We start from the raw sequence: 55,898 nt of genomic DNA on the forward strand, positions 1-55,898 counted from the left end.
TCCGTTCCGCCACATCCACGCCGACACGGTAACCAGCGGCGACGCTAGGGTGCCCGGATGGACCTGCTGCGGCACCTGCGGCATTTCGTGGTGGTCGCCCGGGAACTGCACTTCGGCCGGGCCGCCGAGACGCTGGGCATGGCACAGCCGCCGCTGAGCCAGTCGATCCAGCGGTTGGAGCGGGAGCTGGGCGTCACCCTGTTCGACAGGTCACAGCGCCAGGTCGGCCTCACCACCGCCGGCCAGTTGCTGCTCGGCGAGGCCGACGAGCTGCTGGCCGGTGAACGCCGGCTGCGTCACCTCGCCGAGCGGGTCCGCCGGGGCGCGCTCGGGGTGCTGCGCGCCGGCGTACCCCCGGAGACCCCGGCCGTGACGTTGCGCGCGCTGCTCGACGCGCTCGCGGCCCGCGCGCCCGGGCTCGCCCTCGACCTGCACGAACTGACGAGCGCCGAGCAGCACCGGATGCTCGCGGACGGGCGGCTGGACGTCGGCCTGCTGCACCATCCGGTCGACGGGGCCGGGCTGCGCTTCGGCGAGCCGGTGGACGTACCGGTGGGTGTGCTGCTGCCCCGGGCCTCGCCGCTGGCCCGGCCGCGGGAGATCGCGCTCGCCGATCTGGCCGGCATGGACCTGGTCACCGCGCCACCGGCCACCGCGCCCGGCTGGCACGAGCATCTGCTGACCGTGTGCCGGCAGCACGGTTTCGCCCCGGCCCGGGTCCGCCCCGCGCGCAACCCGGAGTTCCTGTTCGGTCTGCTCCTGGCCGGCGGCGCGGTCGCCGTCGAGCCCGCCGCACTGGCCCGCCGGGAACCACGTGTCGCGTGGCGACCGATCACCGGTACGCCGCTGGTCCGGCGGATCTCCGCGGCCTGGCCGATCCGGGCGGCGCACCCGGCCGCGCCGATGTTCGGCCACCTCGCCACCGAGACGCTCGCCGCGCCCGACGAACCGGGCGGGCCGGCGCTCCTCGCCCCGGCGGCCCGGCCGTGGCCGGTGCTGTTCGAGGCCGGCCGGGACGAAAAGTTGGCCCGCTGACCTCCCGCAGTTCACCTCAATCCGACTAACATCGCTGATCATGAATATAAAGCGTGTCACCCGCTCGCGACCCGGGCGGTTGATCGCGGCGGTCGTGCTCGCCGTCGCGGTCGGTATCCCGCTCGGCGTGACCGGCGCCGCGTCGGCCGCGACACCCCTGACCGTGGCTCAGGCGCTCGCCGCCCAGGACGGCCGGACGGCCACCGTCACCGGCTACGTCATCGGCCAGCCCACCGCCACCAACACGGTGCTCACGTCCGGCTTCACCGCCGACACCGCGATCGCCCTCGCCGACCAGGCCGGCGAGACCGGCACCGGCCGGATGCTGTACGTGCAGGTGACGGCCGCCTGGCGGAGCACCTTCGGGCTGCTCACCAACCCGTCGCTGCGAGGGCGGCAGGTGACCGCGACCGGCGCGCTCACCGCGTACTTCAGCCACGGCGGGCTGAAGAACCCGACCGCGATGAGCCTCGGCGGCGGCGCCACGCCGAGTCCCACGCCGACCCCGAGCCCGACCGGCACCGCCGTGCCGGACACGTACTACGCGGCCGCGGCCGGCAAGACCGGGCCGGCGCTGCGCACCGCGCTGCACGGCATCATCAAGGTGCAGACGAAGCTCAGCTACGACCAGGTGTGGGACGCGCTCAAGGACACCGACCAGGATCCGGCCAACCCGGCGAACGTGGTCCTGCTCTACAGCGGACGGTCGCAGAGCAAGACGAGCAACGGCGGCGGCGCGAACGACTGGAACCGGGAGCACGTCTGGGCCAAGTCGCACGGCGACTTCGGCACCGCCACCGGGCCCGGCACCGACGTGCACCACCTGCGCCCGGAGGACGTGTCGGTCAACTCGTCGCGCGGCAACAAGGACTTCGACTCGGGCGGCGGCACGGTGGCCGAGGCGCCCGGCTGCTACACCGACGCCGACTCGTTCGAGCCGCGCGACGCGGTCAAGGGCGACGTGGCCCGCATGATCCTCTACATGGCGATCCGGTACGAGGGTGGCGACGGCTGGCCGGACCTGGAACCGAACGACTCGGTCTCCAACGGCTCCGCGCCCCGGCTCGGGCGGCTGTCGAAGCTGCTGGCCTGGAACGACCAGGATCCGCCGGACGCCTTCGAGAAGCGCCGCAACCAGCGCATCTACGAGCGCTGGCAGGGCAACCGCAACCCGTTCGTCGACCACCCCGAGTGGGCACGGTCGATCTGGGGTTGACGCTCGTCCCCGATGTGAGGAAGCGTCGCGAGCGGGTAGAGACATCCGGTTGGCACGGCCGGGGGCGGTCGGCACGGACGCGCCCCCGGGCACCGCACGATCGGAGATGAGGCTCTCATGGCCCAGAACGGCATTCCGGACATCGCACTCAACGACGGCAACACCATCCCGCAGCTCGGCTTCGGCGTCTTCCAGATCGAGCCGAAGGACACCGTCCGGGCCGTCGGCACCGCGCTGGAGGTCGGCTACCGGCACATCGACACCGCCCAGATGTACGGCAACGAGGCCGAGGTGGGTCAGGCGCTGCGTGCCTCCGGGCTGGACCGCGGCGAGGTCTTCGTCACCAGCAAGCTGAACAACGGCTTCCACCGCCCGGACGACGCCCGCAAGGCGTTCGAGCAGTCGCTGCGGGAGCTGAAGTTCGACTACCTCGACCTGTTCCTGATCCACTGGCCGCTGCCCACCCGCTACGACGGCGACTTCGTCTCCACCTGGAAGGTGCTGGAGGAGCTGCGTGACGCGGGCACGGTCCGGTCGATCGGCGTGTCCAACTTCCAGGTCGCCCACCTGGAGCGGCTGGCCGCCGAGGCGGACGTGGTGCCGTCGGTCAACCAGATCGAGGCGCACCCCTACCTCGGCAACGAGGAGGTGCGGGCGTACGACAGGGCGCACGGCATCCTCACCGAGGCGTGGTCGCCGATCGCGCAGGGCAAGGTGCTCGACGACCCGACAGTCGTCGACGTGGCCGAGCAGGTCGGCCGGACCCCGGCCCAGGTGGTGCTGCGCTGGCACGTGCAGCGCGGCGACATCGTCTTTCCGAAGTCGACCACGCCGAAGCGGATCGAGGAGAACTTCGCGATCTTCGACTTCACTCTCGACGACACCGCGATGGAGCGGCTCACCTCGCTGGACCGGGGCGAGGCCGGCCGGACGGGCCCGAACCCGGACGAGTTCGACTACATCCCGAGCTGAGCGTCACGCGTCGGAGGGGCCCCGGAATCCCGGGGCCCCTCCGTTGTTGACTTCGCGCGCACTCGAAGGGGCAGGGTGACCCCCAGAGCTCCGACGGGGAGGAAGACATGCGCTACCGCACCATCGGCACGGACCCGGCCACGCGTCGCGAGGTCAGTGTGCTGAGCCTCGGCGCGATGCTGTTCGGCACCGCCACCGACGAGGCCACCTCGTTCGCCATCCTCGACCGGTACGTCGAGGCGGGCGGCACCTTCATCGACACCTCGGACAACTACGCCTTCTGGCACAACGGGGGCCAGGGTGGCGAGAGCGAGGAGCTGCTCGGCCGCTGGCGGCGCAGCCGCGGAATCGGCGGCGAGGTGGTCATCGCCACGAAGCTCGGCGCCCGTCCGCTCGCGCCCGGCACCAGCTATGTGGACAACCCGGAAGGGCTGTCGGCCAAGGTGATCCGCGAGTCCGCCGAGCGCAGCCGGGAGCGCCTCGGCGTCGAGCGGATCGACCTGCTCTACGCCCACATCGAGGACCGGACGATCCCGATGCGGGAGACCGTGGAGGGCTTCGCCGAGCTGGTCGCCGAGGGCACGGTGGGGCTGCTGGGCGCCAGCAACCACCGCGCCTGGCGGGTCGAGCGGGCCCGTGCGCTCGCCGCCGCGGCCGGCCTGCCCGGGTACGAGGTGCTCCAGTACCACCGCAGCTACCTGCCCCGGCGGCTGGACGTGCCGAGCGAGCTGGACCCGGACGGCGACGTCGGCTGGGTCGGCCCCGACCTGCTCAGCTACCTGCGCACGGAGCCGCAGCTCACGCTGGTCGCGTACTCGCCGCTGCTGAAGGGCGCGTACGTCCGGCCGGAGCGGCTCGGCGAGGAGTACGTGGTGCCCGCCACCCCGGCCCGGCTGGCGGCGTTGCGGGCGGTGGCCGCCGAGACCGGTGCCACAGTCAACCAGGTGGTGCTGGCCTGGCTGACGGGCGGGGACATCCCGTCGATCCCGCTCGTCGGTTTCTCCTCGGTGGCGCAGTTGGAGGAGAGCCTGGCCGCCGTCGACCTGGAGCTGACCGCCGAGCAGCGGACCCGGCTGGACTCGGTGCGCTGACCGGCGCCGGGCCGGGTGGCTCGCACGCCACCCGGCCCGTGCCGCTCAAGCGGCGGGGAACCGGTCGACAGCGACGTCGAGCCGCAGGGTGCCGGTGCCCGGCAGGGTCACCTCGGTGGCGTCGGCCGGGCGGGCCGCGCCGTCGTACCAGCCGGCGTACAGGACGTAGGGCGGCGTCCACAGCCACGCCACGGTGACCGGCTGGGGGCCGAGCACGCGCAGCGCGTACTCGCCGTCGCGATCCAGATCCAACGAATAGCCGATGACCTCACGGGTACGCGCGTTGCGCACCGTCAGCTCGGCGACCACCGGGCGGCCCTCCGGGTCGACGAGCCGGCCGGTGACCAGGACGCCACGCCGCACGGCGAGGTTGTAGACGGTGGTGGCGCCGGCCCGGACCGTGACCGGCACGGCCTTGCCGCGCAGGGCGAACCCGCCGGACCACTGGGCGGCGTTGTCGGCGGTGGTGAACAGCAGCGGCCAGGCGTACGGGCCGAGCCAGTCGATCCGGTAGCGGCCCTGCGCGTCCAGCTTCACACCCCAGTCCAGGAAGAAGCCCGACTCGGGCGCGAGCGTCACGGCGCCGGAGGTCGCCGGCCTGCCGGTGGCCGCGCTGGTCACGGTGCCGGTGACGACACCGGCGCGGTCGAGCCGGATCGGGGGCACGGTGACCGTCTGCCCGGCCCGGAGGGTGACCACCCGGGCCTGCTTCGCGTCGCCGGTGCCGCCGGTCGCGCCGACCCACTGCGCGCCGTACGCCGATCCGCCGGCGGGGCGGGCGAACAGGTTCCAGGAGCCGGCCGCGACCAGGCCGACGCGGACGTTCCCGGAGGCGTCGGAGCAGTACCGTCCCGGGTTGTCGGGAAGCTCGCCGGTACCGGCGGGTGCCGGCGTCACACAGGCCCCGGCGACGGGCGCGCCGGTCGCCGCGTCGACCACCCGGGAGACCACGTTCGCGGCCGGGGTCAGGACGACCACGGCGGTGCCGCTGCCGTCGGCCAGGACGTTCACCGTGGCGTAGCGGGGCAGGTGGGTGTCGTCGCGGGTGTAGACCCACACCTCCTGCGGGCCGGGGATCAGCGGCGGAACGGTCACCCGGGTGTCGCCGCACGGATTGCGCCGGGGGTCGAGGAACACGCACAGCCCGTCGACCGCGGCGCCGGTGACCGCGTCGCGCGCCCGCAGGGTCGACCCGCTGGGCGCGAGCAGGCGCTCGGAGACCTCCGTCGTGTCCCCCGCGGACACCCGGACCGTTCCGGCCTGCGCCCAGCTGGTCCGGCCCGGCACCCACTGCCTGAGCACCTCGTCGTCCTGGCCGTCGCTGTACACCGGGGTGACAGCGATCTTGTAGTCGCCGGCCGGCACCTCCACGCTGAGCTGCCCGGACTCGTCCAGCGGCAGGAGGTCCTTGTCGTAGCTGCTGTCGGCGGCCGTCACGGCGACGTTACCGGCGGCCGGGCTGCCGTCGAGCCTGCTGACGGTCAGGTGGAGCACGCCTGCCGGATCCGCCGCCGCACCGGCGGCGGTGGGTGCGGCGGTGACGGCCAGGGCCGCCACGGCGAGTGCGCCGAGCACTCTTCGGACGATGGACACGGTGGACCCCTCTCGGTTTCAATGCGCAGAGAGGCGTCCGCGTAACCACAACCGGGACGCGCCCCCGTGCGTCGGATGCCGGCGCAGCATATGGCAGGCGATCGATCAAGCACTGTCCACGATCGGTCATCCGGCGGGCTGCTGCGGGAACGGTCATAACCCCGCCTTCCTCCCGTACCGGCCGTCGTCGGCCGGGAATCGCCACCGCCAGATCGGATCTGGCGGGCCGTCTGGCGCCTTCGGGGTGAGGCCGGCACAACACCACAGCTTCCCGGCCTCGTTGAAACAGGCGATCGGTCGGGCGGCACACCCGTACGGCTGTCGAGAACACCGACGAGGAGAGGTAGCGATTCATGAGCAACCGGAACACCGGCCTGGCCGTCGAGGCCGAGGGCCTGGTCCGGTCCTTCGGTTCGACCCGGGCACTCGACGGGCTGGACCTGCGGGTTCCCGCCGGCACCGTCTACGGAGTGCTGGGCCCGAACGGCGCCGGGAAGACCACCGCCGTACGCGTGCTGGCGACGCTGTTGCGCCCGGACGGCGGCACGGCCCGGGTCTTCGGACACGACGTGGTGCGTGACGCCGACGCGGTGCGCTCCCGGGTGAGCCTGACCGGCCAGTACGCCTCGCTGGACGAGGACCTGACCGGGGCGGAGAACCTGGTCCTGCTGGGCCGGCTGCTCGGGCTGGGCCGGTCCGGCGCCCGGGACCGGGCCGAGCAGCTGCTCGCCGCGTTCGGGCTGACCGAGGCGGCGGGGCGGCAGGTGAAGAAGTACTCCGGCGGGATGCGGCGGCGCATCGACATCGCCGCGAGCATCCTCAACACCCCGGACCTGCTGTTCCTCGACGAGCCGACCACCGGGCTGGACCCGCGCAGCCGCAACCAGGTGTGGGCGATCGTGCGGGCTGTGGTGGCGTACGGCACGACGGTGCTGCTGACCACGCAGTACCTGGACGAGGCGGACCAGCTCGCCGGCCGGATCGCTGTGGTCGACCACGGCCGGGTGATCGCGGAGGGCACCCCGGGCGAGTTGAAGGCGTCGATCGGCGCGGGCAGCGTCCACATCCGGCTGCGCGATCCGGGGCAGCGGCCGCAGGCCGAGCAGGTGCTGCGGGCGTCGCTCGGCGTACCGGTGCAGCTCGCCGCGGACCCGGCGGCGCTGACCGCCCGCGTCGGCGAGCACCGCACCGACCTGGAGGCGGGTACGCAGGCGGCGCGGGCGCTCGGCGAGCTGGCCGCCGCCGGCATCGTGGTGGACGACTTCTCCCTCGGCCAGCCCAGCCTGGACGAGGTCTTCCTGGCCCTGACCGACCACCCGGCCGTCCCGGCGGACGAGCGGGACGACGAACTGGAGACGGCGCGATGAGCGACACTGCGATCACCACCGGGCGGGCGCCGTCCGTCTACATGCCGTCCGCAGAGGCGCTGGCCACTGTGCTCGCCCCGGCCGAGCGGCCGGCCCGGCCCGGCGCGCTGTCGGCGTCGCTGACGTTCGGCTGGCGCGCGCTGCTGAAGATCAAGCACGTGCCCGAGCAGCTGTTCGACGTGACCGCGTTCCCGATCATCATGGTGCTGATGTTCACGTACCTGTTCGGTGGCGCGCTCGCCGACAGCCCGCGTGCGTACCTCCAGTTCTTCCTGCCCGGCATCATGGTCACGAGCGTCGTGATGATCACCATGTACACCGGGGTCGGGCTCAACAGCGACATCGAGAAGGGCGTCTTCGACCGGATCCGTACGCTGCCGGTCTGGCGGCCGTCGGCGCTCGTCGGGATGATCTTCGGCGACGTGCTGCGCTACGTCCTGGCCGCCGTGGTCATCCTCACCGTGGGCGTGGTGCTCGGCTTCCGTCCCGACGGCGGGCTGCTCGGGGTGCTGGCCGGAATCGGGCTGCTGGTGGTCTTCTCGTTCGCGTTCTCCTGGGTGTGGACGTTCTTCGGCCTGGTGCTGCGCAGCGAGAAGTCGGTGATGGGGACCAGCATGATGGTGCTGTTCCCGCTGACGTTCCTGAGCAACGTGTTCGTCGACCCGTCCACCATGCCCGGTTGGCTGCAAGCGTTCGTCAAGGTCAACCCGATCACCCAGCTCGTCACCTCGGTCCGAGCGGCGATGGCCGGCTCGATGGACGGCCCGAGCACCATGTGGATGCTGCTCTGGAGCGCCCTCTTCGTGGTCGTGTTCGGCACGCTGACGATGTACCGCTACAACCGTCGCTGACGTGACACCGGTGGCGGGGTCCACACGGCCCCGCCACCTCGCCGGTCAGAGCCACCAGGGCACCGGCTCGGCCGGCTGGTACCGGCAGGCGCCGCCGGTGGTGATCGACTCGCGCAGGTGGGCGGCGAGCGCCGGATGCCGCTCGCCGATGCGGCGCAGGGTGTCCCGGATCCGCCCGGTCACCGCCTTGCGCGCCCGTTCCGCCTGGTCACCGAGACGCCGGCTGCGCCCGGCCAGCCCGGCGGCGGCACGCAACTGGTCGAGCAGCGCCGCGCGCTCGGCGTCCAGCTCGGCCAGCCGCCGCCCGTCGTCGCGCGTCGCAGCCCGGTCGATCTCGTCGTCGAGCCGCCGCAGGTGCCGTCGGTAGCGGGCCTTCGCCTCGTCGTCGAGCACCGGATCGGCGCCGAGGCGGCGCGCGGCGGCGAGTTCCGGGCCGGCCGCCGGGTCGAGCAGTTCGACGGCGGGCACGTCCGTGCCGGGCCGGCTCAGCAGCAGCCGCAGGTCGTGCAGCCCTTTGGCGTCGGGCAGGTGCACCACGACGCCGTCGTACGCGAGGCGCCACACCGGCCCGTCCGGCCGGAACTCGGGCCGGATCACGTCCGCGCCGCCCGCGCCGGGGTCGGGCGGCCGTGCGTTGCCGTGGACGGCACCCGCCCGGGACAGACCCGACGCGGCGCGGCGGCCGGGCGACGACGACGCGACCAGAGCCGGGGCGCCCGCGCCGAGCCGGACCGCCACCGGCGCGACCACGGCGGAGGCCGCCACCGGGGCGGGAGCCGTCGCGCCCAGCCGGTCCACCACCTGGACCATGCCCAGCGTCCGCGCCTCGGCCAACGTCTCGGCCCGCAGCCGCCACGCCTCGGCCGCGTCGCCCGGCCCGTCGCGCCCGGCGAGCGCGCCCACCAGCCCGGCCCGGGCCAGCACCGACCAGGGCCGGGCGCCCAGCCGGTCCGCGGCGTCCCGGGCCGCCCGGTAACAGTCGATCGCGTCGTCCCACCGGCCCTCGGCCGCGTCCGCCATGGCCAGCCACAGGTCGACCGGGCCACCGATGTCGCACCCGAACAGCGCCGCCGTCCACTGCCCGCGGTGCGGGGCCAGGGCGGACCGTACCTCCGCGCACCGGGCCGGGTCGCCGTCCACGGCCGCTGCCTGCGCCCGCAGGCGCAGCCACAGCGGCGACACCGACCGGGGGTACGCGGTGCCCGCGGCCTCGATCGCGGCGGTGAGCCGAAGCACGGTGGCCGCGTCGCCGCGCTCGGCGGCGGTGATCGCCCGAAGCAGCTCAGCCTGCGGGTGCGCGGCGCCCACCCGGTCGAGCACCGCCTCGGCCTCGGTGAGGCGGCCGTACAGCAGCAGCACCGACCAGCGCGTGTGGTGCGTCATGAACGCGTGGTCGGAGTGCGCCGACTCGCGGTAGCTCTCCGCCTCGGCGAAGCACGCCTCGGCGGTGGCGAGGTCACCCCGGAACGCGGCGATGATCGCGCTGTCCGCGGTCGCCGCCACCCGCTGCCGGGCCACGTCGCCGCGTCGCGCGCCGGTCACGAACGCGGTCAGCTCGTGCCGGTAGCCCGGATCGCCCAGCTCCAGCAACGCGACCCAGCGCAGCGCCGTGGCCCACAGCTCGGTCTCCCGGTCGCCGCTACGACGGGCCACCTCGCGGATCTCAGCGGTCACCACGGCTCGCTCGTGCGCGGTGCCGAGCCCCCAGGTGGTGTCGTGGCGGGCCCACAGGCTGAAGGTGAGCGCCTCGTCGTCGCGGCCGTGCCGGGCGAGCGTCTCGGTGGCCGTGATCAGGTCGGTGACCAGCGCGCGTACCGGCCGCTCCGGCTCCGGTTCCGCGATCAACCGCCGGTACGCCTCCCGGACCAGCTCGGCGGCGTCGAGCCTGCGGCGGGTGGCGGAGTGCTGCCGGTGCGCGATGAGCGCCACCCGGGTCAGCACGCCGGGATCGGGCAGTTCCCGGGCCAGCGCGGCGGCCTCGGCCAGCAGCCGCTCGACCTCGGCCGGTGGGCCGGCGTGGTGCAACAGCCCGGCCAGTTCCAGCAGCACCCGGACCCGCCGGCCGGGCTCGCCGGTCAGTTCCAGCGCGCGCCGGTAGTGCCGTACCGACTCGTCCACAGCGATCCGGCCCCCGGCGTCGCGGGCGGCGGCCAGCAGCAGGTCACCGGCGCGTTCCGGCTCCAGCTCGGCGCCGGCCAGCCAGGCGTGCCGGGCCAGGTGGGCCGGGCTGAGCACGCCGGCGAGCGCGTCCGACCGGTCGACGGCCCGGACCACAGCCGCGTGCCGGGCCCGCCGATCGTCGTCGGCCAGCCCGTCGTAGAGCGTCTCGCGGACCAGGTCGTGCACGAAGACGAAGCGTCCGTCGCTCCGGGGCAGCACCAGCCGGGCCGCGGCGGCGCGGCCGAGCAACCGGTCGACCTGCGCGACCGGGGCGGGTACGCAGGCGGCGAGCGTCAGCCTGTCGAACTCGCGGCCGAGCACCGCGGCCACCGTGAGCGCCTCGACCACCGGGGCGGGCAGCTGGTCGAGCCGGCGGCGCACCACCTCCCGTACGCCGGGGGCGACGGTGTCGGTGAGGCCGTGGGTGTGCCAGAGCCGGGCGGTCTGCTCCACGAAGAACGGGTTCCCGCCGGTGCGCCGGTGCACCTCGGCGACCAGGCTCGCGTCGGGCTCCCGGCCGGCGGTGCGGGCCATCAGCGCGGCCACCTCGGCTCGATCGAGCCCGGCGAGCGTGACTGTGGTCGCCTTGGCGGTGAGCGGCAGCAGCCACGGCCGCAGCGGGTGCTCGACGGATTCGACTTCGGCGTCCCGGTAGGTGCCGATCAGCAGCAACCGCTCGAACCAGGCGTGCTGGGTGACGAACTGGAGCAGCCGCAGCGACGCCGGGTCGGCCCAGTGCAGGTCGTCGAAGACCACGGCGACCGGGCGGTGCTGGGCGACGGCGACCAGGGCGGCGGTCACCGCGTCGTGCCTGTCAAACTCGTCCCGGCCCGCGTCGCCCGGCTCGGCCACGTGCGTGTCGCCGGGCTCGGTCGGGTCGCCCGGCTCGGTTGCCTCCGCGGTGTCACCCGCCGCCCGCTCGCCGAGCAGTGCCGCCAGGCCCGCGTCGGCCGCCTCCCGCACCCCGCGCCGGTCGTCGGCGGACCGGGCCAGCCGCCGCAGGACCTGCACCCATGGCCAGTAGTCGGGTGCGGTGTCGGAGTCCCAGCAGGCGGCGCCGAGCACCAGCGCCCCGCTGCGACGGGCCTCGTCGGCGGCGGCCGAGACCAGTGTGGTCTTGCCGATGCCCGGCTCGCCGGTGACCAGGACGAGACCGCCGTGGCTGTCGACCAGCCGGGCCACCTCGGCGCGCAGCAGCGCAGCGGGATGCTCCCGCCCGATGATGTGTTGGCCGAACCTCGGCTCCATGACCTCACGACGCTAGTCGAAGGGTCCGACAAACCGGGGAGCGTTCAGATCCGCGCGTCGGTGACGACGTGCGCGCACGCCGGGCAGGCGGCCGGTCCCTGTTCGGCGAACCACCGGCAGGTACGCCGGATCGCGCACTTCGGCAGCGTCTCCTCCGCGGGCGGGGCGGTCTCGGCGTACGAGGCGGCCATCCGGGCGCCCAGCCCGCAGTGCGAGCCGGTCCAGAAGCCGCAGGACGAGGTGACGCACGGGCCGGCGAGCCGGGCCCGCGACTCGATCGGCTCGTCGGAGTCACCGAGCCCGGCGAGCGCCACCTCGGCCGGTACGGCCGGGGTCACGTAGGCCACCCGGCCCGCCGGAGTGATCATGCCGAGGAACACGGTGGCGTTCGACGCCGGGGTGCTCGGGCACATCCGCTCCGGCGTGCCGGCCGGCCGGGCGGCGTCGGTCACCGCTGGATCCAGAACCCGATGTCGTTGATCTTCTGCCCGAGGTCCTGGGCGAACGGGCCGTCGATGACCCAGAGGCCGTACCACTCGGGACGCAGCTTGATGTTGCCGTGACCGACGGTCAGCGGGTTGGTCAGCTTGGCGTCGGCGGTACGCAGGGCGGCCAGGCCGGCCTTCTGGATCTCCGCGGCGATCAGGGTCTGCTGCTCGGGGCTCAGGTCGACGCCGTCGACCACGAAGCGGAACTCGTTGCGGGCCATGTGCTACCTCCGGTCACTCGTACGATTCGGTGCCCAGCCCGCGACGCAGGCTGGTGCGGGTGAAGGCCGCCCAGCCGGCGTGCGAGGCGGCGTCGGTGCGGTGCCCGGCGCGGGCGAGCACCCGGGCGGCGTGCTCCGCCCAGTGGTGGACGGTCGCCGCCGCGTCGCCCCACAGTTCGCGGCAGGCCGCGACCGCGAAGGCGACCTGTTCCGGCGCGCCGGTGAACCCGGCGGGTCCGTCGGCGACCCGGATCGTGCCGTCCGGGCGGACCCGCACGCTCGGGAAGTGGTGGTGCAGGCTGGCCAGCGTGGCCAGGTGGGTGGCGTCCCGCCGGCCGGCGGCGAAGCCGGCGCGCAGCTCGTCGTCGCGGCGGTGCCGGATCCCGTGCAGCACCAGCGCGTCGCCGGCCGCCTCGATCCGGGCGACCACCTGCACCGGCACGCTCCAGGCCGACGGCGAGTTCGCCGACCAGAACGCCAGCCAGGCGGCGAGCCGGGCGTGGAAGTCGGCCTGGACGGCGACCGCGAGCGCGGACCCGTCGGGCGCGCGCAGCGCGGCGGTGGCGATGCGGTCCCTGGTGATGAGCGGCGTCGTGGGGCGGCTCGGAGCGGCCGCCGCGGCGCCGGTGGTGGAGGCGACGGCCAGGCCGGTCACTGTGACCGCCGAGGCCGCCGCCGCGCCGGCGAGCAGTCGCCGACGGTCGAATGGGTGTCCGTTGTCGTTCATCGTCGGCCCTTCGTCGACGGCAGTGGCCCGACGTTATCGACCGGAAGCGATCAGGAAAACACCCTGTGTGACGGGAGGTCGACAGGAAAGCCGGGGATACCCGGCGGCGTGAACGACTGTTCCTGTGCCGCATTCACGCGACCCGCCGTCGCTCAGGCGCGGAGCAACCCGGCGACGGCCCGCTGCGCGTCGACGACCGTCGCCGCCGGCAGATCGAGCGCCCAGAGCGCGGCGGCCAGGTAGTCCAGGACGCGCCAGCGCTGCTCCCCGGTCAGCGGCGGGCGCCGCGATCCACCGAGGGCCGGTCCGCCGGCGTCCGCGGGGTCGCCGTCCGGACCCCGCCGCGCCCCGCCGAGCGCCGCGCCCAGCCGGGCGGTGAACAGCGCGGCGAGCCGCTGGCGGTCCACCCCGATCAGGTACGGCGCCAACTCCGCGTCGGCCGCGATCAGCCGCAGCCAGCGGTGCACCGCCGCGCGCACGGCGACCGGGCCGAGCCGGTCGCAGGGCTCGCGGGAACAGGTCGCCACCTCCGTGGTCCGCACGACCAGGGGTACGGATGATCGAGTCCGGTCAGTTCATCGCAACCCTTGATATCGATGAATACCTATCTATAGGCTGGCGGCGTTCCGCTCACCCCCCATCCCAAGGAGTGTGAACCATGCGTAAGCCCAAGCTGTCCCGGATCCTCGCCACCCTCGCGGCCGCGACGCTGGCAGCGCTCGGCGCGGTAGCCGTCAACCCGGCTCCGGCCTCCGCCGCCGTCCGCAACGTCTGCTACAACATCAGCCAGGCCGGCCCGTTCGCCAACACGGCGGTGCAGGCGGCGGCGATCTGGAACAACTACACGAACAACATCAACATGGCCCAGTGCGGGTCCAACCTGCGGATCACCTACACCTACGGCGGCGGCTCGTACGCCCAGCGCACCAGCCTCGGCAACGGCCGCGTGGTGATCGACTACTACCAGGCCCAGCAGTACTCGGCGCTGCGCATCATGACGCACGAGATCGGCCACATCCTCGGCCTGCCGGACAACTACAACGGCAACTGCGCCATCCTGATGTCCGGTGGCAGCGCCGGCACGAGCTGCACCAACCCGTACCCCAGCTCCACCGAGGCCGCCCGGGTCGACTCGCTGTTCGGCTTCGCCGCCCGCAGCGCGACGCCCGCCCAGGTCTTCACCGGCAGCTGGCCGGCCGCCTCGACGGTGGGCGCCCAGCGCTGACGACGCAGTGACGACGGGGTCGGCGGGTCACCGCCGGCCCCGTCCGCGCGTCCCGCGCCGACCCGACGCGGCGTCGTCGGCGAGATCCGCCGCACGGCGGCTCAGCCCTTCGACCCGCTCCCGGAGCCGGCGCAGCGCCTCGGCGTTCCCGTCCACGTCGGACACCTCGTCGAGCAGGCCGACGTAGTCGGCGGCCAGCCGCCGGTGCGCCGGGGCGACCGGCCCGACGTACCGGTCCAGGTCGATGATCTGCTGGGCGAGAACCGCGGTGGCGGCGCCGAGCGCGGCCCGCTCGTCGGCGCGTGCGTCCCGCCCGGCCCGGCGCGCGTCGGCCAGGCGGCCGGCCCGCCGGCCGCCCAGCCAGAGCACCGCCGCACCGGCCACGACCCCGGCCACCGCGCCGCCGGCCAGCAGATACCGGGGCAGCGACGGGCTGATGGTACGGGCGCCGTCAGGCACCAGACCGGCCCGGACCAGCCGGTCGTAGTTGAGCACGATCACCTTCAGCGCCTCGACCGGCCGGTCCACGAACGCGTCGGCGCCCCGGCTGATCGTGGTCTCGGCGACCATGGCCCGCCCGAGGTCACGCGGGCCGTCGCCGCCGAGGCGGGAGCAGCCGTACGTGTCCCAGTCCTCGCCGTCGCGGCTCATCGCCAGCACCAGCGTGCCCTGGGTGGCGCGTTCGGTGTCGTCGCACGCCTCCCGCAGGTCGGCGCCCGGCTCCATGATCAGCACCACCAGCCGCCGGTTGCCGATGACCCGTTCGGCGGCGGCCCGGTCCAGGTCCACTCCGGGCGCCGCGTAGACCGAGGAGCCGCGTACCTGCCGGGCGGCCGGACCGTCCAGGACGCCTCCGGTCCACAGCGCCCAGCCGGCCAGCGCCAGGCAGGCGAGCACCGCCCGGCCGAACGCGGTGCCGACCAGGCGGCCGAGCAGCCGGCGCGGGCTGGTCGCCGCCACGCCACGACGGGTCGCCGTCCGCTCGGGACGGGTCGCGACGCGGCTCACGACAGCCTCGCCCGCAGGTAGACGTCCGGCCGGTAGCCGGGCATCCGCACGTCCCGGGCCACGTCGTCCAGCTCGGCCGCCGCGTCGGCGAGCAGTTCGCGTACGTGCCGGTCGGGCAACCCCTCGTCGAACGCGTCCCGGGCCGCCCGCAACCGGCCGACCCCCCGGACCAGCGCCGGGTCGCTGCGCGCGTCGGTGAGCAGCGACAACTCCACAGCCAGCGCGGAGAGCCCGGCCAGCCGGGCCGGCGTGCCACCGGGACCGACGTCGGCCGGACGGCGGCCGGACCCCCGCACGGTACGGATCGACAGCACCACGAAACCCGCCACGCACCCGGCGAAGATCCAGGGCAGTGCCGGCAACGCCACCCGCAGCGGGTCGAACGGCCGGTACGGCAGCGGACGGTCGAACAGCCCCGCGTACCGCACGTCGGTGACCTGCGCCAGATACGCGCCGAGCACGTTCTGCTGGGGATAGGCGTAACGGCCGAGCCGTCCGCCGAACTGGGCGTAGAAGCTCGCGCCGGCCACCTCGGCGAACGACGCCGCACCCGGACCGTGGTACTCGATCCAGTCGCCGTACATCACCACCAGCGGCTGGTCCGGGGCGAGCCGGTGCAGCGCCGGCCCGTACGCGGGCAACGGCTCCCCGTACGGCTGGGCGGGCAGCACCACGAACCAGGCGCCGTCCGGGAACGCGGCGCTCGCCGCCTTCTCCGGCAGCTCGGGCAGCGTGGCGCCGGTGCCCACGTACCGGCCGGTGGCGCGCAGCGCGGCGACCACCGGGGCCAGCTCCGGGCCGGTCGGCTCCCGCCAGCGCAGGTCGTCGCCGTCCGGCGGGGTCGGCTGGTCGTGCAGCGCGGCCAGCAGCGCGAGCACCGAGCCGGTCACGTCGCCGGTGGCGAACCGGGCCCGCCAGCCCGGCAGGTCGTCCGGCGAGGCCACGTAGAGCCCGCCGCTGACCTCGGTGCCGACGATCCGGATCTCGGCGTTCTCCACGTCCTTCACCCGCCGGCGTTCGGCCTCGTCCAGACCGGGCGGGGCGACCAGGATGCGCGTGCCCCGGTCACCGACGGCGGCCCGGACCCGCTGCTCGTCCCAGCGCGCGACCGCGCCCGGCAGCCGGACCACCGGATCGGCGGCGACCAGCGCGGTCATCTCCTCGACCGAGGGCACGCTCGCGTCGCTCAACTCCCCGGCCGAGCCCTCGGGCAGCGCGGCCGTCGACGGGGAACGCCCGTAGCTGACCTCCACGCTCTGCCGCTGCGCCACCAGGAACACCACGAGCACCGCTGCCGCGGCGGCCAGCAGCGACCAGCGCAGCAACTCCCGGCGTACCCTCGTCACCGCCCGGCCCGCCACAGCTCGTCGGCGCGGCGGGCGTGCTCGGCCGCCGCGCGGGCCGCGTCGGCGCCGCCGCGGGCGGCGGCGAGCATCTCGGCGTGGGCCAGCAGCCGCTCGGCCTCCGGCACCGTCGCCGGGGACGCGTCCCGGCTGACTGTGGCGTCGTGGATCGCCGCCCGCGCCGACGACCAGGCGACCCGCCGGCCCTCGGCCCGGACGCGGCGCCGGGGCAGCGACACGGCGAGGAAACCGGCGGCCACCGCCACCACTCCCCCGCCCAGCCAGGGCAGCACGCTCGCGGTCATGATCCCTGTCTAACGCACCGCCGCCAGCGCCGCGCGCCGAGGGCGGCGGCTCAGCCGGCGCCCGCGTTCTCGTGGACCACGTGCGGGCACCCCTCCACCCGGCAGGTGTCCTCCAGCAACGCGCGGATGGCCGGCGTCACCCGCAGGTTCTGCGCAAAGCCCACCATGTCCGCGTAGAGCTGGTTGTGGGTGCGCTCGTAGCGGCGACGCTTCGGGATGGCGGTGAGGAAACCGGCCCGCACCGCGCCGTTGAGCACCGAGGCCGGGTCGACGATGCGACGGCCCGACAGCAGGCCCTTCTCGTCGAGCGAATCGCGCCGGTAGTGCCCGTCCGGCCGGACGAACTTCAGGAACAGGAACCGCAGTTGCAGCGCGGTGGGGCAGGGACCGACGAAGTGGCGCTCCCGGCGGCCGTCACCGCCGAGCAGGCGGACGAAGTCGTTGACGTCCTCGATCGCCGGACGGCTGTCGATCTCGACCGAGACGAAGCCGGTGAGCTGCCCGAAGTCGGCCTCGGCCAGACTCGGCAGGCAGGCGTCGAAGCGAGTGCCGTGCAGCGTCGCGTCGGACAGGTCACAACCGGCCATCTCGCAGTTCTGGAAGCGGGTCGACTCCAGGTTCGCGCCGCGGAAGCTGACCTCGGCCAGCGACAGGTTCGCGAAGGTCAGCCCGGACAGGTTCTGCCGTTCCAGCGGAGCGTGCGGCAGCAGCCGGTCGCAGTCGGGAAGCCCGAGCAGCACCTGGAGCATGTTGCGGAACGCGGTCGGCGCCGTGGTCGCGCTCGCCAGCCGGGTGAGCAGTTCCTCGCCAGCGGCGAGTTCCCTGATCCGCGCGCACAACACGCGGATGGCGAAGGAGTCCGGCGGGAAGGGCCGGCAGTCCAGCAGTTGCGCGAATCGCACCGGGTTCACCGCGAAGTACCGGGCGGCCCGGTCGCCGATCTGATGCTCGAAGATGACGTCCTGGGCGAAGCGCACCCGCTGCCGCTCCGACGCGGCACGGAAGACCGGCAGGCGGCAGATGGCGTCGGTGCAGCGTTCCCGCTCCACGTCGGAGAGGTCGGCCGGGAGCACGAAGGCGGCGAGTTCGCCGATCTCGTGGACCGGCACACCCCGGTTGTCGTTCTCCAGCTCGGCGACCGCGACGTCGCTGATGATGTCGAGGAGATCCGCCCGGTTGACGACGTTCTCCTGCAACTGCTCCTTCTTGTACTCCCGGTCCATGATCGCGTCCACCGCGTCGTGGACCAGGTCCATCTCCGAGTAGTCGTCCGGGATGCCGTCGGTCTGACCGAGCGCGACCCGCTCGGCCAGCAGTTCGGCGTAGTACGGGGTACCGCAGAGCCGCATCAGCTGCGGCTTCGCGTCGACGATGTCGAGCAGGCGGTGGTCGTCGTCCTGAAGGCGGATCCGCGCGAACGTGCGGATCGACTCGGGTCGCCAGGGCAGCAGGCGGAACTCCTCGACGTACTCGTGCGCCACCGCGAGGAAGTCACGCAGTGCCTGGTTGGAGCTGAGCAGCGAGTCCCGGACGCAGAGCAGGATGCGCGGCGTGGTCGGGTTGTCCGGCCGGGCCACGATCTCACGGATGTACTCGAAGAAGTCGGGGTCCTGGGCGATGACCTCGTCCAACCCGTCCAGCAGCCAGCTCGCGAAGCCCTGGGTGAGCATCCACTGGAAGGTGGGCTGCTTGACCGGGCGGGCGACCTCGGTCTGCAACAGGGCGTCGACCATCGGGCCCAACGCCGGCGCGCTCGCCAGCGCGGCGTAGTCGGGCAGCAGCGGCAACGGCCGGTAGGCACGGCGGAGCTGCTTCTTCGCCTTCTGGAAGTTGGCGTAGAGCGTCGCGAACAGCGACTGGAACAGCACGCTCTTGCCGAAACCGGCGGGCGCGGTCACCAGGACGATCGGGCGGTCCCATCCGCTCTGGCTGTCGAACCGGCGGGCCAGCTCGGTCAGCAGGTCGTCGCCGACCGCGCCGGTACCCACCGCCCGGAAGGGCTGCGGTGTCCGCCGGCGAGCCGCCGACTCCCCGTCCCGGGACAGTTGCTGCGCGGCGGTGCCGGCCATCGCCGACGTCGGTGAGTCGTCCCACTTGAACCGGGCGTCGAAGAACTGGATCGGCACCCGGATGTCCACGTTGAACTCGTGCTTGGCAAGCCTGCGGAACTCCGTCGACAGGCCCTGGGTGGACTCCACGAGCAGGAACTTCGCCCCCGGCGTACGGGCCTCCTCGGCGAAGCGTTGCAGAAGGCTCGCCTCCCGCCGGTGCAGGTCGTCGGCGTCCGGGACCGCGGGGCACCAGACGGTCATGTGCTCGCTGTTGTCCGCGTACGCCGCACGGCGGGCCCGGACCACCTCGGCCCGCGTCTGCACGGGAACCGACCACCCCTCCGACTCGAGGAACGTCACCGCCTCGTCGTAGAGCGTCATCGATCATCCTCCATCAGGAATCGGAAGGGTTCCCATCTGTCGTGACCGCCGACGACGTGCAGGAACGCGCAGGCCCGGCTGACCGCGATGTAGCTGGTCGTCCAGTCCTCGTCCCCGTCGTCGGCGTAGACAACGGCCGGTGCCTCGCACCCGTGGAACTGACGCACCGTGCACACCGCCAGGCCGTCACCACGCAGTCCGGGGCTGACCCGCACGCCCTGGCCGGCCAGTGCCCGGCGGATCGCGGCATGGCTGCCCTGCGTCGCGGTCACCAGGACCGCCTGGCTGGTCGCCAGGTCCTTCACGATCTCCACGACCGCGTCCACGCAGGCCCCGACGAGATCCGCCGTGCCGTCGGTGAACCGGGGCCGCCGGCCGTCCGGGCCGGTGAACGGCGTGTGCGCCCCGGAGACGCGTGCCACCAACTTGGCGATGGGCAGCGTGTTGCGGCAGTTCTCGGTCAGCCAGAACTCGTTGAACGCCCCGTCCGGACGCCACGTGCCGGACCGGTCCCGCTGGTACGGGTCGGCGAACAGCACGACCGAGCCGTCCGGCCGGACGAGTTCGCGCAACGCCACCAGCAGGTCCTCGTCGTGGCTCTGCGCCTCGTCCACGATGAGGCAGTCCAGCGGTCGCCCGTACGCCTCGACCAGGCTCAGCACGGTGGCCCACAACGGCTCGCCCTCGTACCCGCCGATCCGGTCGGCCCCGAACAGGTCGCACAGGACGTCCTGCGGATCGCCGGAACTCACCCCCGGTACCCGCAACTGGCGGCGGATCTCCAGGCGCAGGTCACGCTGCTGCCCGATCACCGCCACGCGCAGCCCGCGGGCCGCCAGTTCCCGCGCCCGTTCCTGGGCCAGCAGGGTCTTGCCGGTGCCCGCCGCGCCGAGTACGAGCGACGCCGGGCGGCGGGACGTGCCCGCCAGCACCTCCAACTGCCGCCCGGTGAGCTGGATCTGGCGCCGGGTCAGGCGGTCCAGGTCGTCAGCGGCCAGGTCGACGTCGTAGCGCAGGGTGCGCGCGACCACCGCGCTCGGCGCCAGCGCCGCCAACGCCTGCTCGAAGTCCGACCGGCTGGTCCATCCGCGCTGGTCCCAGTGGGCCATGACGCGTTCCACCAGGACCGGCGCATGCTCCAGCGAGGCTGCGGTCAGCACGATCGTGTCCGGGGCGTGCGGACCGAGGTTGCCCGACGGCCGCCCGTCGGTGAACACGACGCAGTGCCCGGCCGGCACCTGCCGGATACCCGTGCTGCGGCGCAGCCAGTTGGCCAGCGCGTACCGGTTGCGCACCGCCTGGTCGAACGGATCGCCGAGCGGCACGTCGGCGCCGCGCCGGGAGGCGAACCACTGCCGGTCGGTGACCCGGTAGCCGCCGTCCTTGACCTCCATGATCAGCAGCCCGTGCCGGGGATGGAGCAGGACGAAGTCGGTCTCACCGATCCGGAGCCGGGCCTGGCCGGAGTCGACGTACGCCAGGTTGTGCAGCACGCACCACGAGTCGTTCAGGGAGCGGAGACGCTCGAAGACGACCCGCTCGCCGCGCGTGGCGTTCGTTCGCTGATGCCGCGGGAAGAAGCGCGCCAAGACCGCCTCCGGGCGGAAGACGAACAGGAAACCTCATTGTCGGTGGGCGGCAGCCAGGCATTCCACCACCTGAATTACCGTCTTCTGTAGACGATCGGTCACCTTGAGGTCACGCACCGCACACCGAACTGACAGGCATCGTGCCCGAACGGATGAAGCGGCAACGGCAGGACGGGGGGACAGAATTCGGATACAAGCACCTCGATCAGCTCGGGGAGGAATGCGCATGCCGGTCGGGAACACGGGCGTCCTGCTCGTCGACTGGGACAACCTGGCCGGCGCCGTCATCGGTCGTGGCCACCTGGTCGAGCGGGGCATCGTCGACGCGCTCTGGAGCGACGCGACCACCAGGTGCGGTGGCCACCTCCAGTACAAGCACATGGCGGCGGTGCGGTTCGACGGCAGCATCACCACCGCCATGACGGAGCACCTCATCGACGCCGAGGTGGTGGTCAGCCTGAAGGAACAGGCCGACATCCACCTCACCGTGCTCGCCATGGACTACCTCCACCAGGGCTGCGGTCAGTTCGTGCTGGTCACCGGTGACCAGGACTTCATCCCGTTGATCCGCCGCCTGCTGCGGGACGGCTGCCGGGTGACGGTCGTCTACGGCGACCCGGACCGGCTCTCCCCGCAGTTCCGGAGCATCCTCACGCTGCCGGGGCTCGACTCGATCTGCATCGACGACATCTACTCGCTCCGGCAGCCGCCCGCCGCCGACTGCAAGGCCCTGCTCGGCCTGGTCGAACTGCAACGACGCGGTGTCATCCTGGGCGGACGGGAACAGGCCGAGCGCACCGCGACGCTGGCGCAGTGGGGCGTCCTGCCCGACGAGGACGAACTGCGGTACTGGGCGCTCATCGAGTCCATCGGGCAGAAGGTCACCCGCACCGACGCGGCGGTACGCGCCAAGGACGGTTTCCTGCCCCGCCCGATGACCCGCGTCTACGTCGACCTGAACGCCGGCCGGTTCACCGATCTCGTCGCCGTCGACTACGCCGTGCGGCGCCTGGCGGCCCGACCGAAAGGGCTGACCGCCACCCAGCTCCGCAGCGGGCCGTTCCAGTCCGACGACGGATCGCGGCTGTTGCGCGTGCTCGACGCGCTCACCGCCGTGCGGCTGGTGCGCAGGGGCGCCGACGACACGTACTCGGTGACCACCGATGATCTCGCCCTGGGCTATCTGGAGCCGCTGTGGCGGGTGCACGCGGCCCTGACCATGGAGTCCTTCCGGCAGCAGCGGCGTTCCATCCCGTACCGGAAGCTGTCCGGGCTGATCGGCGCCGGCGGTGTCGGACAGGGGCCGAACCGACGCGCCGCCGGCGCGGTCAGCCAGGCCATCCGGTACGCCGCCACGGCCGGCGTGATCGACGCGGTCGCGGTCGACGGCGACCGTCACGCGATCGCCACCGACTCGGCGTTCGTCCGGCCGATCGAGAACGCCTACCACGAGCTGTACCGCGCGTTCGCCGATCGCGGCCCGAGCCCGGTGCCGGAGAACGAGATCCTGGAGTTCATGACGGTGCGGGACCGGACCCGGGCAGAGCCGGTGTTCGGCTACGACTCCCGCGACCGGCACCGGATCCTGCGGGTTCTCGCCCAGTCCCGGGCGCTCACCTGGCGGGACGAGAAGGTCACCGTTCCGCGTACCCGATGGGGCGACGCCGGATCGTCGTTCGCCTAGGGGCCGTCGTGCTCCGCCGGGTCCGGGCCCGCCTCAACGCCGTCGGACGCCACGGGCTGGTGTTCGCCGGGGCGGTGGCGACCTGCGCCGCAGTGGCCGCCGTGGTGGTGGCGGTCGCCGGCCCCGGTCAGCGGGCCGCCCCGATCGTCGGCTCCTTCGCCGTCATCGCCTCCACGGTCGGCGCGCTCGCGGCGATCCACCTCTCCCGGCAGGCGCTGGCCCGCACCGACCGGCAGCTGGAGGAGACCCGCCGCTCACTGGTGCTGAGCCGGTACCCGCTGCTGCTCCCGGTACACCAGGCGGTGGCCTTTCCGGACTCCGGCGGCATGGTGACGCACCACCCGCCCGCCGAGGACCGGTTCGCGCTCGCCTCGGCGCCGGAGCCGGCGTACGCATTCCTCGCGATCACGAAGAACCGCCTGGTCGTCCCGGTGGAGAACGTCGGCGAGGGGCCGGCGCTGCGGGTCAGCGGGACGCTGTGGTGCTCGGACGGCCGCAGCGGCCCGGTCACCGGGGTGTCCGCGCTCGGCGCGGGCCGGAGCGGCGTGCTGGCGGCCGTGCTGAGCCACGACGGGCGGCCGACACCGGAGCGGTTGCGGGCGATGGTGGCGCGGGACACCGGGCCGGCCATCGCCTACCAGCTCGACCTGCACTACGTCGACGTCTTCGCCAACGCCCGCCGGACGACCGCACTGTTCGACCCGCGGGGACGCGGCGCGTGGCAGCACTCCTACGACGACGAATAGCCCTCGTTGAAGCCCTCCACGAACCCGCCCGCGAACCCGGAGAGGACACATCCGGCACAACACAGGATCACCAGCAGCGCCGGCACCGCGACCCAGAGGACTATCGCCCACCTGCCGTTCTCCTGGGCCGGCGGCGGCTGCACGAACGCCTGCGGCGGGTACTGCGGCGGCGGGTAGTGCGCCTGCTGCTGGTACGGATCCGGCTGGTACGGATCCTGGTAGTACGGGTCGTGAGGGTGCATCCGGCCATCGTGCCCACCGACCGCAACCGCCGGAACACCCGAACGGCCGGAAAGGGGAAAGCCCCAGCACGAGGCTGGGGCCGGGTATTGAGACGGCTCGGACAACGACTACATGTCAGCTCATCGTCGCCAGCCACCATCTCCCCTATGAGCAAGGTTAGGGTCACCCTCCGCAAGCGTCAACTCGGTCACCCGTACGAGTTGGGACGCCGATCATGCCATCCGAACAACCCCTCGTCCGGCCCGGTGGGCATCGAGGTGGGTCAGCACCGTCTGGTTGGCCTCCCAGCCGTCCGGGAACTTCACCGGCACGTCCAGGTGCACCCGCTCGGTCGACGGATACGCGTCGAGCAGCTCACCGATCCCGGCCCGCGCCACCACCACGCACGCGTGCCGGTGCCGTGACGCCAGCACGCACAGCCGCCCCGACTCCAGGTGGAACGCGGTGGCGTCGCGCCGGCCGGAGAGCGGGTGCAGCACGATCGTCACGTCGTACTCCCGGCCCTGGAGCCGGTTGGCGGTGTCGACTGTGATGCCCGCCCCGGCCGCGCCCAGCCGGGACCGGATGGCCGCGACCTGGTCGCGGTGCGCGGCCCCGACGGCGATCCGGTCCGCGGTGACCGGCGCGCCGCCCGGCGCGGCCTCGCTCACCGCGACCGCGCCGCGCCACAGCACCCGCAACGCCAGCTCCGCGCAGGCCGCGGCAGCCTCCCCGTCGGTACGCACGGTGTGCCGGGCGGGCAGCTCGTGCAACGCCCAGCCGGTGGCGGCGGCCACCTCGACCGAGGCGTCGTAGGCGTCACCCGCACCCGCTTCGGTGAACGTCAGCGCGCGGTCGGACGGCCCGGTCCCGGCGCGGAACCCGGTGAACGGGTAGAACGCGGCGGACACCACCGGGGCGGCCGAGTCGGGCAGCCGCCACGACACCGGCAGCCGGTGCACCGGCAGCTCCGGGTTGTGCCGCAGCAGCGTGGCCACCGCCGACTGCATCGGATCCCAGGTCAGACCGGTCCAGCGGAACGTCTCCACGGTGCTGAACGGATCGAGCTGACCGGGGTCGCCGACGAACAGCGCCCGCTCGAACCGCCCCGCCACGCGCAGCAGCGCGTCCGCGCGCATCTGGTACGCCTCGTCCACGATCGCCCACGGCCAGCTCCCCTCGGTGACAGTGGCCCACTTGGCCGCCGTACCGATGGTGACCGCCGGGCCGCCCAGGTCGGCGACCTTCGCTGCGACCCGGACCGCCGGGTGGGCGGTGACCCGCTCGGTGGGCCGGTAGTCGGTGGCGGAGAGCCGCCCGACGCGCAGCTCCGGCGCCCTGCGGCCGAGCCGGTCGATGAGGTCGTCCACCTGCTCGTTGGTCTGGGCCACGATCATCAGCGGATCGCCGGTGGCGGCGGTCTCGACGGCGGCGCGGACGACGAGGGTGGACTTCCCGGCGCCGGGTGGCGAGTCCACGACGACGCCGCGGTGCGTGCCGTCGCGCAGATCCCGCAGCACGCGCTGGATCACCTGCTCGGCTTCGTGCAAGGAAGGGCCCCCTTTTAACGTCTCCGGTAGAGGCGGGGCCCCTTCTTAACACGCCACGGGGTAGGACCGCGCGGCGACGCCAGGGAGTTCATCACCCATCGATCACCTTGCACCCGGCTGCCACACTCGCCGTCAGGGACGACGGGGGAATCGCAGGTGAGACGATGGACCTTCACCGCAGTCGCATCGGTTGTGTCATCGCTTTCGTCCAGCTGCCGTTCGGTCTCTGCATGGTGCTGTTCGGGCTGGGCGGGAGCACCCTTCGACTGATCGGCGGGCTGATCCTCGGCGGACTCGTCATGCTCGCCGGCGTCGCGGGCGTCGTCGAGGCGGTCCGGCCGTTCCGGTTCCACATCAGCCTCGAAGGATTGACCGTCCGGACGGCCGAGCTGAACCGGCTGCTGCCCTGGGCGGAGATCGACCACCTGGTCCTGTACCAGCCACCTCCGGTGCTGGCCGGCAAGCGGATGCCGTCGCCGTTGCTGCTGCTCGTACCCGCACCCGGGTCGACCCTCGACGTCCCGCTGACCCACTGCAGCCCGTTGGACGACCGGCCCTGCCTGCTCCTGCTCGAAGTGCACGACGTCCGGGAGAAGACGGACCAGGTGGCCGACGCCCTCGCCCGGTACGGCGGCAGCCGTTTCACCGACCACCGCCAGCTCGTCCGGCAGCGTTTCGACTCAGCCCGCTTCCCGGTCGAAGCGCGCGGATACGACCGGGCTGCCGTCGACGCCCTCGTGCAGAAGGGCCGGGAGGCGCTGCGGTCGGAGGATTTCCTGGGGCGGCTGGGGGCGAAGGCAGAGGTGGAACTCGCCCTGGCCGAGTTGCCGCTCGTCGCGCACGGTTACGACCGCGTCCGGGTCGACGCGTTCCTGCGGGACCTGTCCGCCGCGTTGGGACGGTTCGAGGAGGGCGAGGAGGAGTCCGGTTGACGTGTCCGCACCCACTTACCGCCTCGTACCGCCTATGGTTTGCGGGCGAGCAGCCCGACGAAGGTGTGGTAGGTGTCGGTCTGCTGCGGGGCCGGCGCGTCCGGGTCCGGACGCCACTCGGCCAGCGGCACCAGGCCCGGCTCCAGCGGCGTCAGCCCGTCGGCGAAGGCGAGGATCTCCTCGTCGGTACGCCAACGACCGGTGCCGAGCGACTCGTTGAACACCCGCTCGACCTCGCGGGCCTTGCGGGAACCCTCCGGATCCCGCTCACCCGGGTCACGGAAGTGCGAGATCGCGACGTAACTGCCGGACGGCAGCGCGTCGATCAACGCCGCCGCGACCGATCGCGGGTCCTCGTCGTCGCCGATGTGGTGCAGGATCGCGAAGAGCAGCAGCCCGATCGGGCGGTCGAAGTCGAGGAACCGGCGGACGTCCGGGTCGTTGAGGATCTCCTCCGGCTCGCGGATGTCGGCCTGGATCACCGTCGCGGTGCCCTCCGCGGCGAGCAGCGCCCGCCCGTGCGCCAGGACGATCGGGTCGTTGTCCACGTACACGACACGGGCAGCCGGGTTGTGCTCGACGGCGACCTCGTGCACGTTGCCCTGGGTGGGCAGCCCCGACCCGATGTCGAGGAACTGGTCGATGCCCGCCTCGGTCACGAGGTGGCGGATCACCCGGCGCAGGAACGCCCGGTTCGCCTGGCCGGCGGCCGGCCCGTCCGGCGTGATCCGCAGGGCGTGCTCGGCGACCTTCCGGTCGACCTCGAAGTTGTCCTTCCCGCCCAGGAAGTAGTCGTAGACCCGGGCCACGCTGGGAACGGTGACGTCGATTCCGGGCGGTGCGGCCTTGTCGCGGGTCACAGGCGTCTCCAGGCTCCGTGGGCGGTTCCGGGCGTTTTCGGGGAGTGTAGCGACCGTACAGGGTGGATGGTCGCCCCGTCTGGGATCGCTCCCACCGGTCCGGCCCGCCACCAGGACGTTCATCGATCGACACGCCGAGGTCATCGCAGCTCCGCCGCCTCGCACCACCCGTCGTGACCATCCCGGTGTCCGCAGCGCCCGCTGCCGGGCAGCCGCACGTCACACCAGACCCGGTACCGCAGGTGCTGCGCGTCCTCCTCGCTGAGCGTCGTCTCACCGAAGTCGACGGCATCCAGGTGCCCGAGCGACCGCGCGAGCGCGGCTGCCAACTCGGCGGCGACGTCCCGGCACGTCAGCGTGGTCGGCAGGTGGATTATCCAGCGCGGCTCAGCCATCGTGGCCGCGCCGCCGGCAGCCGTTGTGGCGGGACTGCCACTGCCGCAGCGCCTGGCGGATCCGCTCCGACTCGGTGCGTGCCGTGGTCAGCTCCCGGTGCAGGCGGTCCATCTCGTCGGCGACCCGGCACAGGTAGTCGTGCACCTGCGCCGGGTCCAGGCCACGCCAGCGGGTGTCGAACACGGCGCTGCGCACCTGGTACGCCTGCACCCGCTCCCCGGTCACGTAGATCACGACGTCACCGCCCCGACCACCACGGCCTCGTCGGGCAGCCCGGCCGCGGCGAGCGTCGCCCTCCCCCACCGGGCCAGCCGGCAGGGGTACGGGACGCGCTCGCTACGGCACAGCGGTCCCTGCGGCCAGTGCTCGGGCACGTGTACGCGCACGGCCAGCGCGGCGACGAGTAGTTCCTCGTCGGTGACAGGGGTGAGGACGGGGAAGTCGGCGAGTACGGCGGGCATCGGCGGGCGCCTCCGGGTCGAGGTCTCGTGGAGTGGCGCCGGGGCGGGCGGGGACGGCGGGAGCCGCGATCGGGGGACGCGGTGCCACCGGAGCCCGGCACCCGCCCCGGGCCATGTGCTGACCCTCAGTCCTCCTCGGCAGGAGACGCATGCCCTGCTGATCGTGGCCGCCATACACACACTGCATACGCTCGGTCACCATCCGAGACGCCGGGCGATATGCACGGTGCGTATACCGGGCCGCTCCGGAACGGGTTGAATGGTTAGGCTCGACTTCGGACACAGGTTCTCCGCGAACGGCGAGGTTGCCGGTGACACCTGCGAACTGCCCCCGTTGCGGCGGCCGCCTGGCGCGCGACAACGGCACGGGACGCTGCGCGCCCTGCCAGGCCGCCGAACGCGACCGCCTCAGCACGCCGCCCGCCGTACCCGATTCGTTCTGGGACCATGAACCGGTACGAACGGCGCTGGCCCGGCGGCATCTCGGGCAGGTGATCCGGGCGTACCGCCACCACCCGTACCACGGGCGGAGCCCGCTGCCGCAGAGCGTCGTCGCGGGGTGGCTGGGGATCACGCAGGCGCAGTTGAGCCGGATCGAGAACGGGCCAGCCCTGGTGCATCTCGACCGGTTGACGCATTGGGCGACCGTGCTCCGCATCCCGCCGGATTGGCTCTGGTTCGCAGTCCGTCCAGACTCCCCGGTGAGCGCCCGGGCCGACGGGAATCGCGCAGCACCAGACCTGGGGCGGCGAACACTATTGGCTGGCATCGCGGCGGTGTCGGCAGGATCCGGCTTGGTCGGCGTCACTGGGGAGCCCCAGCCGCGCCGCATCGGCAGTGCGGACGTGTCTCGGTTGCACGCGGTGCTGGAGCTCTATCGGTCGGTCGACTACGAATGCGGCGGTGGCCTGCTCTATCGGGAGGTAGCCCGATTCGCGGAGTCGGTGTATCGGATGCTCGACTGGTCGCACTCGGCCGGACTGACACCGCGCCTGGTCGCGGCGGTCGCCGCGGCTCGTCAACTGGCGGGCTGGACCGCGCTCGACGCAGGCCGGCACGCCGATGCCCAACGGCATTTCGCCGCCGGCGAGCGGGCGGCGGTAACCGCTGACGACGCGCCGCTAGCGGCCTTGATTCGGTACTCCCAGGCCAAGCAGCTACAACACCTTCGGCACAACCAGGACGCCGTGGCCGCTCTGCGACTGGCCGGCTCGGAGCTGGGATCGCGGGCAACACCGGCGGTGAGGGCGTTGCTTTGGGGCGCGGAGGCTGCCTCGATAGCCGCCCTCGGCGACCATCGAAGCGCGCTGACCCTTCTCGGTCAGGCGAGCGATCAGTTCGAGCTTGTGGACCCCGAGCGGGAGCCGGCGTGGATGGCCTTCTACGACCGCGGTGAGCTGCTCGCCCAGTACGGTCGTGTGTACCGCGACATGGCCCGGCAGACCGGAACGCAGGCGACGCAGGCCGTACGGAGCGTCGAGGAAGCGATCATTGCCTTCGGCTCGGCGAACGTACGCAGCGTGGTCCTGAACGAGGTCGGCTTGTGTAGTGCGCTCTTCCTCGCCGATGAGCCCGAGCGGGCGGTCACTGTCGGCACGCGCGTGGTGGAACAGTCACGTGCGTTGAGTTCCAGTCGAGTGGTCGATCGAGTGGTCAATCTGCGCCGCGACCTCAGACGGCATCGCCACCTTCCCGCCGTCGCCGAATTCGAACGGACGCTCACCGCACGGGCTGCGGCCACGGTATGAGCGGGCGTTTCTCCGAGGAAGCGATGGCCCGGGCCATGCGGGAGATAGCCAGCGGACTTGAGGTGTCGAGCGAGGGTGTCCGCCTCCTGCGGCTGACCAACAACGCTGTGTTCGCGTTGCCGGAATCCGGGCTTGTCATCCGCATCGCGCGGACGCACCGGCTCCGGGACCGGGTGACGAAGGTCGTTCAGCTCGCGCGATGGTTCGCAGATCTGGACGCGCCGACGATCCGGCTGGCTCCGGGCGTGACACAACCAGTTGAAGTCGGCGACATGGTGGCCTCGGTGTGGACCTACGTGCCACCCACCGCGCCTGCTCCGACAGTGGATGACCTCGGCTCGGCGCTGCGGCGGTTTCATAAGCTTGGAGCCCCGCCTTTCCCGTTGGCCGCCTGGGATCCGATCGGGGACGCGCGTCGACGCCTGGCGGATGCCGACGGGCTGAGCGCCCACGACTACGACTATCTGGTGGAGTGGTGCGACCGCTTGGAGCCCCAGATCGCCGACCTCAACCAGAGGGCGTCCCACTCGCTCATCCACGGGGACGCGCACGTCGGCAACCTGCTCCGGGATGCGTCGGGCGGCATCCTGTTCTGCGACTTCGACGCCACTTGTCTCGGACCTTGGCAGGTGGACCTGGCAGCGGTCGCCGTGGGCGAGGCCCGCTTCGGGAAGGCTGGGGAGCATCGGGCGCTCGCCGATGCGTACGGGTACGACGTGACGTCCGACCGCGACTGGCCACTACTGCGCGAGGCCCGCGAGCTCAAGATGATCGCTGCTGCTACGCCGCTTCTCGCAAGTTCGGCGAGCGTGGCGGCCGAATTCGCCAACCGATTGAAGTCGGTCACACAAAGCGATCACGGTCTGCGTTGGAAGCCATTCGCTGATCTCGTCTGATCGCCCTTCACCGAGCGGCTGCGGCTCGGTGGGATGCTGGTCTCGTGCGGGAGAATCTGCGACTACGCCGCCAGACCGCAGCAGAGGCCGAGAGCCTGATGGACCAGCTTTTGGACGTGTACCTCGACGCGCACGCCGACGACGGTCCGCGCTACACGGCCGAGCGGTACGAACGGCAGCTCGCGGCGCACATGCCCCAGGAACGCTGGGAGCTGGTGACGGCCCGCGTCGATGACGAGCTGGTCGGTTACGTCTACGGCTTCCCGCTCGGAGCCGATACGCGTTGGTGGGACGGCATCCACGAGCCGGTGCAGGACGGCTTCACGAACGAGAACGGGCGCCGGACTTTCGCAGTCTGCGAATTGCTGGTGCGGCGATCGTGGCAACGCCGGGGTATCGCGCGGGCGCTCCACGACCGGCTCCTGAGCACCCGGCGGGAAGAGAGGGCGACGCTGCTCGTACGGCCTGACAACGCCGCCGCTCAGCAGGCGTATGACTCCTGGGGTTGGCGACCGGCCGGGTGGCTCCAGCCGACGCGCGAGGGCGCGCCTCTGTTCGAAGTCCGCACGAAGGAACTCACATTGAGTTCCTAGAGCCCTCAGAGCACAAGCCGCAGGGCCTTCTTCCAGCCTGCGACGCCATGCCATAAGTCGCCGCGGTCCGGTCGGACCTACGTGGTTCCCGATCACTAGCCGTTCAGTGGAAGGAGGGCCGTGGTTGGCATGACAGTATGTCGATCATGGCAGATGCGGCTCTCGATCTCCGCCTTCGCAAAGCAGCTGCTGCTTGGCTGACCGAACGAGCACAGCGCCAGCAGGAACTGGCGACGAAGGCAGAGCTAGCGCAGTTCACCTTTGAAGGCCGACGAGTCGCTCTCCTGGATCCACAGCGCGGTATCCGTAAGCCTGCGTTTCTTGATGCAGCGCTGTCCATCCGCACAACGTTCACCCCGCCGGGCCACCCACCGCCCTACGAGGACCGAGAGGGACCGGACGGGCTCCTCCGATACAAGTACCGTGGAAACGACCCCAACCACCATGAGAATGTCGCGTTGCGCCGCGCATACGAACACCGTCTACCACTGATCTGGTTCGTTGGCATCGCACCTGCTCTCTACCTGCCGCGGTATCCGGTGTGGTTGATCGCGGACGAGCCAGAACAACTGCAGTTCGCGGTTGCGCTTGACGAAGCACAGCGATTGATCCCACCGGGAAGCGCAGTCGATACGGATAGGCGAAGGTACGTCGAACGTCTGACGAAGCTACGTCTTCACCAGCCGGTTTTCCGGGCTAGGGTGATACAGGCCTATGGGACGACCTGCGCGATCTGCCGGCTACGCCACCGGTCGCTGCTGGATGCTGCCCACATCATCCCTGACGGCCAACCGGCGGGCGATCCGATCGTGCCCAACGGCCTAGCCCTCTGCAAGATTCATCACGCGGCGTTCGATCAGAACATCATCGGAATCCGACCCGACCACCGAGTCGAGGTGCGTCCCGACATCCTGAAGGAAGTCGATGGACCGATGCTGCGTCATGGAATCCAGGAGATGCATGGATGCCACATTGCGCTGCCTAGGGAGCGCTCTGCTCATCCCCATCGTCAAAGGCTTGAGGCACGCTACGAGAAATTTCGGGCAGCTGCCTAGAAGACCGCCTGTTAACTGGGCTCTGTCGGCCGGGCTGGCGCTGGCAGCACCCGGCCCAGCAGCACCGCCACCCCACCCGCGACCACCCCAACCATCGTCCCGGTGACCAGGCTCGACATCACCGCCGCACCCCGCAACAACGCCTCCCGAGCCCCCGGCTCCAGCCCGGCCAGCCCCGGCGCGTCCATCCCCAGCGACGAGTCCCAGAACACCTGGTGACCGGCCGCCAGGAACACCCCGTACAGCGCCCCGATCACCACGATCGTCAGGAACGGGCGCGGTGGCCGCCGCCACAGCACGGCGGCCACCCAGCACAGCGGCGGCCCGACCGCCAGCAGCGCAGCCACGACCGTGCCCTCCGGCACGACGTCCAGGTCGTGCAGCGCCACGCGCGGGGCGGCCAACGCGGCGAGCGCAACCAACGCCGGCCAGGAGAACCCGAGGGTACGGCGACCCGCGCTCATCGCGTCACCTCCGCCGACCCGGAGCCGGATGCCGAAGCCGGCGCCGAAGCGGGCACCGAAGCCGACGCGGGAGCCGGAACGGACGCGGTCGAGCGCACGAACTTCAGCAGCGCGACGAACGCCAGCACGGCCGTCACCGCACCTCCGGCGAAGCGCACCCAGTGACCGGCGACGAATTCGGCCGCCACCTGGCGCAGGTACTCCGGCGAGTGCGTTCCCACCGGGTCCACGAACATGATCTCGTTGCGCGGCCAGAAGAAGACAGCGGAGAACACGAACTCGCAGACGACGAACACGGCCGTGGCGCCGGCGACCCACCAGCGCAGCCGGCGGTCGCGCCAGGTGAGCAGCGTCGCGGCGACGCTGCTGAGGATCACCGACGCGCCGAGCGGCGGGAAGTAGTCGTGCGGGCCGCCGTGGACGAGGAACTCGCGGGCCCGGTCGAGCGAGGCGGGCGCGTCGTTGAAGATGTTCGGGTAGAGCATGACGGTCTCGGCGGCGACCCCGCCGAACGACATCATCGACGCCCAGACCATCACAATAAGGGCGAGCCAGGTCAGTCTTGTGCGTACCACGAGGGTTCTCCTCACGTTTTGGGGACGCCATCGACGCTAGGTCGGCTGTCCCCGGCCGTCGTCCGCGTGGCCGCGCGACCGGATGTCGCTTCTCGGCGTACGCCTCGGGGTCGTCCCTGACGCCTGCGGACGACAGCGGTGAGGGTCCGCGCGGACCTAGGCTCGAAGGCGTGCCCGACACCTCGCCCACCCGCGCCGATGTGCTGCTCGCGGCGGCCACGCTCGGCCTGGTCGCGGTGGCCGTGGCGGCCGACCGGCCCTCGCCCGGCGGCGCGGCGCTCGCCGTCGTGGTCGGCGCGGTGCTCGGCGGGCTGGTGCTGTGCGCCAGGCGGTGGCCGCTGCCGGCGCTGGTCGCCACGGCGGTCGTGATCCTCGGGTACTACGCGCTGGACCTGCCGCCCGTCGGAGTGGCCGCCCCGGCCGCCGCCGTCCTCTACCGGGTGTCCGAACGCGGGCGTGTCGTCCCGGCCGCCGTGGTGGCCGGGAGCCTGCTGGCCGTGTCCGTGGTCGCCCGGCTGGCCGAGGGCGACGACATCGCGGTGGTCGTCGGTACGGAACTCGGCTCCGAGGCGGCGTTGCTGCTCGCCGTCATCGCCCTCGGTGACGCGGTACGCAACCGCAGGTCGCTGCGGGCGGCGCTGGTCCGGCAGGCGGTCGCGGCCGACGAGGAGCGCCACCGGGAGGCGGCCCGTCAGGTCGAGGCGGAACGGCTGCGCATCGCCCGGGAGGTGCACGACACGCTCGGGCACACCATGTCGGTGATCACGTTGCAGTCCGCCGTCGCCCGGGAGGCACTCGCCGACAGCGATCCGGCGCAGGCGGAGAATGCGCTGGCCGCCATCAGGTCGGTGAGCGGCAGCGCGATGGCGGAGCTGCGGGCGACGCTCGGCACGCTGCGCCGGGAACCCGGTCCACGGGAACCGGCCCCCGGCTTCGACCGGCTCCCGGCGCTCGTGGACGGCGTACGCCGGGGTGGGCTGACTGTCGACCTGCGGATCGAAGGTCCGGTGGACACGCTGCCGGCGGTCGTGGGCAGCACCGTCTACCGGGTCGTGCAGGAGGCGTTGACGAACGTCCTGCGCCACGCCGATGCCACCCGGGTCACCGTCACGGTCCGCGCCACGCCCGGCCGGCTCGCGCTGGAGGTGGTGGACGACGGCCACGGCGGCCCGCCCGCCGGGCGCAGGGACGGGACGGGCCAGGGCCTGCGCGGCATGGCCGAGCGGGTAGCCCTGCTCGGCGGCACCGTAGAAACCGGCACCATCCAAACCGGCAGCACCGGAGCAACCGCCGCAACCGGCACGGGCGGCACCGCCGGCTTCCGGGTGTCGGTCCACCTGCCACTGACGGGAGTCGCCGCGTGAACCCGATCCGCGTCGTGCTCGTCGACGACCAGCACCTCGTACGCACCGGCCTGCGCGCGCTGCTCGACCGGGCGCCGGACATCGAGGTGGTGGGCGAGGCCGGCGACGGCGGCAGCGGCCTCTCGGTGGTACGGGAGCAGCGGCCCGACATCGTGCTGATGGACGTCCGGATGCCCGGCGGGGACGGACTGGAGGCGACCCGGCGGATCCTGACCGACCCGATGCTGGACGGCGTGCAGGTCGTCATGCTCACCACGTTCGACGACGACGAGTACCTGTTCGAGGCGATCCGCGCCGGGGCGGCGGGTTTCCTGCTCAAGGACACCCCGCCCGACGCGCTGCGGGACGCGGTCCGGACCGTCGCCGGTGGCGACGCGCTGCTCTCCCCCGCCGTCACCCGGCGGGTGCTCGCCGCGGCGGCCCGTTCACCGGTGGCCGACCCGGCGCGGCTGGCCGGACTGACCGCACGGGAACGGGACGTGCTGGCGCAGGTGGGCGCCGGGCGGTCCAACGCGGAGATCGGGCAGGCGTTGTTCCTGAGCCCCGACACCGCGCGTACCTACGTGAGCCGGCTGCTCCAGAAGCTGAACGCCCGCGACCGGGCGCAGCTCGTCGTGATCGCGTACGAGAGCGGGCTGGTCCGCCCCGGCGAGGGCTGAGCCGCGCCGGGGCGGGTCACAGTCAGGTCGACGCCGCGTCCGCAGGTGCCGGTGCCGCGTGCCGGCCGCCGCCGTTGCGCCGTTCGTCGCCGTGCCCCGGCCACCACGCCTTGTGGCCGATCAGCCCGGTCAGCGCCGGCACGAAGAACATCGACATGACGAACGCGGACAGCACGATCCCGATCGCCACCGCGAAGCCCATCTGCTGGAGGAACGAGATCGGCGCGAGCATCAGCACCCCGAACGTGCCGGCCAGGATCAGCCCGGCCGCGGCGACTGTCGGCCCGGCGTGTTCCACCCCGATCGCGGCGGCCTGGTGCGGTTCGTGGCCCTCGCGCGCCTCCTCGCGTAGTCGGGCGATCATCAGGATGTTGTAGTCGGTGCCGATCGCCACCACGAACAGGTAGAGGATGATCGGCAGCTGGAACGTCACGCCCGGGTTGCCCTGGAGCCCCTGGAACACGTAGACGGTGGCGCCGAGCGTGGCGGCGAAGTTGAGCAGCACGGCGATCACCAGGTAGACCGGCGCGACGAGGCTGCGCAGGAGCAGCGCCAGGATGATCGCGATCAGGAGTGCGGCCACCGGCAGGATCACCGACAGGTCCCTGTTGTTCGCCGAGTTGATGTCCGCGAAGATCGCCGTGGTGCCGCCGACGAGTGCCCTGGTGCCCGGCGGAGCCGCCTCGTGCAGGGACTTCCGCAGGTCGTCGCGTACGAGCGTGATCGCCTCGTTGGACATCGGGTTCTCGTTCAGCAGCAGGCTTATCCGGACGACGCTCGGGTCGGTGGCGCTGCGCTCCGGCGGCTGTGCCTGCCCGACGCCGGGTGCGCGCGCCGACGCGGCGGCGAAGTCGTTCACCTGCTGCTCGGTTAGCGGGGTGCCGTTGCCGGTGGTGAGGTAGACCTCGGTGGGCGCGAGCGCCCCGGCGGCGAACCCGCGCTGGAGGTCCTGGGCGGCCCGCGCCGACTCGGTGTCCTGCGGGAAGCCGGCGCCGAAGTCGTAGTCGGCCTTGTAGCCGAGCACCCCGGCGGCGAGCGCGACGAGCAGCGCGCCCGAAGCGGCGGCCACCACGGCCGGGCGGCGGCCGACGACGGCGCCGAGCCGCCGGGACAGGGTCGCCTTGGGCGGGCGCTGCCACGCCTTCGACGGCCAGAACACCCACCGGCCGAGCAGCGACACGAGCGCCGGGATCAGGGTCAGCGAGGTGACGAGCATGACGCCGACGGCGATGGCGAGCGCCGGGCCGAGCGACCCGAAGAAGCCGAGCGAGGCGAGCAGCAGCACCAGGAACGCCACGATGACCGCACCGGCGGCGGAGGTGATGACCTCGCCGACCCGCTGCACCGAGACGACCATCGCGGTGCGCTTGTCGTCTCCGGCGCGCAGGCGCTCGCGGTAGCGGAACAGCAGGAACAGGATGTAGTCGGTGCCGATGCCGAACAGCACGATCAGCAGGATGGTCTGGAGGTCCTGGCTGACGTTGAGGTCGAACGCCTTGCCGGCGGCGGCGACCAGCCCGGTGGTGACGGACATGACGACGCTGATGACCACGACCGGCAGCAGCGCGGCGATCGGGCTGCGGAAGATGATCAGGATCAGCCCGATGATGAGGACGATGGTGGCGACGCCGACGACGGCGAACGCGTCGTTGAACGTGTCCTCGTTGTCGACGAAACTCGCCACGTCGCCCGCCACCCCGGCGGTCAGGCCGCTGCCGGCCAGGTCCGGCCCGAGGGCGGCGCGCAGGTCGCGTACCGCGTCGAGCAGGCCCGGGTCGTCGGGGCTGTCGGCGTCGAGACCGACGGTGACCACCTGCACGGACTTGTCCGGTGCGACGGCCTGCGGGCCGGTGAGGTAGCCGGAGGTCTGCGGGATGTTCCGGGCCTTGAGCGCGGCGGCCAGTTGCCCCACGCGCGCCTCGTCGGCCGCGGTCAGCGGTCTACCGTCGCTGCGTTTGACGACGACCGTTGCGGTGGCGGTGGCGGCCTGCGGGAACGACTTCGCGCCCAGCTCGGTGGCCTGCACCGACTCGTAGGTGCGCGGCAGGAAGCTTTCCTGGTCCGCGGAGGTGATGTCGCTCAGTGAAGGACTGGCGGCGATGATCGCGATCGCGGCGACGACCCAGCCGCCGATCACCCACCAGGCCTTGCCCACGACGAATCTGCCCAGGCGCTCGAACATCGTTTCCCCCGTGTGTTCGGCTGTGTCGCACGCGATCCTACGCTGCGTGAGCAATCCCTTTCGGACGGCTCGCGGACTTTCGTCGGTGATCCGGGTGGTCGAGGATCGACGGATGAGCGCGACGCTGCCCGGTCCCGGAGTGCTGACGGCCTGGTTGGCGGCGACGGTGCCGGCTCCGCTGGTCTTCTTCGAGTGGACCCACAGATGGGAGGAGGACCAGCCGGTCTCGACCGCGCTGTGGTGGCCCGTGCTCGCGTCACCGGTGCTCGCCGCCGTGCTGGCGGCCCGGCAGCCCCGGCGGCCCGGGGTGGCCCTGGGCGTGTCCACGCTGGTCGCGACGGCGCTTCTCGCGTTGTCACTGGCGCTCTTCCGGTGGGTCGTGCCGCTGACCGGCGAGGCCCACTGGGGGCGGGCTCTGCTCGGCGGCGCGGCGCTCGCGGTGGCCGGAGCGCTGATCGGGTACGCCGCCGGCGGGCGCCTGCCCCACCGGGCCCGCCCGGCGTCGCGGCGCGGCTATCTGATCGGCGGGCTCGCCGTGGTGTTCGGCGCGCTGCTGGCCCAGTCCGCGGTAGGGCTCGGCGCCGAGGACAGCACGATCGGGCAACCCCCGCATGAGTACGGCGGCGTCGGCCCCTACTCGACGTCGGCAGGCCGGTTCACGGCACCGGCCGCCGGGGCGTACGCGATCTTCGCGGTGGGCTTCTCCCCGGCGGACCCGGACTGCCGCGTCACCGGCGGCGGCGCGGAGGTCCGGACGGCCGAGCCGGTCTCCGTCCCGCCGGGCGACTACGGCAGCGACGCCGCCACCTATTCCTGGGTGGCGACCGTGCGGGTGCCGATGCCGGGTAGGTGGACGCTCGACTGCCGCACGACCGACCCGGAGGCGTCCTACGTGGTTGGTGACGTGCCGGAGATCCGGGGCGCGGTCGGCGAGGTGATCCACTGGCCGGTGGGCGTGATCTGGCTGCTCGGCGCGGTTCCCGGCCTGCTGATCGTCGCGGACACCGCCAGGCGACGGCGAGCCGGTCCGATGGTCGCGATGTCCGGCAGGATGACCGCGTGAACGACGACGAATGGTACGAGCGGCACGGACTGCGTCCGGCAGACGTCGAGCCGGTGCGGTCGATGCTGCGCGAGCAGATCCGTCTCGGTGCCGATAACGACAGCGCCCTCATCCACCTGGGCTGCGAGCAGTTGTTCCTGCACGGTGACCTGGCCGACGTACTGCTGATCTGGCAGGCCAAGCACTCCAGCTTCGACGCCGCGTGCTCCGTGGAGTGGCAGTTGCTGTGCGGGGCGGGGCGGGAGCAGACGCTCGCTCACCTGCGGACGCTCGGCACGGCGGAGGCGGCCGAGGTTCTCGCCTACCTGTCGGCTGTCGATCCCGAGGACGTAGCAGCGTTCGACGTGGCCGAGCAGTCTCACTGGTACGTCGAATACCACGGCGGATTGTCGTAGGGGTCTCGTAGCCTGGCGCGGTCATCGACGATCGCAGGGAGGCGACGTGCTCGACCACTTCTCCGTAGCGGTACGCGACCTGGAGGCGAGCGGCGCCTTCTACGACGCGGTCCTCGCCCCGCTGGGCGGGCGGCGGCTGATGGAGCCCGGCCCGATCGGCTACGGCGTCGACGCGCCCGACTTCTGGGTGGAGCCCGCGCCGTCCGGCGCCACGCCGGTGCCGGTGCACATCGCGTTCACCGCCGCCGACCGCGCGACGGTGCGCGCGTTCCACGACGCGGCGGTGGCAGCGGGCGCGGAGGTGCTGCACGCGCCGAAGGAGTGGCCGGAATACCACGCCGCCTACTACGGCGCGTTCGTCCGCGACCCGGACGGCAACAACGTCGAGGCGGTCTGCCACCGCCCGGAGTGACTCCCGGCGCATCCGGGAGGCAGGATGGACCGGTGGAGATCGAGCCGGTCGAGCACGCTCCCGTACGCGCCATCCGCCGGGCCTGGCTGGCGCAGCGCTGGCACGATCTCGCCTTCCTGCACTGGGCGGTCCCGCCGGAACGGGTGGCGCCGCTGCTGCCCGCCGGCACCCGGCCGGACACGCTCGACGGGCTCACCTACGTCGGGCTGATCGGGTTCCGGATGGTCGGGCTGGGGCTCGGCCGTGGCCCGGGCGTGCCGTACTTCGGCACGTTCTGGGAGACGAACGTCCGGCTCTACTCGGTCGACGGCTCGGGGCGGCGCGCTGTCGTGTTCCGCTCGCTCGACGCGTCCCGCCTGGTGCCGGTGCTGGTGGCCCAGGTGAGCCTGCGTCTGCCGTACAAGTGGTCGGCGATGCGGCTGGACCGGACCGGTGACACGCTCACCTACCGCTGCCGCCGCCGCTGGCCCGGTCCGGCCGGCTCGATCAGCCGGATGGCGGTACGCGTCGGCGCGCCCATCCCCGAGCCGACGCCGCTGGAACACTTCCTGACCGCCCGCTGGGGCCTGCACACCCGGGCGTACGGCCGCACCCGCCACCTGCCGAACTGGCATCCACAGTGGCCGCTGCACCGCGCCGAGCTGCTGCACCTCGACGACGAGCTGGTCACCGCCGCGGGCCTGCCCGCACCGGACGGGCCGCCGGTGAGCGTGCTCTACTCCCCAGGCGTACCTGTCGTCTTCGGCGGCCCCACGTCGGTCGGGTGACCGCCACGTTGATCGACGCCAGGTCGCCGCAGTGGCGGCATCCGGCACACCGGAACACCGCCACTTCCCCGAGGTGGCCCCGGCACGTCCGCGCGGCGCGGAGGCGAGCGGGGTCAGTGCAGCGGGTCGTGGGTGCCGTGCGGGACGTCGGGACGGCATCGGCGTACCCGGTCCGCGGCCATCCGGCCACCCACCGCCAGCCCGTACCGCTCCACCGCGGCGAGCCCGTACGCGCTGCACGTCGGCGTGTAGCGGCAGGTCGCCGGCCAGCGGTGCGACAGCCAGCGCCGGTAACCGAGGATGGCGGCCCGGCCGGCCCGGTCCACGGCGGGCCGCCGGACGACGCCCGCGGTCACCGAGCCGAGGGTGAGCAGCATCGAGAAGAGGCCCAGGTCGCAGCAGCCCGGCCCGTCGCAGGTGGGCACGTCGCAGTTGCACCAGTCCCGGCTCTTCTTTTTCTTGTGGTGCCGCTTCCGGAAGATCACCACGCCATGATGCGACACGCCCGCCACTGTCGATGAGGCGACCGGACCGGGTCCGGTGTGATCGGGTCGGTGGGCGGCGGGGAACCTAGCGTCGAAGGCGTCACCAGGAGGGAAGACCGGGTGCTGGATCGGCTCAACGCCGCGCTGGACCACCTCGAACAGCGGCTCGACCAGCCGCTCGACGTGGCCGCGCTGGCCCGGATCGCGGGCGTGTCGGAGCACCACTTCGGCCGACTGTTCTCGGCGCTGGCCGGGCTGCCGCTGTCGGAGTACGTGCGCCGACGCCGGATGACGCTTGCGGGCGCCGACGTGCTCGCCGGCCGGGAGTCGCTGCTCGCCGTGGCGGTCCGCTGGGGGTACGGCTCGAACGAGGCGTTCGCCCGCGCGTTCCGGGCCGTGCACGGCGTCGGGCCGACGCAGGCCCGGCAGGCCGGTGCGGTGCTGCGGTCCCAGCCCCGGATGTCCTTCCGGCTCGTCGTCGAAGGGAACACCAGCATGGACTACCGGATCGTGACCAAGGACGCCTTCCGGCTCGCCGGGTTGACGGCGCGGGTGCCGCTCGTGCACGAGGGGATGAACCCGCACATCGTGGCGTTCGTCAGGGGCATCGACCCGGCTACCGTCCGCCGCATCGAGGCGCTGTCCGACCAGGAGCCGCACGGGATCGTCAACGTCAGCGCCGAGCTGGCCGGTTCCCGGGACGAGGGCACCGAGCTGGACTACTGGTACGCGGCGGTCACCGGCGCGGACGTGCCGGACGACCTGCGCAGTCTGCCGGTCGAGGCCGGCGAGTGGGCGGTGTTCTCCAGTTCCGGGGCGTTCCCGGTGGCGGTGCAGCACCTGTGGCGGGCCGTGTTCACGTCGTGGTTCCCGTCCAACCCGTACGAGACCCGCCCGGGGCCGGAGATCTCGCGGGTGCGGGTCGCGGAGGACGGCGGCACCGCCGACGCGGAGCTGTGGATCCCGGTCCGCCGCATCTAGGGTCGCGCCACCGCCGCCGCTCGCGCCAGCGCGGCCGGCACGTCGTGCACGTGGTACGGATGCTCGCCCGGCTCGATCGCGGCGAGGAACATCGCGTACACGGCGGCCAGCCGCAGCGGTGCGACCGGCCGGAGCAGGTCGACGGCCCGGTGCGGGTCGCTGCCGGGCACGTCGGCCCGCCACCGTCGCGCCCACGCGTCGACCAGCCGGGCGGCGGCGTCCGCGTCGACGTCCTCGGTGAGACGCAGGATGTCGAAGGCGGGGTGGCCGACGAACGAGTCCGCCCAGTCGATCACCACCCGCCGCCGCCCGTCGCCGCGGACGTTGCCGGGGTGCAGGTCGCCGTGCACGAGCGTGTCCGGCAGGCCGCAGCCGGCGACCTGCCGGAGCCGCCGGTCGAGCCCGTCGAGCAGGCCGGCTGCGGCCGACACGTCGTGCCCGGCGAGCCGTTCCCGGATCCAGTCCGCCAGCCGCGCCCCGCGCAGGTCCGGCACCCCCGCCGCGACCAGCTCGCCGACGATCCCGCACGCCCGCCGCTGCACCGGGTGATGTCCGGCCGCGACGGCGGCCCGCTCGCCCTCCCCGGCCCCGTACCGGTCCTCCCCCGGCACGTCGTCCAGCAGCATCCGCCCCTCCCCGTCGGCGGCGAGCACCACCGGCACGCCGATCAGGGAGTCCGTGTCACCGGGAAGACCGGCCACCGAGGGGAGCCGGCCGAGGACCTCGGGCTCGTGGCGGGCGAAGGACGGTAGCTGCTTCAGCCACGCCGGGCCCTGGTCGGTGTCCAGGCGCCAGATGGCGGAGAGGTTCCAGGTGCGCTGCTGCGCCACCGCCGTCACCCGGCGGCAGCGCCGGCTCAACTCGCCGGTCGCCCACGCGACGCTGCGAGCCGGACCGCCGGCGTCCGCCCACGGCTGGCGCAGCGGGTGCGGCGCGAGGTCCACGGCCGCCGGTTCCAGGGGTACGGCCGGCGCGTCGACTGTTTGCGCCAGGTAGCGGACGTGGCCGCCGGGAGGCGCGGAACGGTCGGCGTCGAGCAGCCGCAGCACTGTCACCTCCAGACCGTGGCGCTGCCGGACCGTGTCGACGATCGAGTGGACCTCCTGCCACCACGGCTCCGGCACGTCGAACGGCGGCAGCGCGCCGAGCGGACGGCCGACGGCGTCGAGCAGGACCAGCGAGACGGTGCGGGACACGGCCGGACGGTATCCGGGCACCCCTACGGGAGGCGAGCGGATTGATCCGGGTCAGGTTCGGGACCGCTCCCCGATGTCCCGGGCACGGGCGCCCGGAACGCTGAGGCGATGAGCCTCCTCGATTCCCGCACACGTCCCACGCACCAGTGGCTACGCCCGGTCGCCGTGGCGTCTGCGGTGCTGCTGCTCGGCTACGGCCTGCTGCGCCTGCTCGACCGCCTGGACGGGCACAGCGACAAGGGCGCCTGGGCCTGGAACACCGGGCACACGCTGTTCCTGCTCGGCGTCCTCGGCTTCGCCGCGCTGATCGTCGGGCTGCACGGCCTGCTGCGTACCCGGTCGTCGCGGTTGCGGACGCTCGACGACGTGGCCGCGCCGGCCGGCCTGGTCGGCGCCGCCGCCTTCGTCTGGGTGATCCTCGGTGACCTGTTCCCGCGCTTCGCCGACGCGGTGCCCACGCCCGGCCTTGTGCTGTACGGCGGACCGCTGCTGTTCGAGGTGGGCCTGCTGGTGCTGCTGTACCGGGCGGCGGCGGCCCGGCTGCTGCCGGTGTGGGCGCCGGTGCTGGTGCTGGCCGGGTTCCTGGCGATCGCGGTGAACCTGAACCTGCTGCCCGTGGGCGCCGCGCTGGTGCTGGCCGGGCTGCTGCCGCTGCGCGTCACGCCCCGCCCGGTGGCCTGACCGGCGTCACCGCCAGACGGTCCGGCGGAACCCCTTGTGACCGGCGCACACGTCGCGCTGGCCGCCGGTGCGGCTGATCGAGCCGTCGCGGCACTGCACCAGCCAGCCGCGGTCGGACCAGAACCCGGGTACGCACTCGAACCAGTCGCACACCCCGGCAGCCGGCCGGCGGATGCGCTGGCCGTCGCAGAAGTCGTACCCGAAGGGGTTCGCCGGTGCGCCGCAGCGACGCTCGACCGGCGGCTGCGGCGTGCCGCGCGGCGGTGCGGGACGGACGCGGGACGGCTCGGGGCTCGTGCTGGGCCGGACCTGGACGGCGGGCGCGACGTGCGGCGGCGCGGGCGTGCCGGTGGCCCCCGGGGTCGCGGCGGCGGCGCGCTCCGAGCCGGCCCGGGTGGGCGGGTTGGACTCGATGAGCATCGCCGGCACGATCAGCGCGAGCGCCGCGCCGACCGCCACCGTCCGCCGGCCGCCGGGCACCAGCGCGGTGACGCGGGCCTGGGCGGGGGTGAGCACTGCGGGGCGTTCCGGCCGCGCCGCGGTGTGCTCCGCGATCAGCTCGTCCAGCTCGGCCACGACTGCGGCGCGCTGCTCGATCGCGTCGGCGAACGCCAGCGTGAGCGTGAACCGGAAGTCGGCCGCCGCGCCGGTGGGCAGCAGCAACCCGGAGGTACGCCGCCGGTCCAGCACCTGGATCAGGGTGACCGGCGCGCCGGGGTCGTGGGACAGGCCGGTCATCCGGCCGTACGCCCAGTCGCGCCGGCCGCGTCCGCCGAGCAGGACCAGGCGCCGGTTGGTGAGCACGGCGAGCCCGGCGTCGACCACCTTGACGCCCTCGGGGCGGCGGGGGCGCAGCGCGGGCGGGTCGGGGTCGACTGTCAGTTCGGGGGCGGGCAGCACGGCTGTGTGCCGGACCTCGACCAGTTGCGCGGCCGGGAGTGTCCAGAAGACCACCTCGCCGGGGGCCAGCTCCATCGGCAGGCCGACGCCCGCCTGAGCCGAGCCGTGGAAGGACACCGCGAGGGTACGCAGGCGGCGCAGCTCGTCGTCGCGGCGTCGCCACGCCTCGTCGGCGGCGCGGAAGGCCCGCTGACGCCGCTCGTTCTGCCGGTGCGCCCACCGGTACCGCCATGTGGAACCCGTCGAATCAGTCTTCGTCACGCCGACTCCTCCGCCGCGCGAGCCCACCAATCGGGGTGTCATTCATGTCAACTGTGCGGCAGGGGTACGAAGACACGCGAAAGTCGCCAATTAGACCGATCGGCTGATTGACCTACACAATCGGCGGAAACTCCCGCGTCGATTCACGTTCCGTGCCACCGGCTCCCGGCGGTCCCGCTTCGTCATGCGCGCGCGTGGACACGTCGGTAACGTCAGCCGCAACGGCGGGGCGGAGCGCGGCCCCCGGGCGGCGAGGAGGTGCACCGGTGGGCGACCCGGCCATGGTGGTGGGAGTGGACATCGGCACCACCAGTTCCAAGGCCGTCGCGTTCGACACCACCGGCCGGCAACTGGCCAGCCACTCGATCGGCTACCCCCTGGAGGAGCCGAACCCGGGCTGGGCCGAGCAGGACCCGGACCTCATCCACGAAGCCGTGATCGGCGTGATCCGCGCGGTGGTGGACGAGCTGCGCGTACCGGTTGCGGGCCTGTCGTTCAGCACCGCCATGCACAGCCTGATCGGGCTGGACGCCGACGGCACCCCGCTGACCCCGTCGATCACCTGGGCCGACTCCCGCGCGAGCGCGCAGGCCGAACGCCTGCGGGCCGCGCCCTCCGGGCTCGCCCTGCACCGGCGCACCGGCACCCCGGTCCACCCGATGGCGCCGCTGCCCAAGCTGGTCTGGTTCGCCGAGCAGGAACCGAAGCTGCACGAGCGGGTCGCGCACTGGGTCGGCATCAAGGACCTCGTACTGCGGCGGCTCGCCGACGCGCTCGTCACCGACCACTCGGTCGCGTCCGCCACCGGCCTGATGGACATCCACCGGCTGGCCTGGGACACCGAGGCGCTCCGCCTGGCCGGCATCACCGAGGAGCAGCTCCCCCAGCTCGTACCCACCACCCACGTGCTGCCGGGGCTCACCCCCGAGGCGGCCCGCGCCACCGGGCTGCCTGTGGACACCCCGCTCGTGGTGGGCGCCGGCGACGGGCCACTGGCGAACCTCGGGCTCGGCGCGGTACGCCCCGGCGTGGTGGCCTGCTCGATCGGCACCAGCGGCGCGATGCGGGTGATGGTGGAACGCCCCGGCGTGGACCCGCTCGGCGGCGTGTTCTGCTACGCGCTCACCGAGGACCGCTGGGTGGTCGGCGGCGCCATCAACAACGGCGGCATCGTCCTCCAGTGGGCGAACGACGCGCTCGCCCCCGAGCTGGGCGAGCACGCCGAGGAGGAGCTGCTCGACCTGGCCGCCACGGCGCCGGTCGGCTCCGGCGGGCTGATCATGCTGCCGTACCTGCTCAGCGAACGGGCGCCGCACTGGAGCGCGCTGCCCCGCGGCGCGTACGTCGGGCTGACCCACGGCCACGGCCGGGCGCACCTGGTCCGGGCCGCGCTGGAGGGCGTCTGCCAGCAGCTCGCCCTGGTCCTCGCCTCGGTCCGGGCCGCCGGGAACGAGGTACGCGAGGTCCGCGCCAGCGGCGGGTTCGCCCGCAGCGCGCTGTGGCGGCAGATCCTCGCCGACGCGCTCGGCATGCCGGTGCGGTTCCCCGCCGGGCACGAGGGGTCCGGCTTCGGCGCGGCGCTGCTCGGCATGCAGGCGCTCGGCCTGATCGAATCGATCGAGGTCGCCGCCGATCTGGTCCGGATCGAGGAGACGGTCCGCCCGGATCCCGCCTCCGCCGCCACGTACGCCGCACTGCTCCCTCTCTTCTCCGAGCTGTACGACGCCCTCGTACCCACGTTCGCGTCCCTGCGGCGGATGGCCCCGAGCCTTCCGCCGGAACCACCACCCACCGCACCACCCCGCTGACCGACCGAAGGGCGTGATAGCCGTGGTCACACTGCTCGCCGCACCCGCGGAACCGCTCACGAACGCCGGTGACACCCAGCTCGTCCTCGCGGCCCTGCTGGGCATCGCCGCGGTGGTGCTGCTCATCGCGTGGGGCAAGGTGCACCCGTTCCTCGCGCTGATCCTCGGCGCGGCGGTCCTCGGCGTGGTCGCCGCCGTACCCGTCGACAAGATCGTCACCTCGTTCAGCGGCGGCGTCGGCTCCACTGTGGGCGGCGTGGGCCTGCTGATCGCGCTCGGCGCGATGATCGGCGGCCTGCTGGCCGAGTCCGGCGGGGCGGACGGCATCGTGGAGCGGGTGGTCGGCCGGGTCTCCGGGACCGCGCTGCCCTGGGCGATGGCCGGTGTGGCCGCGCTCATCGGCCTGCCGCTGTTCTTCGAGGTCGGCGTGGTGCTGCTGGTGCCGATCGTGCTGCTGGTCTCGCTGCGGGTGAACGTGCCGCTGATGAAGATCGGCATTCCCGCGCTCGCCGGCCTGTCGGTGCTGCACGGCCTGGTGCCGCCACACCCCGGGCCGCTGGTCGCGATCGACGCGCTCGGCGCCAACCTCGGTCAGACGCTCGCCCTGGGCCTGCTGGTGGCGATCCCCACGGTGATCATCGCCGGCCCGGTCTTCGGCAACTTCATCGCCCGGTACGTGCCGGCCACCGCACCGGCCGAGCTGCTGCCGACCCGGCGCGACGCGGCCGTCGACCGCAGCCCGACCCGGCCCGGTGACGGCCGGCTCGACGCCGACGGCGACCTGGTCACCGCGGACGACCTGGTCAACCCGGGCACCGGACGGCCCGGCGGCGCGATCGACGAGCCGGTCGGGCGGCGCTCGCGCCGGTCCCCGGCGCTCTGGGCGGCTGTGGTGACGGTGCTGCTGCCGGTGGTGCTGATGCTGCTGCGGGCGGTCGGCGAGCTGACGCTCGGCGAGGACACCGCCGGCCGCAAGGCGCTGGACATCGTCGGTACCCCGATCATCGCCCTGCTGGCAGGCGTCATCTTCGCCATGATCTTCCTGGGCTACCGGTCCGGCTTCAGCCGTACCCAGGTCTCCGGTTTCCTCGGCGGCTCGCTGCCGCCGATCGCCGGCATCCTGCTGATCGTCGCCGCCGGTGGCGGCTTCAAGCAGGTACTCGTCGACGCCGGCGTGGGCGACCTGGTCGCGAACGCCGCCGACGGTGCGAACCTCTCGCCGCTGCTGCTCGGCTGGCTGGTAGCGGTCGGCATCCGGGTCGCCACCGGCTCGGCCACCGTCGCCACCATCACCGCCGCCGGCATCGTCGCACCGCTGGCCGCCACGCTTCAGGGCCCCGAGGTGGCGTTGCTGGCGCTGGCCATCGGCTGCGGGTCGCTGTTCTTCTCCCACGTCAACGACGCCGGCTTCTGGCTGGTGAAGGAGTACTTCGGGTTGACAGTCGGGCAGACCATCAAGAGCTGGTCGGTGATGGAGACCATCATCTCGGTGGTCGGCTTCCTCGGCGTCCTGCTTCTCGACGTCTTCATCTAGCGACGGTCAGGGAGCCTCGACGCCGGAGATGCGGAACTTGTGCACCTCGGCCCCGAGGATCTCCGTCACCTGCTCGGCCTCCGGTCCGGAGCCCCGGAACGCCAGCAACTGCTCGTCGGACTCCCACCGCTCGTAGACGTTGATCCGGCCCGGCTCGACCAGGTCGGCGCTGACCGCGAAGTCGACGCAGCCGGGCGCGTCCCGGGCCGCGCGGACGGCGGCCTCGCAGGACGCCAGGTAGGCGTCCCGCCGGGCCGGATCGACGTAGAGGGTGCCGGCGACGATGAGCATGCCGGCCATCCTGCCACCCGCTCCCGGTCAGGACCGGGTGATCGCGTTGGCGTGGATCGCCTCGTTCAGGTACGCGGCCATCCCGGGCCGCAGCGTCTCGAAGTACGCGGTGAACCGCGGATCCGCCACGTACATGTCGGCCAGGCCGGTGTGGATCTCGTACGAGCAGTCGTACCACCACTTGGTGATGAGCTGCCGGTGCTCCTCGGCCAGCGCCATCGCCTCCGGGCCGTCAGCCGGCGCGCCCGAGTCCATCAGCGCGACGAACCGCCGCCCCCAGTCCTCGTTCTCCGCCTTGTTGCGCAGCCAGTCCTCCTTCGAGTAGCGGCCCGCGCGCTCCTGCGACTGCCGGTACGCCTCGGTGCCGCCCCAGCGCTGCTCCGCCTCCTCGGCGTGCTCGTCCGGGTCGAAGTCACCGAACACCTCGAACCGCTCCTCCGGCGTCAACTGGATCCCCAACGTCCTCGCCTCCATCGCGTGTTCGATCGCCGCGACCATCTCCTGGAGCTTCCCGATCCGCCCGGACAGCAGCTCGTGCTGCCGACGCAGGTGCGCCACCGGGTCGGCGTCCGGATCGTCCAGGATCTCGACGATCTCCTCCAGCGGGAACCCCAGCTCGCGGTAGTACCGGATGAGCTGCAACCGGTCCAGGTCGGCCTCGTCGTAGCGGCGGTAGCCCGCAGGCGTGCGCCCGCTGGGCCGCAGCAGCCCGATCTCGTCGTAGTGGTGCAGCGTCCGGACCGTCACCCGGGCCGCCCGCGCCACCTGTCCCACCGTGTACGGCATGGTTCCCTCCCTTCCGCGACCAAGACTCCCGCCTCCCGCTGCGTGAGGGTCAAGCCGGACAGCACGACGCCCCGACCAGGATCGGCCGGGGGCGTCGTCGGTGCGGTCAGTTGGTGACCTTCTCCTTCTCGGGAGCGGCGAAGGTCGCGTTGGCCGGGGTGCGGAAGGCGTGCACCAGACCGGCGATCGAGAGCAGCAGGAGCAGACCCGCGCCGAGGTACAGGGCCAGGGCGCCCTGCTCGGCCTTGCGGCCGAACTCGCTGAAGCCGTACGAGGTGAGCAGCAGGCCGCGCAGCGTCTCGCCCTTGAACACGGTCTCCCGCTGAGCGCTCACCTCGGCGAGCTGCTTCTGGAGGTCGGCCAGGTTGGCGGCGTTGCTCTGCTCGGCCTGGGCCACCTGCGCCCGCAGCGCGCTCTGCGGCTCGCCCAGGTCGGCGTAGGTCTTGCCACCGGCCATGTTCTTCAGGTGCAGGCCGATGTACTCGTTGGCGTAGCACTCGGCCTGCTTGCCGGTGGTCATCTTCTGGCCGGCGTACTCGCGCAGGCAGTCCGACTTCTTCTCCTCGTCGGACAGCTTGTCCGCCGGGGTGAAGGTGATGTGCTGCGCGCCGAGCTGGTCGCGTACGTAGTCGTTGGCGAAGTTGGCGTTCGTCGTCAGGACGACGCCGACGACGAGCAGCAGGACCGCCAGGCCCAGCCCACCGATGCTGAACAGCAGATCGAGCGTCCGTCGCTTCATATCAAACTCCCGTGTGGAGGGTGTGTTCGTCTTGTTGACGAGAACCATCATGGCGGTGCCGGACCGCCGGTGAGCAGGGTCGAATCCCCTGTCCCGTCCGGGACCTTCGGCCCCCGTCGACCCGGGCCGGTCAGCGCTCGGCGCCGGCCCCGGACAACGCGGGGAGCAGGTCCGGCAGGGCGGCCGGACGGCCGTACCGCCAGCCCTGGCCCTGCCGGCAGCCGATCGCGGTGACCGCCGCGTGCTGCGCGACAGTCTCCACACCCTCGGCCACCACGGCCAGGTCGAACGCGCCGGCCAGCCGGTTCACCATCTCGACGGTGGCGTACGCGCGGGCGTCGCCGGCGTCCAGCCGGGACACGAACGACCTGTCGATCTTCAGCTCGGTGGCCGGGATACGGTGCAGGTAGCTCAGCGAGGAGTACCCGGTGCCGAAGTCGTCGATGGCGATGCGGATGCCGAGGTCGCGCAGCTGGGACAGCCGGTCGAGCACCGACTCGCTGCCCTCGATCAGCGCCGACTCGGTCAGCTCCAGGGTGAGCGCGCGGGGCGGCAGGCCGGCCGCGCCGACCGCGCCGGTGACAGTCGCGATCAGGTCCGGCCGGCACAGGTGGGCGGCGGCGATGTTCACCGCCACAGTCACGTCCGGCGCGTGCTCGCGCCAGGTGGCCGCGGCCCGGCACGCCTCGTGGATGACCCACCTGTCGATGGCCACGATCAGCCCGGTCTCCTCGGCCAGCGGCAGGAACCGCGCCGGGGTCAGCACACCCAGCCGGGGATGCCGCCAGCGCACCAGCGCCTCGGCGCTGCGTACCGTGCCGGTGTCCAGGTCGACGATGGGCTGGAACTCCATCAGCAACTGGCCCTCGTCCACCGCGCGGCGCAGGTCGGCGATCAGTTCGGCCCGGCTGACCGCCGACTCGCGCAGCTCCGGCGTGCACGTCCGGTACGCGGCCTTGCCTGCCGCCTTCGCCGCGTACATGGCGATGTCGGCGTCCCGGAGCAGGTCGGTGTGCGAGGTGTGCTGCGGCCCGTACTCGGCGATGCCGATGCTCGCCGACGGGTGGACGCCCAGATCCTCCTCGCCGGGCAGCGGTTCCAGGGCTGCCAGCAGCCGGACCGCGAGCCCTTCGGGTGACACCGGGCGCTCCCCTGCGACGAGCACTGCGAACTCGTCGCCGCCGAGACGGGCGATCATCCCGTCCGGGCCGACCGCGTCCCGCATCCGCTCCGCGGTGGTGGTCAACAGCCGGTCCCCGGCGGCGTGCCCGAACCTGTCGTTCACCTGCTTGAAGCCGTCCAGGTCGAGCAGCACCACGGCGACCGGCCCACCCCCGCGCAACGCCCGCCGCAGCCGCCGGACGAACGTCAGCCGGTTGGGCAGGCCGGTGAGCTGGTCGGAGTACGCGAGCCGGCGCAGCCGACCGACCAGCCGCAGGTTCTCGTTCGCGGCCAGCCCCTGGCGCAGCGCCAGCACCCCGAGCAGGCCCATCATGCCGACGAAGACGACCTGCGGGGTCTGCCCGCTGGGTTGCCGTGACAGCAGGACCGCGACGATCGCACCGCCCACCGGCAGGTACGGCAGCGCGACCCGCCACCACGGCGGCAGCGGCGAGTCGACAACGTCGTCCTCGCCCTCCCCGTCGTTCGGCGGCGGATAGCGGGTGGCCAGGCCGACCAGCAGGTAGCTCAGCGGCCAGCAGACGTCGACCGGGTGCCCCGGCGTGTAGTCGCCGCGCGCGACCAGGGAGACGTAGACGGCGTCCGCGCCGGACCGGATCGCCAGGCCCGCACCGATCACCGTGAGCGCCCGCCACATCGGCCGGCCCGGACCGGCGACCGCCACGAGGATGGTGAGCTGCATCAGGTCGAACATCGGGTAGAGCAGCCCGAACGTCCGCATCGGGTCGGCCAGCTCGGCGTCGGTGATCCGGTGGAACACCACCACCCAGCCGATCGGGATGAGGGCCAGCCCGACGATGACCCCGTCGAGCAGGGTGCGGGCCCGGCCGATCACGCTGCGCGGGCCGGTGCGGGAGCAGAGCAGCGCGGCGGTGCCCGTGACGATGCCGGCGGCGAACAGGCCCCCCACCAGCGGCGTGTGGGGCAGGCCGAGCCCGCCGAGCCGTTCCACCGTCCACACCGCACGGCCGAGCGCGGCGAGGGCCATGGTGGCGGCGAGCAGTTCCCAGAACCGGCGCAACACGGCCGGCTGACGTCGCGCCGCGCCGGCGCAGAGCACTGCCGCCCAGCTCGACACCGCCATCGCGCCGAGGTCGCTCACCAGCGCCGCGCCCGGCAGACGGGCGGCCAGCCAGGCCATCTCCCCGAGTACGACGACAGCGGCCGCGACAAGTCCGACACGGCCGACGAGCGGATGACGGGCCGGCGCCGCCACGGCGAGGCTCACGTCGTGCTGGGATACAACGATGCGCTCCGGCTCTCTTCCAGACGTGCACCCTCGACGACGAGGACCGGACGACGGACGGCGCAAGCCTAGCCAGCGCCGGGGACTGCCGCCAGAGTCGACGACTGTCGGTCAGCGGACCGCAGGCGGGTGCCGGTAGAGGGAGACCAGCACGCCGTAGCGCGGCTGCCCCGGCGGCGCCTCCTCGGCCTCGCCGACCAGTTCGTCCAGCGTGGATCGCAGGCGCCGGGCCTGGGCCGGCGTGAGCCGCAGGTGTCGCAGGTGCACGAGCGGGTCGGGGTCACCGGCGAGTTCCTCGGCGTACGCCCCGAGCAGCGCGGCGGTGGCGCCCGCGTCGGTGTCGGCGCCGACGAGCCGGCGGAACGTGCGTTCGTGGTAGCGCTCGGTGCCGCCCCGGACCTGACGGCTGTGCGCCGGGCGGACCATGCCGGCCTCGGTCAGCACCGCGAGATGGTGGGCCACTGTGCCCTTCGCCGCGCCGAGACGGGCGGCGAGCTGGCTGAGCGTGGCGGGACCGGCTCCGAGCGCGAACAGCAGCCGGTGCCGGAACGGGTGGGCCAGCGCCTTGAACTGGGCCGGGTCGCGGATCTCCAGCGGATCGTCGGTCACCGCGAAAGCGTCTAGTTCTCTTGACGCTTTGTCAACCGGCTGCTCTACTTCTCCCCCACCGCGAGAACGGGGACTCGATGGATCCGGACCAGATCACCGCCATCGTCGAACGGGCCGCCGCCCTGGTGACCGACGAGTACGTCCTGCCCGACGTCGCCGACCGGGTCGCCGGCCACCTGCGCGAGCGCCTGCGCGCCGGGGCGTACGCCGGTGCGGGCGACCCCGCCACGCTCGGCGCGCTCGTCACCGCCGACCTCCAGTCGGCGAACCGCGACCTGCACCTGCGGCTCAAGCACCACGACCAGCCGCTGTCCGACGAGGCCGACGACCCGACCGGGGAACACTTCGCGCGCCTCGCCGCGCTCGGCATGGGCGGCGTGACCCGGGTGCAACGGCTGCCGGGAAACGTCGGGCTACTGGAGATCCAGCCGTACGTGTTCCCGCCCGACCTGGCCGGCGACGCGCTGACCGCCGCGCTGCGGCTGCTCGCCGGCACCGACGCGCTCCTGCTCGACCTGCGCCGCACCGAGGGCGGCAGCCCGGACGGGGTGGCGCTGCTCTGCGGCTGGTTCTTCGCCGAGCCCACGCACCTGCACACCATGCACGAGCGCTCCGGCGTCACCCGCCAGTTCTTCAGCGCCGCCTGGCTGCCGGTCCCCCGCTACGCGCCGGAGAAGCCGGTCCACGTGCTCACCGGTCCGGCGACCTTCTCCGGCGGCGAGGAACTGGCGTACGACCTTCAGCAGTTCGGCCGGGCCACAGTGGTCGGTGAGCCCACCCGGGGCGGCGCGCATCCCCGCGTCGGGCACCGGCTGCACCCGCACCTGGAACTGACGGTGCCGGTGGCCCGGCCCGTGCACGCGGCGAGCGGCACCAACTGGGAGGGCTGCGGCGTCACCCCGGACCTGGCGAGCCCGGCCGACGGGGCGCGCGACGTCGCGTACCGCCGGAGCCTGGAGGCGCTGCTCGCGGCGGACCCGGACCGGCCGACGGCGGCCGAGGCGCGGACGGCTCTCGCCGCCCTGGGCTGAGCCGCGCGGGTCAGGACCAGTCCTCCGCCGGGGCCGGGTCCTGCGGCGCGACGGCCGTGCCGGGCGGCCCGCCGTGCGTCCACGGCGTCTCCTCCGGCGCCGGGAACGCGCCGCCCGGCAGGAAGCCGTCGGACAAGCTGGTCAGGCAGATCCGCTCGCCCACCTCGGGCACGCTGCCGGGAGGCGCGGTAAGCCCCCGGCCCATCCCGCCGGACAGTTCCAGCACCACCTCGGTCTTGCCGTCGGCGCCGGGCGTCACGAACACGACCTTCGCCTTCTGGGCCGGGCGGGAAGGGGAGTACAGCGTCGCGCCCACCGGCATCGGCACCGGCTCGGTGGTGACCACCTGGATGCGCGGGCGCAGCACCGGCCGCTTGCCGGAGTCGTCCACCCGCGCCGGGTCGGCGAGCGTCACCTCGCCGACGAACGCCTCCCCGGACAGCCGGTGCTCGGCCATCACCAGCGGATCGTCGTAGGCGCGCTGCACCGCCCACGCTGTCGACGCCCGTTCCAGCCGCTGCAACCGCAGCGCCGCCGCCACCGCGCCGTCGCGCCGCGGCTGCGGGCCGCCCCCGGCGTCGACGTGCTCGGCGTGCGCGGTGAACGCGTCCCGGTCACCGGCCCACCGGCCCGCCACCCGCGCGCCGACCGGCAGCGCCCGCAACAGCCCGACGCCGCGCCACATCAGCTCCCAGGTGGGCGCGAGCTGGTCGCGCAGCAGGCCGGCGAGCTCGTCGTACGCGGCCGCGCGGGCCGCCGGGTCGTCCTCGGCACGGGTGTACGCCTCGATCGCCGGGGCGAGCCGGCGGTTGTCGAAGTCCGGGTCGGTGGCCGGGCCGGCCGGCGGGCAGTGCGCCGGGTCCTCGGCACGGGCCGCCGCCTCGGCGCCGGTCAGCCCGGCCGGCGGGTCGAGCCAGCCCAGCACCGCCGGCAGGTGCAGGTCCTCCACCACGCTCTGCCCGGTCGCCCAGTGCAACGTCAGCGCCTCGGTGAGCGCCAGCAACGCCGACGATCCGGGCTGCTCGGCGCGCTCGGCGAAGAACGTCAGCCAGCGGCCGAGCAGCGGCACCGACTGGTGCACCGGATAGTCGCCGTCGGTACGGCGGAACCGGGTGGAACGGCCGAACAGCCGCAGGAACGTGATCCCGGCCGGGTTCGGCACCAGCAGTTGCGGCGCGTCGACGTACCGGTGGCGGACGTCGCGGCCCCGGTCCACCGGCACCGCCTCGGTCAGGTCGCGGAACTCGTCCAGGTACGGCAGCACGATCGCGGCCAGCTCGGCGGCGAACGCGAACCGCTGGTCCCGGTTGCGCGGCTGCGGTACCACGAGCAGCCGGGCCTCGTCGGGCGCGGCGCCGACCATCGCTGCGAGCGGGGCGTTCGCCTCACCGGCCAGCGCGAGCGGCACCAGCACCAGCGGCCGGTCGGACAGGTGCAGGTGGCGGACCGTGGCGACCGGCTGGGCCCGCCCGGTGGCGACCGCCTGGGCCCGGGCGAGTGCGCGGAGCGTACTCACGCGGGGTGTCCGGCGAGGGCGTCGGCGCGCAGGCGCGCGGCGGCCCGCAGCAGCGCGGCGGCCTCCGCCTGCTCCGGCTCGGGCGCGGTTACGCCCTCGGCGAGCGCCAGCACGTCGGCGACGTCCTCGACGCCGCCCAGCGCCTCACGGACCGGCCGGCCCAGCGCGCCGGTCTGCCCGCGCGCCTCGTGCCGGCAGAAGTACGCCAGCTCGCAGGCGGCCAGGCAGTCGGGTGCATAGCGAGCGGGCACCTGGTGCAGCGCGGCGGCGAGCGTGGCCGGATCGGCCGCCGGGTCGACCGTGAACCCGGCCGGTACGGCGGCGAGCAACTCCTCGACCCGGGCCATCCGGGCCAGTTGGCGGCGCAGCACCAGCAGTTGCCGGCGCACGTCGAGCAGGCTGGCCACCGGCTGGTTGGCGAAGTCGCGCGGGCAGACCAGCACCACCTCGTGCGACACCAGCTCCGGGTCGCGTCCCTCGGCGGCGAGCAGCTCGCGCAGCGCCAGCACGTAGACGGCGGACTGGATCGCGGCGGCGGCGACCTTGCCCGGGTCGGCCTGCCCGTCGATCACCGGGAACGACTTGATCTCCACGACGTGGAACCGGCCGGCCAGCCGCGCGGCGACCAGGTCCGGTTCCAGGTGCACCCGGGTGCCGGCCACGTCCAGGCCGAACAGCGGGTGGTCGAACAGCGCCGGGCCGTCGCCGCTCGCGGTCAGCGCCGCCCGGGACCGTTCCGGCCGGTCGTCGTCGGCGC

The 55,898-nt window shown here is 73.0% G+C and carries 56 protein-coding genes (2 of these 56 running past the window's edge); 25 read left to right on the forward strand and 31 right to left on the reverse strand.

All coding sequences use genetic code 11. From position 1 onward, the window contains the following. Positions 1 to 19, reverse strand: the start of a protein-coding gene (locus tag BFV98_RS13795; protein ID WP_030272950.1) for a serine hydrolase. 863 nt of this gene lie to the left of the window's left edge; only the first 19 of its 882 coding nucleotides appear in the window; it begins with the start codon at positions 17 to 19; its stop codon lies off the left edge, out of view. 38 nt (positions 20 to 57) lie between these two features. Here BFV98_RS13795 and BFV98_RS13800 point away from each other — a divergent pair, with 38 nt between their 5' ends. The 4 genes from BFV98_RS13800 (at position 58) to BFV98_RS13815 (ending at position 4,314) form a co-directional block, all read left to right on the forward strand. Continuing rightward, a complete protein-coding gene (locus BFV98_RS13800) occupies positions 58 to 1,035 on the forward strand; it encodes a LysR substrate-binding domain-containing protein (protein ID WP_071096565.1) in 978 nt (325 codons plus the stop codon). Between the two features lie 40 nt (positions 1,036 to 1,075). Continuing rightward, positions 1,076 to 2,251 (forward strand): endonuclease, encoded by a 1,176-nt coding sequence (locus BFV98_RS13805; RefSeq protein ID WP_071096567.1) that lies wholly within the window; start codon positions 1,076 to 1,078, stop codon positions 2,249 to 2,251. A 117-nt stretch (positions 2,252 to 2,368) separates the two neighbouring features. Next, entirely contained in the window at positions 2,369 to 3,223 is an 855-nt protein-coding gene (locus tag BFV98_RS13810; RefSeq protein ID WP_071096568.1) for an aldo/keto reductase, read from the forward strand. Between the two features lie 107 nt (positions 3,224 to 3,330). Next, positions 3,331 to 4,314, forward strand: coding sequence for an aldo/keto reductase (locus BFV98_RS13815; RefSeq protein WP_071096570.1), 984 nt, complete (start codon positions 3,331 to 3,333; stop codon positions 4,312 to 4,314). 45 nt (positions 4,315 to 4,359) lie between these two features. Here the strand turns inward: BFV98_RS13815 and BFV98_RS13820 are convergent, their stop codons facing one another. After that, entirely contained in the window at positions 4,360 to 5,907 is a 1,548-nt protein-coding gene (locus BFV98_RS13820) for a hypothetical protein (protein ID WP_143025331.1), read from the reverse strand. Between the two features lie 353 nt (positions 5,908 to 6,260). On the opposite strand from BFV98_RS13820, the gene BFV98_RS13825 reads away from it, so the two are divergent. Together BFV98_RS13825 and BFV98_RS13830 are read left to right on the forward strand one after the other, a co-directional pair. Beyond that, the gene (locus BFV98_RS13825) at positions 6,261 to 7,274 is read left to right on the forward strand and encodes an ATP-binding cassette domain-containing protein (RefSeq protein ID WP_071096574.1); all 1,014 of its coding nucleotides are present in this window, start codon (positions 6,261 to 6,263) and stop codon (positions 7,272 to 7,274) included. After that, positions 7,271 to 8,125, forward strand: a complete 855-nt coding sequence (locus BFV98_RS13830; protein WP_013284308.1) for an ABC transporter permease — start codon at positions 7,271 to 7,273, stop codon at positions 8,123 to 8,125. Before BFV98_RS13825 ends, BFV98_RS13830 begins: the two co-directional genes overlap by 4 nt. A 45-nt stretch (positions 8,126 to 8,170) precedes the next feature. On the opposite strand, the gene BFV98_RS13835 is transcribed toward BFV98_RS13830, so the two are convergent. The 5 genes from BFV98_RS13835 to BFV98_RS13855 all read right to left on the reverse strand — a co-directional run bounded on the left by BFV98_RS13835 (position 8,171) and on the right by BFV98_RS13855 (position 13,511). Further along, positions 8,171 to 11,533: an AAA family ATPase gene (locus BFV98_RS13835; protein WP_071096575.1), complete on the reverse strand. Its 3,363-nt coding sequence runs from the start codon at positions 11,531 to 11,533 to the stop codon at positions 8,171 to 8,173. Positions 11,534 to 11,577: 44 nt separating this feature from the next. After that, a complete protein-coding gene (locus BFV98_RS13840) occupies positions 11,578 to 11,985 on the reverse strand; it encodes a hypothetical protein (RefSeq protein ID WP_013284306.1) in 408 nt (135 codons plus the stop codon). Then, a complete protein-coding gene (locus BFV98_RS13845; RefSeq protein ID WP_013284305.1) occupies positions 11,982 to 12,242 on the reverse strand; it encodes a hypothetical protein in 261 nt (86 codons plus the stop codon). Before BFV98_RS13845 ends, BFV98_RS13840 begins: the two co-directional genes overlap by 4 nt. A gap of 13 nt (positions 12,243 to 12,255) precedes the next feature. Then, on the reverse strand, positions 12,256 to 12,969 hold the full coding sequence (locus tag BFV98_RS13850) for a hypothetical protein (protein ID WP_071096577.1): 714 nt from the start codon (positions 12,967 to 12,969) through the stop codon (positions 12,256 to 12,258). Between the two features lie 152 nt (positions 12,970 to 13,121). Next, on the reverse strand, positions 13,122 to 13,511 hold the full coding sequence (locus tag BFV98_RS13855) for a globin (RefSeq protein ID WP_255368106.1): 390 nt from the start codon (positions 13,509 to 13,511) through the stop codon (positions 13,122 to 13,124). A gap of 116 nt (positions 13,512 to 13,627) precedes the next feature. Between BFV98_RS13855 and BFV98_RS13860 the strand changes: the two genes are divergently transcribed. Beyond that, on the forward strand, positions 13,628 to 14,194 hold the full coding sequence (locus BFV98_RS13860) for a snapalysin family zinc-dependent metalloprotease (protein WP_047891234.1): 567 nt from the start codon (positions 13,628 to 13,630) through the stop codon (positions 14,192 to 14,194). Positions 14,195 to 14,221: 27 nt separating this feature from the next. Here BFV98_RS13860 and BFV98_RS13865 read toward each other — a convergent pair whose 3' ends face one another. Genes BFV98_RS13865 through BFV98_RS13885 form a run of 5 tightly spaced genes read right to left on the reverse strand, consistent with a single transcriptional unit; the run spans position 14,222 to position 20,871 of the window. After that, positions 14,222 to 15,202 carry a hypothetical protein gene (locus BFV98_RS13865; RefSeq protein ID WP_071096579.1) on the reverse strand — a complete coding sequence of 327 codons (981 nt, stop codon included), beginning with the start codon at positions 15,200 to 15,202 and terminating at the stop codon, positions 14,222 to 14,224. Beyond that, on the reverse strand, positions 15,199 to 16,548 hold the full coding sequence (locus BFV98_RS13870; RefSeq protein ID WP_013284300.1) for a hypothetical protein: 1,350 nt from the start codon (positions 16,546 to 16,548) through the stop codon (positions 15,199 to 15,201). The genes BFV98_RS13865 and BFV98_RS13870 overlap by 4 nt, the downstream gene beginning before the upstream one ends. Beyond that, the gene (locus tag BFV98_RS13875) at positions 16,545 to 16,850 is read right to left on the reverse strand and encodes a DUF6403 family protein (protein WP_071096581.1); all 306 of its coding nucleotides are present in this window, start codon (positions 16,848 to 16,850) and stop codon (positions 16,545 to 16,547) included. Before BFV98_RS13875 ends, BFV98_RS13870 begins: the two co-directional genes overlap by 4 nt. Positions 16,851 to 16,900: 50 nt before the next feature. Next, positions 16,901 to 19,282 (reverse strand): pentapeptide repeat-containing protein, encoded by a 2,382-nt coding sequence (locus BFV98_RS13880; protein ID WP_071096583.1) that lies wholly within the window; start codon positions 19,280 to 19,282, stop codon positions 16,901 to 16,903. After that, complete coding sequence (locus BFV98_RS13885) at positions 19,279 to 20,871, reverse strand: nuclease-related domain-containing DEAD/DEAH box helicase (RefSeq protein WP_013474179.1); 1,593 nt, start codon at positions 20,869 to 20,871, stop codon at positions 19,279 to 19,281. The genes BFV98_RS13880 and BFV98_RS13885 overlap by 4 nt, the downstream gene beginning before the upstream one ends. Before the next feature lie 226 nt (positions 20,872 to 21,097). On the opposite strand from BFV98_RS13885, the gene BFV98_RS13890 reads away from it, so the two are divergent. Together BFV98_RS13890 and BFV98_RS13895 are read left to right on the forward strand one after the other, a co-directional pair. Next, the gene (locus BFV98_RS13890) at positions 21,098 to 22,555 is read left to right on the forward strand and encodes an NYN domain-containing protein (protein WP_013284296.1); all 1,458 of its coding nucleotides are present in this window, start codon (positions 21,098 to 21,100) and stop codon (positions 22,553 to 22,555) included. 8 nt (positions 22,556 to 22,563) lie between these two features. Next, a complete protein-coding gene (locus BFV98_RS13895) occupies positions 22,564 to 23,301 on the forward strand; it encodes a hypothetical protein (RefSeq protein WP_013284295.1) in 738 nt (245 codons plus the stop codon). Here the strand turns inward: BFV98_RS13895 and BFV98_RS13900 are convergent. Both BFV98_RS13900 and BFV98_RS13905 read right to left on the reverse strand, forming a co-directional pair. Continuing rightward, positions 23,286 to 23,543: a hypothetical protein gene (locus BFV98_RS13900; protein WP_013284294.1), complete on the reverse strand. Its 258-nt coding sequence runs from the start codon at positions 23,541 to 23,543 to the stop codon at positions 23,286 to 23,288. The genes BFV98_RS13895 and BFV98_RS13900 overlap by 16 nt on opposite strands. Positions 23,544 to 23,756: 213 nt before the next feature. Beyond that, positions 23,757 to 25,073, reverse strand: coding sequence for an AAA family ATPase (locus tag BFV98_RS13905; protein WP_071096585.1), 1,317 nt, complete (start codon positions 25,071 to 25,073; stop codon positions 23,757 to 23,759). A gap of 164 nt (positions 25,074 to 25,237) precedes the next feature. Between BFV98_RS13905 and BFV98_RS13910 the strand changes: the two genes are divergently transcribed. Next, entirely contained in the window at positions 25,238 to 26,005 is a 768-nt protein-coding gene (locus tag BFV98_RS13910; RefSeq protein ID WP_071096587.1) for a hypothetical protein, read from the forward strand. Between the two features lie 32 nt (positions 26,006 to 26,037). On the opposite strand, the gene BFV98_RS13915 is transcribed toward BFV98_RS13910, so the two are convergent. The 4 genes from BFV98_RS13915 to BFV98_RS13930 form a co-directional block, all read right to left on the reverse strand. After that, positions 26,038 to 26,865 (reverse strand): SAM-dependent methyltransferase, encoded by an 828-nt coding sequence (locus tag BFV98_RS13915; RefSeq protein WP_013284291.1) that lies wholly within the window; start codon positions 26,863 to 26,865, stop codon positions 26,038 to 26,040. Positions 26,866 to 27,005: 140 nt separating this feature from the next. Next, a complete protein-coding gene (locus BFV98_RS13920; RefSeq protein WP_071096589.1) occupies positions 27,006 to 27,260 on the reverse strand; it encodes a hypothetical protein in 255 nt (84 codons plus the stop codon). After that, positions 27,253 to 27,495, reverse strand: a complete 243-nt coding sequence (locus tag BFV98_RS13925) for a DivIVA domain-containing protein (protein ID WP_071096591.1) — start codon at positions 27,493 to 27,495, stop codon at positions 27,253 to 27,255. Before BFV98_RS13925 ends, BFV98_RS13920 begins: the two co-directional genes overlap by 8 nt. Continuing rightward, positions 27,492 to 27,722, reverse strand: coding sequence for a hypothetical protein (locus BFV98_RS13930; protein ID WP_071096593.1), 231 nt, complete (start codon positions 27,720 to 27,722; stop codon positions 27,492 to 27,494). Before BFV98_RS13930 ends, BFV98_RS13925 begins: the two co-directional genes overlap by 4 nt. Positions 27,723 to 28,033: 311 nt before the next feature. On the opposite strand from BFV98_RS13930, the gene BFV98_RS13935 reads away from it, so the two are divergent. From BFV98_RS13935 to BFV98_RS31495, 4 genes are all read left to right on the forward strand, one after another. Next, positions 28,034 to 29,470, forward strand: a complete 1,437-nt coding sequence (locus BFV98_RS13935; protein ID WP_071096594.1) for a helix-turn-helix domain-containing protein — start codon at positions 28,034 to 28,036, stop codon at positions 29,468 to 29,470. After that, positions 29,467 to 30,366 carry an aminoglycoside phosphotransferase family protein gene (locus BFV98_RS13940; protein WP_071096596.1) on the forward strand — a complete coding sequence of 300 codons (900 nt, stop codon included), beginning with the start codon at positions 29,467 to 29,469 and terminating at the stop codon, positions 30,364 to 30,366. The genes BFV98_RS13935 and BFV98_RS13940 overlap by 4 nt, the downstream gene beginning before the upstream one ends. A gap of 44 nt (positions 30,367 to 30,410) precedes the next feature. Continuing rightward, positions 30,411 to 30,959, forward strand: coding sequence for a GNAT family N-acetyltransferase (locus tag BFV98_RS13945; RefSeq protein ID WP_071096598.1), 549 nt, complete (start codon positions 30,411 to 30,413; stop codon positions 30,957 to 30,959). A gap of 137 nt (positions 30,960 to 31,096) precedes the next feature. Next, positions 31,097 to 32,014 (forward strand): HNH endonuclease, encoded by a 918-nt coding sequence (locus BFV98_RS31495; RefSeq protein WP_083395276.1) that lies wholly within the window; start codon positions 31,097 to 31,099, stop codon positions 32,012 to 32,014. A gap of 11 nt (positions 32,015 to 32,025) precedes the next feature. On the opposite strand, the gene BFV98_RS13950 is transcribed toward BFV98_RS31495, so the two are convergent. Next, positions 32,026 to 32,478, reverse strand: coding sequence for a hypothetical protein (locus tag BFV98_RS13950; RefSeq protein ID WP_071096599.1), 453 nt, complete (start codon positions 32,476 to 32,478; stop codon positions 32,026 to 32,028). After that, complete coding sequence (locus tag BFV98_RS13955) at positions 32,475 to 33,053, reverse strand: DUF1772 domain-containing protein (protein ID WP_083395277.1); 579 nt, start codon at positions 33,051 to 33,053, stop codon at positions 32,475 to 32,477. Before BFV98_RS13955 ends, BFV98_RS13950 begins: the two co-directional genes overlap by 4 nt. Positions 33,054 to 33,223: 170 nt before the next feature. On the opposite strand from BFV98_RS13955, the gene BFV98_RS13960 reads away from it, so the two are divergent. Together BFV98_RS13960 and BFV98_RS13965 are read left to right on the forward strand one after the other, a co-directional pair. Further along, positions 33,224 to 34,417: a sensor histidine kinase gene (locus BFV98_RS13960; RefSeq protein WP_030272990.1), complete on the forward strand. Its 1,194-nt coding sequence runs from the start codon at positions 33,224 to 33,226 to the stop codon at positions 34,415 to 34,417. Next, positions 34,414 to 35,076 (forward strand): response regulator transcription factor, encoded by a 663-nt coding sequence (locus tag BFV98_RS13965; protein WP_030272992.1) that lies wholly within the window; start codon positions 34,414 to 34,416, stop codon positions 35,074 to 35,076. The genes BFV98_RS13960 and BFV98_RS13965 overlap by 4 nt, the downstream gene beginning before the upstream one ends. Before the next feature lie 22 nt (positions 35,077 to 35,098). Here BFV98_RS13965 and BFV98_RS13970 read toward each other — a convergent pair whose 3' ends face one another. Continuing rightward, positions 35,099 to 37,258 (reverse strand): MMPL family transporter, encoded by a 2,160-nt coding sequence (locus tag BFV98_RS13970; protein ID WP_071096601.1) that lies wholly within the window; start codon positions 37,256 to 37,258, stop codon positions 35,099 to 35,101. 112 nt (positions 37,259 to 37,370) lie between these two features. Between BFV98_RS13970 and BFV98_RS13975 the strand changes: the two genes are divergently transcribed. From BFV98_RS13975 to BFV98_RS13990, 4 genes are read left to right on the forward strand one after another with little or no spacing between them, the layout of a single operon-like run. Beyond that, positions 37,371 to 38,321 (forward strand): hypothetical protein, encoded by a 951-nt coding sequence (locus tag BFV98_RS13975; protein ID WP_071096603.1) that lies wholly within the window; start codon positions 37,371 to 37,373, stop codon positions 38,319 to 38,321. Then, entirely contained in the window at positions 38,318 to 38,716 is a 399-nt protein-coding gene (locus tag BFV98_RS13980; protein WP_071096605.1) for a hypothetical protein, read from the forward strand. Before BFV98_RS13975 ends, BFV98_RS13980 begins: the two co-directional genes overlap by 4 nt. Positions 38,717 to 38,762: 46 nt before the next feature. Further along, positions 38,763 to 39,128 carry a VOC family protein gene (locus tag BFV98_RS13985; protein ID WP_013284276.1) on the forward strand — a complete coding sequence of 122 codons (366 nt, stop codon included), beginning with the start codon at positions 38,763 to 38,765 and terminating at the stop codon, positions 39,126 to 39,128. Positions 39,129 to 39,160: 32 nt separating this feature from the next. Then, on the forward strand, positions 39,161 to 39,895 hold the full coding sequence (locus BFV98_RS13990) for a YqjF family protein (protein WP_013284275.1): 735 nt from the start codon (positions 39,161 to 39,163) through the stop codon (positions 39,893 to 39,895). Between the two features lie 113 nt (positions 39,896 to 40,008). Here the strand turns inward: BFV98_RS13990 and yidD are convergent, their stop codons facing one another. After that, positions 40,009 to 40,380, reverse strand: coding sequence for a membrane protein insertion efficiency factor YidD (gene yidD, locus BFV98_RS13995; RefSeq protein WP_225319755.1), 372 nt, complete (start codon positions 40,378 to 40,380; stop codon positions 40,009 to 40,011). Between the two features lie 120 nt (positions 40,381 to 40,500). Between yidD and BFV98_RS14000 the strand changes: the two genes are divergently transcribed. Continuing rightward, positions 40,501 to 41,361: an AraC family transcriptional regulator gene (locus BFV98_RS14000; protein ID WP_030273003.1), complete on the forward strand. Its 861-nt coding sequence runs from the start codon at positions 40,501 to 40,503 to the stop codon at positions 41,359 to 41,361. Here the strand turns inward: BFV98_RS14000 and BFV98_RS14005 are convergent. Continuing rightward, positions 41,358 to 42,557, reverse strand: coding sequence for a phosphotransferase family protein (locus BFV98_RS14005; protein ID WP_071096606.1), 1,200 nt, complete (start codon positions 42,555 to 42,557; stop codon positions 41,358 to 41,360). The genes BFV98_RS14000 and BFV98_RS14005 overlap by 4 nt on opposite strands. A 108-nt stretch (positions 42,558 to 42,665) precedes the next feature. Here BFV98_RS14005 and BFV98_RS14010 point away from each other — a divergent pair, with 108 nt between their 5' ends. Beyond that, positions 42,666 to 43,238, forward strand: coding sequence for a hypothetical protein (locus BFV98_RS14010; protein WP_013474161.1), 573 nt, complete (start codon positions 42,666 to 42,668; stop codon positions 43,236 to 43,238). Between the two features lie 6 nt (positions 43,239 to 43,244). On the opposite strand, the gene BFV98_RS14015 is transcribed toward BFV98_RS14010, so the two are convergent. After that, complete coding sequence (locus BFV98_RS14015) at positions 43,245 to 44,399, reverse strand: hypothetical protein (RefSeq protein ID WP_013284270.1); 1,155 nt, start codon at positions 44,397 to 44,399, stop codon at positions 43,245 to 43,247. A 266-nt stretch (positions 44,400 to 44,665) separates the two neighbouring features. Here BFV98_RS14015 and BFV98_RS14020 point away from each other — a divergent pair, with 266 nt between their 5' ends. Both BFV98_RS14020 and BFV98_RS14025 read left to right on the forward strand, forming a co-directional pair. Continuing rightward, positions 44,666 to 46,207 (forward strand): gluconokinase, encoded by a 1,542-nt coding sequence (locus BFV98_RS14020; RefSeq protein ID WP_071096608.1) that lies wholly within the window; start codon positions 44,666 to 44,668, stop codon positions 46,205 to 46,207. Between the two features lie 22 nt (positions 46,208 to 46,229). Then, entirely contained in the window at positions 46,230 to 47,741 is a 1,512-nt protein-coding gene (locus BFV98_RS14025) for an SLC13 family permease (RefSeq protein WP_071096610.1), read from the forward strand. Positions 47,742 to 47,747: 6 nt separating this feature from the next. On the opposite strand, the gene BFV98_RS14030 is transcribed toward BFV98_RS14025, so the two are convergent. From BFV98_RS14030 to BFV98_RS14050, 5 genes are all read right to left on the reverse strand, one after another. Next, entirely contained in the window at positions 47,748 to 48,032 is a 285-nt protein-coding gene (locus BFV98_RS14030) for a putative quinol monooxygenase (protein WP_013474158.1), read from the reverse strand. Positions 48,033 to 48,059: 27 nt separating this feature from the next. Beyond that, positions 48,060 to 48,818 carry a MerR family transcriptional regulator gene (locus BFV98_RS14035; protein WP_071096612.1) on the reverse strand — a complete coding sequence of 253 codons (759 nt, stop codon included), beginning with the start codon at positions 48,816 to 48,818 and terminating at the stop codon, positions 48,060 to 48,062. Positions 48,819 to 48,924: 106 nt separating this feature from the next. After that, on the reverse strand, positions 48,925 to 49,557 hold the full coding sequence (locus BFV98_RS14040; protein ID WP_071096614.1) for a hypothetical protein: 633 nt from the start codon (positions 49,555 to 49,557) through the stop codon (positions 48,925 to 48,927). 130 nt (positions 49,558 to 49,687) lie between these two features. Next, the gene (locus BFV98_RS14045; protein WP_225319768.1) at positions 49,688 to 51,967 is read right to left on the reverse strand and encodes a bifunctional diguanylate cyclase/phosphodiesterase; all 2,280 of its coding nucleotides are present in this window, start codon (positions 51,965 to 51,967) and stop codon (positions 49,688 to 49,690) included. A gap of 129 nt (positions 51,968 to 52,096) precedes the next feature. Beyond that, positions 52,097 to 52,594: a transcriptional regulator gene (locus tag BFV98_RS14050; protein ID WP_013284263.1), complete on the reverse strand. Its 498-nt coding sequence runs from the start codon at positions 52,592 to 52,594 to the stop codon at positions 52,097 to 52,099. A 77-nt stretch (positions 52,595 to 52,671) separates the two neighbouring features. Here BFV98_RS14050 and BFV98_RS14055 point away from each other — a divergent pair, with 77 nt between their 5' ends. Beyond that, complete coding sequence (locus BFV98_RS14055) at positions 52,672 to 53,625, forward strand: S41 family peptidase (protein ID WP_071096616.1); 954 nt, start codon at positions 52,672 to 52,674, stop codon at positions 53,623 to 53,625. Between the two features lie 10 nt (positions 53,626 to 53,635). On the opposite strand, the gene BFV98_RS14060 is transcribed toward BFV98_RS14055, so the two are convergent. Then, entirely contained in the window at positions 53,636 to 55,141 is a 1,506-nt protein-coding gene (locus BFV98_RS14060) for a hypothetical protein (protein WP_071096618.1), read from the reverse strand. Next, positions 55,138 to 55,898, reverse strand: partial view of a hypothetical protein gene (locus tag BFV98_RS14065; protein ID WP_071096620.1) — the 3' portion only. The gene runs 310 nt beyond the window's last position; only the last 761 of its 1,071 coding nucleotides appear in the window; its start codon lies beyond the right edge, outside the window; its stop codon occupies positions 55,138 to 55,140. The genes BFV98_RS14060 and BFV98_RS14065 overlap by 4 nt, the downstream gene beginning before the upstream one ends.

This window comes from Micromonospora sp. WMMB235, assembly GCF_001855515.1.
In the GTDB taxonomy this organism is placed as follows: domain Bacteria; phylum Actinomycetota; class Actinomycetes; order Mycobacteriales; family Micromonosporaceae; genus Micromonospora; species Micromonospora aurantiaca.

What these genes read in the sequence shown, in the direction of transcription:
- BFV98_RS13800 (WP_071096565.1), top strand. Translation starts at nt 58, where the DNA reads ATGGACCTGCTGCGGCACCTGCGGCATTTCGTGGTGGTCGCCCGGGAA.
- BFV98_RS13805 (WP_071096567.1), top strand. Translation starts at nt 1,076, where the DNA reads ATGAATATAAAGCGTGTCACCCGCTCGCGACCCGGGCGGTTGATCGCG.
- BFV98_RS13810 (WP_071096568.1), top strand. Translation starts at nt 2,369, where the DNA reads ATGGCCCAGAACGGCATTCCGGACATCGCACTCAACGACGGCAACACC.
- BFV98_RS13815 (WP_071096570.1), top strand. Translation starts at nt 3,331, where the DNA reads ATGCGCTACCGCACCATCGGCACGGACCCGGCCACGCGTCGCGAGGTC.
- BFV98_RS13825 (WP_071096574.1), top strand. Translation starts at nt 6,261, where the DNA reads ATGAGCAACCGGAACACCGGCCTGGCCGTCGAGGCCGAGGGCCTGGTC.
- BFV98_RS13830 (WP_013284308.1), top strand. Translation starts at nt 7,271, where the DNA reads ATGAGCGACACTGCGATCACCACCGGGCGGGCGCCGTCCGTCTACATG.
- BFV98_RS13835 (WP_071096575.1), bottom strand. Translation starts at nt 11,533, where the DNA reads ATGGAGCCGAGGTTCGGCCAACACATCATCGGGCGGGAGCATCCCGCT.
- BFV98_RS13845 (WP_013284305.1), bottom strand. Translation starts at nt 12,242, where the DNA reads ATGGCCCGCAACGAGTTCCGCTTCGTGGTCGACGGCGTCGACCTGAGC.
- BFV98_RS13850 (WP_071096577.1), bottom strand. Translation starts at nt 12,969, where the DNA reads ATGAACGACAACGGACACCCATTCGACCGTCGGCGACTGCTCGCCGGC.
- BFV98_RS13860 (WP_047891234.1), top strand. Translation starts at nt 13,628, where the DNA reads ATGCGTAAGCCCAAGCTGTCCCGGATCCTCGCCACCCTCGCGGCCGCG.
- BFV98_RS13875 (WP_071096581.1), bottom strand. Translation starts at nt 16,850, where the DNA reads ATGACCGCGAGCGTGCTGCCCTGGCTGGGCGGGGGAGTGGTGGCGGTG.
- BFV98_RS13880 (WP_071096583.1), bottom strand. Translation starts at nt 19,282, where the DNA reads ATGACGCTCTACGACGAGGCGGTGACGTTCCTCGAGTCGGAGGGGTGG.
- BFV98_RS13890 (WP_013284296.1), top strand. Translation starts at nt 21,098, where the DNA reads ATGCCGGTCGGGAACACGGGCGTCCTGCTCGTCGACTGGGACAACCTG.
- BFV98_RS13900 (WP_013284294.1), bottom strand. Translation starts at nt 23,543, where the DNA reads ATGCACCCTCACGACCCGTACTACCAGGATCCGTACCAGCCGGATCCG.
- BFV98_RS13910 (WP_071096587.1), top strand. Translation starts at nt 25,238, where the DNA reads ATGGACCTTCACCGCAGTCGCATCGGTTGTGTCATCGCTTTCGTCCAG.
- BFV98_RS13920 (WP_071096589.1), bottom strand. Translation starts at nt 27,260, where the DNA reads ATGGCTGAGCCGCGCTGGATAATCCACCTGCCGACCACGCTGACGTGC.
- BFV98_RS13930 (WP_071096593.1), bottom strand. Translation starts at nt 27,722, where the DNA reads ATGCCCGCCGTACTCGCCGACTTCCCCGTCCTCACCCCTGTCACCGAC.
- BFV98_RS13940 (WP_071096596.1), top strand. Translation starts at nt 29,467, where the DNA reads ATGAGCGGGCGTTTCTCCGAGGAAGCGATGGCCCGGGCCATGCGGGAG.
- BFV98_RS31495 (WP_083395276.1), top strand. Translation starts at nt 31,097, where the DNA reads ATGTCGATCATGGCAGATGCGGCTCTCGATCTCCGCCTTCGCAAAGCA.
- BFV98_RS13950 (WP_071096599.1), bottom strand. Translation starts at nt 32,478, where the DNA reads ATGAGCGCGGGTCGCCGTACCCTCGGGTTCTCCTGGCCGGCGTTGGTT.
- BFV98_RS13970 (WP_071096601.1), bottom strand. Translation starts at nt 37,258, where the DNA reads ATGTTCGAGCGCCTGGGCAGATTCGTCGTGGGCAAGGCCTGGTGGGTG.
- BFV98_RS13975 (WP_071096603.1), top strand. Translation starts at nt 37,371, where the DNA reads ATGAGCGCGACGCTGCCCGGTCCCGGAGTGCTGACGGCCTGGTTGGCG.
- BFV98_RS14010 (WP_013474161.1), top strand. Translation starts at nt 42,666, where the DNA reads ATGAGCCTCCTCGATTCCCGCACACGTCCCACGCACCAGTGGCTACGC.
- BFV98_RS14030 (WP_013474158.1), bottom strand. Translation starts at nt 48,032, where the DNA reads ATGCTCATCGTCGCCGGCACCCTCTACGTCGATCCGGCCCGGCGGGAC.
- BFV98_RS14035 (WP_071096612.1), bottom strand. Translation starts at nt 48,818, where the DNA reads ATGCCGTACACGGTGGGACAGGTGGCGCGGGCGGCCCGGGTGACGGTC.
- BFV98_RS14040 (WP_071096614.1), bottom strand. Translation starts at nt 49,557, where the DNA reads ATGAAGCGACGGACGCTCGATCTGCTGTTCAGCATCGGTGGGCTGGGC.
- BFV98_RS14055 (WP_071096616.1), top strand. Translation starts at nt 52,672, where the DNA reads ATGGATCCGGACCAGATCACCGCCATCGTCGAACGGGCCGCCGCCCTG.